The sequence below is a fragment of the Pseudomonas sp. TWR2-1-1 genome, assembly GCF_049897045.1.
Taxonomy (GTDB): domain Bacteria; phylum Pseudomonadota; class Gammaproteobacteria; order Pseudomonadales; family Pseudomonadaceae; genus Aquipseudomonas; species Aquipseudomonas versuta.
This window is the reverse complement of the sequence record NZ_JAFCVM010000007.1, coordinates 114217-168689: the sequence shown is the minus strand read 5'-3', so window position 1 is coordinate 168689 and position 54473 is coordinate 114217. Positions and strand designations below refer to the sequence as shown.

General features: G+C 57.6%; 57 protein-coding genes and 1 tRNA gene (1 of these 58 running past the window's edge). 31 read left to right on the top strand and 27 right to left on the bottom strand.

The genetic code is table 11. The annotated features are described in order from the left end of the window. Positions 1–226: 226 nt before the first annotated feature. Entirely contained in the window at positions 227–2305 is a 2079-nt protein-coding gene (locus tag ACP7BO_RS18350; protein WP_426211944.1) for an LTA synthase family protein, read from the top strand. Between the two features lie 71 nt (positions 2306–2376). Here the strand turns inward: ACP7BO_RS18350 and ACP7BO_RS18345 are convergent, their stop codons facing one another. Next, a complete protein-coding gene (locus tag ACP7BO_RS18345; protein WP_171970583.1) occupies positions 2377–2535 on the bottom strand; it encodes a DUF3309 family protein in 159 nt (52 codons plus the stop codon). A gap of 202 nt (positions 2536–2737) precedes the next feature. Here ACP7BO_RS18345 and ACP7BO_RS18340 point away from each other — a divergent pair, with 202 nt between their 5' ends. Beyond that, positions 2738–3070 carry a YnfA family protein gene (locus ACP7BO_RS18340; protein WP_426211942.1) on the top strand — a complete coding sequence of 111 codons (333 nt, stop codon included), beginning with the start codon at positions 2738–2740 and terminating at the stop codon, positions 3068–3070. Positions 3071–3189: 119 nt separating this feature from the next. Here the strand turns inward: ACP7BO_RS18340 and ACP7BO_RS18335 are convergent, their stop codons facing one another. The 8 genes from ACP7BO_RS18335 to ACP7BO_RS18300 all read right to left on the bottom strand — a co-directional run bounded on the left by ACP7BO_RS18335 (position 3190) and on the right by ACP7BO_RS18300 (position 7722). Further along, entirely contained in the window at positions 3190–3417 is a 228-nt protein-coding gene (locus ACP7BO_RS18335) for a YheU family protein (RefSeq protein WP_397454244.1), read from the bottom strand. A 71-nt stretch (positions 3418–3488) separates the two neighbouring features. After that, positions 3489–4487, bottom strand: coding sequence for a glutathione S-transferase family protein (locus ACP7BO_RS18330; RefSeq protein ID WP_426211939.1), 999 nt, complete (start codon positions 4485–4487; stop codon positions 3489–3491). Positions 4488–4575: 88 nt separating this feature from the next. Further along, entirely contained in the window at positions 4576–5577 is a 1002-nt protein-coding gene (locus ACP7BO_RS18325) for a glycosyl transferase family protein (protein WP_397454242.1), read from the bottom strand. After that, positions 5574–5909 carry a TusE/DsrC/DsvC family sulfur relay protein gene (locus ACP7BO_RS18320; RefSeq protein WP_426211937.1) on the bottom strand — a complete coding sequence of 112 codons (336 nt, stop codon included), beginning with the start codon at positions 5907–5909 and terminating at the stop codon, positions 5574–5576. Before ACP7BO_RS18320 ends, ACP7BO_RS18325 begins: the two co-directional genes overlap by 4 nt. After that, positions 5906–6184, bottom strand: a complete 279-nt coding sequence (gene tusB, locus ACP7BO_RS18315; RefSeq protein WP_397454240.1) for a sulfurtransferase complex subunit TusB — start codon at positions 6182–6184, stop codon at positions 5906–5908. Before tusB ends, ACP7BO_RS18320 begins: the two co-directional genes overlap by 4 nt. Next, entirely contained in the window at positions 6184–6546 is a 363-nt protein-coding gene (gene tusC, locus ACP7BO_RS18310; RefSeq protein ID WP_397454238.1) for a sulfurtransferase complex subunit TusC, read from the bottom strand. The genes tusB and tusC overlap by 1 nt, the downstream gene beginning before the upstream one ends. A 1-nt stretch (position 6547) precedes the next feature. Next, positions 6548–6940 carry a sulfurtransferase complex subunit TusD gene (gene tusD / locus ACP7BO_RS18305; RefSeq protein ID WP_426211934.1) on the bottom strand — a complete coding sequence of 131 codons (393 nt, stop codon included), beginning with the start codon at positions 6938–6940 and terminating at the stop codon, positions 6548–6550. Between the two features lie 110 nt (positions 6941–7050). Further along, entirely contained in the window at positions 7051–7722 is a 672-nt protein-coding gene (locus ACP7BO_RS18300; protein ID WP_397454236.1) for a Bax inhibitor-1/YccA family protein, read from the bottom strand. Between the two features lie 123 nt (positions 7723–7845). Between ACP7BO_RS18300 and ACP7BO_RS18295 the strand changes: the two genes are divergently transcribed. After that, positions 7846–7933: transfer RNA gene (locus ACP7BO_RS18295), tRNA-Ser, on the top strand. 406 nt (positions 7934–8339) lie between these two features. Here the strand turns inward: ACP7BO_RS18295 and ACP7BO_RS18290 are convergent. The 3 genes from ACP7BO_RS18290 to ACP7BO_RS18280 form a co-directional block, all read right to left on the bottom strand. Continuing rightward, positions 8340–9485, bottom strand: coding sequence for a serine hydrolase domain-containing protein (locus ACP7BO_RS18290; RefSeq protein WP_426211932.1), 1146 nt, complete (start codon positions 9483–9485; stop codon positions 8340–8342). 146 nt (positions 9486–9631) lie between these two features. Continuing rightward, a complete protein-coding gene (locus tag ACP7BO_RS18285) occupies positions 9632–10687 on the bottom strand; it encodes a fatty acid desaturase (protein WP_426211930.1) in 1056 nt (351 codons plus the stop codon). Between the two features lie 440 nt (positions 10688–11127). Beyond that, a complete protein-coding gene (locus ACP7BO_RS18280) occupies positions 11128–11307 on the bottom strand; it encodes a DUF2986 domain-containing protein (RefSeq protein WP_397454233.1) in 180 nt (59 codons plus the stop codon). Positions 11308–12202: 895 nt separating this feature from the next. Here ACP7BO_RS18280 and ACP7BO_RS18275 point away from each other — a divergent pair. The 6 genes from ACP7BO_RS18275 (at position 12203) to ACP7BO_RS18250 (ending at position 18152) form a co-directional block, all read left to right on the top strand. Further along, the gene (locus tag ACP7BO_RS18275; protein ID WP_426211928.1) at positions 12203–13114 is read left to right on the top strand and encodes a TauD/TfdA dioxygenase family protein; all 912 of its coding nucleotides are present in this window, start codon (positions 12203–12205) and stop codon (positions 13112–13114) included. 36 nt (positions 13115–13150) lie between these two features. After that, positions 13151–14254 carry an ABC transporter substrate-binding protein gene (locus ACP7BO_RS18270; protein WP_426211926.1) on the top strand — a complete coding sequence of 368 codons (1104 nt, stop codon included), beginning with the start codon at positions 13151–13153 and terminating at the stop codon, positions 14252–14254. Between the two features lie 4 nt (positions 14255–14258). After that, positions 14259–15164 (top strand): ABC transporter permease, encoded by a 906-nt coding sequence (locus ACP7BO_RS18265; RefSeq protein ID WP_426211924.1) that lies wholly within the window; start codon positions 14259–14261, stop codon positions 15162–15164. Beyond that, positions 15161–15946: an ABC transporter permease gene (locus tag ACP7BO_RS18260; protein WP_060693603.1), complete on the top strand. Its 786-nt coding sequence runs from the start codon at positions 15161–15163 to the stop codon at positions 15944–15946. Before ACP7BO_RS18265 ends, ACP7BO_RS18260 begins: the two co-directional genes overlap by 4 nt. 25 nt (positions 15947–15971) lie before the next feature. After that, positions 15972–16736 (top strand): ABC transporter ATP-binding protein, encoded by a 765-nt coding sequence (locus ACP7BO_RS18255; protein ID WP_426211922.1) that lies wholly within the window; start codon positions 15972–15974, stop codon positions 16734–16736. Between the two features lie 84 nt (positions 16737–16820). Next, positions 16821–18152 (top strand): LLM class flavin-dependent oxidoreductase, encoded by a 1332-nt coding sequence (locus ACP7BO_RS18250; RefSeq protein ID WP_060693599.1) that lies wholly within the window; start codon positions 16821–16823, stop codon positions 18150–18152. A 64-nt stretch (positions 18153–18216) separates the two neighbouring features. Here the strand turns inward: ACP7BO_RS18250 and ACP7BO_RS18245 are convergent, their stop codons facing one another. Next, a complete protein-coding gene (locus ACP7BO_RS18245) occupies positions 18217–19113 on the bottom strand; it encodes a DMT family transporter (RefSeq protein ID WP_426211919.1) in 897 nt (298 codons plus the stop codon). Positions 19114–19211: 98 nt separating this feature from the next. Here ACP7BO_RS18245 and ACP7BO_RS18240 point away from each other — a divergent pair, with 98 nt between their 5' ends. The 5 genes from ACP7BO_RS18240 to ACP7BO_RS18220 all read left to right on the top strand — a co-directional run bounded on the left by ACP7BO_RS18240 (position 19212) and on the right by ACP7BO_RS18220 (position 23836). Further along, positions 19212–20543: a PLP-dependent aminotransferase family protein gene (locus ACP7BO_RS18240; RefSeq protein WP_426211917.1), complete on the top strand. Its 1332-nt coding sequence runs from the start codon at positions 19212–19214 to the stop codon at positions 20541–20543. 309 nt (positions 20544–20852) lie between these two features. Next, the gene (locus ACP7BO_RS18235; RefSeq protein WP_426211916.1) at positions 20853–21338 is read left to right on the top strand and encodes a hypothetical protein; all 486 of its coding nucleotides are present in this window, start codon (positions 20853–20855) and stop codon (positions 21336–21338) included. A 123-nt stretch (positions 21339–21461) separates the two neighbouring features. Continuing rightward, positions 21462–22874: a PAAR domain-containing protein gene (locus tag ACP7BO_RS18230; protein ID WP_426211914.1), complete on the top strand. Its 1413-nt coding sequence runs from the start codon at positions 21462–21464 to the stop codon at positions 22872–22874. Continuing rightward, on the top strand, positions 22871–23260 hold the full coding sequence (locus ACP7BO_RS18225) for a hypothetical protein (RefSeq protein WP_426211912.1): 390 nt from the start codon (positions 22871–22873) through the stop codon (positions 23258–23260). Before ACP7BO_RS18230 ends, ACP7BO_RS18225 begins: the two co-directional genes overlap by 4 nt. A 186-nt stretch (positions 23261–23446) precedes the next feature. Next, the gene (locus ACP7BO_RS18220) at positions 23447–23836 is read left to right on the top strand and encodes a hypothetical protein (RefSeq protein ID WP_426211910.1); all 390 of its coding nucleotides are present in this window, start codon (positions 23447–23449) and stop codon (positions 23834–23836) included. Positions 23837–24115: 279 nt separating this feature from the next. On the opposite strand, the gene ACP7BO_RS18215 is transcribed toward ACP7BO_RS18220, so the two are convergent. Next, entirely contained in the window at positions 24116–24607 is a 492-nt protein-coding gene (locus ACP7BO_RS18215) for a hypothetical protein (RefSeq protein WP_426211908.1), read from the bottom strand. Between the two features lie 286 nt (positions 24608–24893). Between ACP7BO_RS18215 and ACP7BO_RS18210 the strand changes: the two genes are divergently transcribed. The 5 genes from ACP7BO_RS18210 to ACP7BO_RS18190 are packed head-to-tail and all read left to right on the top strand — an operon-like array spanning position 24894 to position 29643. Further along, positions 24894–26474: an ABC transporter substrate-binding protein gene (locus ACP7BO_RS18210; RefSeq protein WP_426211906.1), complete on the top strand. Its 1581-nt coding sequence runs from the start codon at positions 24894–24896 to the stop codon at positions 26472–26474. Continuing rightward, positions 26459–27442, top strand: coding sequence for an ABC transporter permease (locus ACP7BO_RS18205; protein ID WP_397454225.1), 984 nt, complete (start codon positions 26459–26461; stop codon positions 27440–27442). Before ACP7BO_RS18210 ends, ACP7BO_RS18205 begins: the two co-directional genes overlap by 16 nt. After that, entirely contained in the window at positions 27439–28245 is an 807-nt protein-coding gene (locus ACP7BO_RS18200; RefSeq protein WP_003442088.1) for an ABC transporter permease, read from the top strand. The genes ACP7BO_RS18205 and ACP7BO_RS18200 overlap by 4 nt, the downstream gene beginning before the upstream one ends. Further along, positions 28245–29051 (top strand): ATP-binding cassette domain-containing protein, encoded by an 807-nt coding sequence (locus tag ACP7BO_RS18195; protein ID WP_426211903.1) that lies wholly within the window; start codon positions 28245–28247, stop codon positions 29049–29051. Before ACP7BO_RS18200 ends, ACP7BO_RS18195 begins: the two co-directional genes overlap by 1 nt. Beyond that, positions 29044–29643, top strand: coding sequence for an ATP-binding cassette domain-containing protein (locus ACP7BO_RS18190; protein ID WP_060693582.1), 600 nt, complete (start codon positions 29044–29046; stop codon positions 29641–29643). The genes ACP7BO_RS18195 and ACP7BO_RS18190 overlap by 8 nt, the downstream gene beginning before the upstream one ends. Positions 29644–29685: 42 nt before the next feature. Here the strand turns inward: ACP7BO_RS18190 and ACP7BO_RS18185 are convergent, their stop codons facing one another. Both ACP7BO_RS18185 and ACP7BO_RS18180 read right to left on the bottom strand, forming a co-directional pair. Continuing rightward, positions 29686–30009 carry a DUF6388 family protein gene (locus ACP7BO_RS18185; protein ID WP_397454223.1) on the bottom strand — a complete coding sequence of 108 codons (324 nt, stop codon included), beginning with the start codon at positions 30007–30009 and terminating at the stop codon, positions 29686–29688. Positions 30010–30069: 60 nt separating this feature from the next. Then, complete coding sequence (locus tag ACP7BO_RS18180) at positions 30070–30972, bottom strand: cupin domain-containing protein (RefSeq protein WP_426211900.1); 903 nt, start codon at positions 30970–30972, stop codon at positions 30070–30072. 100 nt (positions 30973–31072) lie between these two features. Between ACP7BO_RS18180 and ACP7BO_RS18175 the strand changes: the two genes are divergently transcribed. Genes ACP7BO_RS18175 through ACP7BO_RS18155 form a run of 5 tightly spaced genes read left to right on the top strand, consistent with a single transcriptional unit; the run spans position 31073 to position 35507 of the window. Further along, entirely contained in the window at positions 31073–31630 is a 558-nt protein-coding gene (locus ACP7BO_RS18175) for a carboxymuconolactone decarboxylase family protein (RefSeq protein WP_426211898.1), read from the top strand. 32 nt (positions 31631–31662) lie between these two features. Next, positions 31663–32730 (top strand): acyl-CoA dehydrogenase, encoded by a 1068-nt coding sequence (locus tag ACP7BO_RS18170; RefSeq protein WP_426211896.1) that lies wholly within the window; start codon positions 31663–31665, stop codon positions 32728–32730. Further along, the gene (locus tag ACP7BO_RS18165; RefSeq protein ID WP_426211894.1) at positions 32730–33578 is read left to right on the top strand and encodes an ABC transporter ATP-binding protein; all 849 of its coding nucleotides are present in this window, start codon (positions 32730–32732) and stop codon (positions 33576–33578) included. Before ACP7BO_RS18170 ends, ACP7BO_RS18165 begins: the two co-directional genes overlap by 1 nt. Beyond that, on the top strand, positions 33544–34743 hold the full coding sequence (locus ACP7BO_RS18160) for an ABC transporter substrate-binding protein (RefSeq protein WP_426211892.1): 1200 nt from the start codon (positions 33544–33546) through the stop codon (positions 34741–34743). Before ACP7BO_RS18165 ends, ACP7BO_RS18160 begins: the two co-directional genes overlap by 35 nt. Positions 34744–34751: 8 nt before the next feature. Then, a complete protein-coding gene (locus ACP7BO_RS18155; RefSeq protein ID WP_426212090.1) occupies positions 34752–35507 on the top strand; it encodes an ABC transporter permease in 756 nt (251 codons plus the stop codon). Between the two features lie 76 nt (positions 35508–35583). Here ACP7BO_RS18155 and ACP7BO_RS18150 read toward each other — a convergent pair whose 3' ends face one another. After that, the gene (locus ACP7BO_RS18150; protein ID WP_397454222.1) at positions 35584–36960 is read right to left on the bottom strand and encodes a nucleobase:cation symporter-2 family protein; all 1377 of its coding nucleotides are present in this window, start codon (positions 36958–36960) and stop codon (positions 35584–35586) included. Between the two features lie 173 nt (positions 36961–37133). Between ACP7BO_RS18150 and ACP7BO_RS18145 the strand changes: the two genes are divergently transcribed. Then, positions 37134–38774: an ABC1 kinase family protein gene (locus ACP7BO_RS18145; protein ID WP_426211890.1), complete on the top strand. Its 1641-nt coding sequence runs from the start codon at positions 37134–37136 to the stop codon at positions 38772–38774. A gap of 58 nt (positions 38775–38832) precedes the next feature. On the opposite strand, the gene lpdA is transcribed toward ACP7BO_RS18145, so the two are convergent. From lpdA to ACP7BO_RS18125, 4 genes are read right to left on the bottom strand one after another with little or no spacing between them, the layout of a single operon-like run. Beyond that, positions 38833–40221 carry a dihydrolipoyl dehydrogenase gene (gene lpdA, locus ACP7BO_RS18140; protein WP_426211888.1) on the bottom strand — a complete coding sequence of 463 codons (1389 nt, stop codon included), beginning with the start codon at positions 40219–40221 and terminating at the stop codon, positions 38833–38835. Positions 40222–40223: 2 nt separating this feature from the next. Further along, entirely contained in the window at positions 40224–41504 is a 1281-nt protein-coding gene (locus ACP7BO_RS18135) for a dihydrolipoamide acetyltransferase family protein (protein ID WP_426211886.1), read from the bottom strand. Beyond that, positions 41505–42560, bottom strand: a complete 1056-nt coding sequence (locus tag ACP7BO_RS18130; RefSeq protein ID WP_060693571.1) for an alpha-ketoacid dehydrogenase subunit beta — start codon at positions 42558–42560, stop codon at positions 41505–41507. It lies immediately after the preceding gene. Between the two features lie 4 nt (positions 42561–42564). After that, the gene (locus ACP7BO_RS18125) at positions 42565–43797 is read right to left on the bottom strand and encodes a 3-methyl-2-oxobutanoate dehydrogenase (2-methylpropanoyl-transferring) subunit alpha (protein ID WP_060693569.1); all 1233 of its coding nucleotides are present in this window, start codon (positions 43795–43797) and stop codon (positions 42565–42567) included. Between the two features lie 206 nt (positions 43798–44003). On the opposite strand from ACP7BO_RS18125, the gene bkdR reads away from it, so the two are divergent. Continuing rightward, a complete protein-coding gene (gene bkdR / locus ACP7BO_RS18120; RefSeq protein ID WP_003442107.1) occupies positions 44004–44492 on the top strand; it encodes a Bkd operon transcriptional regulator BkdR in 489 nt (162 codons plus the stop codon). A 1-nt stretch (position 44493) separates the two neighbouring features. Here the strand turns inward: bkdR and ACP7BO_RS18115 are convergent, their stop codons facing one another. Next, positions 44494–45039 (bottom strand): histidine phosphatase family protein, encoded by a 546-nt coding sequence (locus ACP7BO_RS18115; protein ID WP_426211883.1) that lies wholly within the window; start codon positions 45037–45039, stop codon positions 44494–44496. A gap of 135 nt (positions 45040–45174) precedes the next feature. On the opposite strand from ACP7BO_RS18115, the gene copC reads away from it, so the two are divergent. From copC to ACP7BO_RS18100, 3 genes are all read left to right on the top strand, one after another. Beyond that, positions 45175–45549 (top strand): copper homeostasis periplasmic binding protein CopC, encoded by a 375-nt coding sequence (gene copC / locus ACP7BO_RS18110; RefSeq protein ID WP_397454217.1) that lies wholly within the window; start codon positions 45175–45177, stop codon positions 45547–45549. Between the two features lie 4 nt (positions 45550–45553). Next, positions 45554–46405, top strand: coding sequence for a copper homeostasis membrane protein CopD (copD, locus tag ACP7BO_RS18105; RefSeq protein WP_426212088.1), 852 nt, complete (start codon positions 45554–45556; stop codon positions 46403–46405). 92 nt (positions 46406–46497) lie between these two features. Next, positions 46498–47868 (top strand): gluconate:H+ symporter, encoded by a 1371-nt coding sequence (locus tag ACP7BO_RS18100; protein WP_060693562.1) that lies wholly within the window; start codon positions 46498–46500, stop codon positions 47866–47868. Between the two features lie 83 nt (positions 47869–47951). Here the strand turns inward: ACP7BO_RS18100 and lpxO are convergent, their stop codons facing one another. From lpxO to ACP7BO_RS18075, 5 genes are all read right to left on the bottom strand, one after another. Further along, positions 47952–48851: a lipid A hydroxylase LpxO gene (lpxO, locus tag ACP7BO_RS18095; protein ID WP_426211880.1), complete on the bottom strand. Its 900-nt coding sequence runs from the start codon at positions 48849–48851 to the stop codon at positions 47952–47954. Positions 48852–49147: 296 nt separating this feature from the next. Continuing rightward, positions 49148–49861: a GntR family transcriptional regulator gene (locus ACP7BO_RS18090; RefSeq protein WP_426211878.1), complete on the bottom strand. Its 714-nt coding sequence runs from the start codon at positions 49859–49861 to the stop codon at positions 49148–49150. A gap of 126 nt (positions 49862–49987) precedes the next feature. Further along, positions 49988–50677, bottom strand: a complete 690-nt coding sequence (locus ACP7BO_RS18085; RefSeq protein WP_060693558.1) for an endonuclease — start codon at positions 50675–50677, stop codon at positions 49988–49990. Positions 50678–50681: 4 nt separating this feature from the next. Next, on the bottom strand, positions 50682–50933 hold the full coding sequence (locus tag ACP7BO_RS18080; protein WP_060693556.1) for a DUF1654 domain-containing protein: 252 nt from the start codon (positions 50931–50933) through the stop codon (positions 50682–50684). A 203-nt stretch (positions 50934–51136) separates the two neighbouring features. Then, on the bottom strand, positions 51137–52213 hold the full coding sequence (locus tag ACP7BO_RS18075; RefSeq protein WP_060693554.1) for an asparaginase: 1077 nt from the start codon (positions 52211–52213) through the stop codon (positions 51137–51139). 430 nt (positions 52214–52643) lie between these two features. On the opposite strand from ACP7BO_RS18075, the gene ACP7BO_RS18070 reads away from it, so the two are divergent. Further along, entirely contained in the window at positions 52644–53597 is a 954-nt protein-coding gene (locus ACP7BO_RS18070) for a sugar ABC transporter substrate-binding protein (RefSeq protein WP_426212086.1), read from the top strand. A 55-nt stretch (positions 53598–53652) separates the two neighbouring features. Next, positions 53653–54473, top strand: the 5' portion of a protein-coding gene (locus ACP7BO_RS18065) for a sugar ABC transporter ATP-binding protein (RefSeq protein ID WP_397454214.1). The gene runs 733 nt beyond the window's last position; only the first 821 of its 1554 coding nucleotides appear in the window; the start codon lies at positions 53653–53655; its stop codon lies beyond the right edge, outside the window.

Genomic DNA, 54473 nt, shown 5'->3' with positions numbered 1-54473 from the left:
CGGGTAGCGATCGAGTATCTTCCAGGGCCTGTTGATGTTTCATTGTGAGCCTCATGGCTACCACCCTGAAATATCATCAGAACCTTGAGCAAGAGGGGCCGAAAGGCCCTTTCTTATGTTTCAAGATGTGCTCTGCACGGAATTTTCACGATCTATTCAAGACAATCCGCCAGCAAAATATCGGCTGACTACTTTTTTAACTTGAACAAATGGGTCCTTAAAAGACATGGCAAACCCGGACGCCCCAAAACAACAGCACGCCGCAATGCGTATGTTGCAACCGACCGTCAAATCGCATCTGGCGTTTACGCTGCTCTGCGCCTTGATCATGATGTTGATGTTCACCCTGCTACGGGTGGCACTGCTGGTTTACAACCGTGAAATGATCCTCGATACCCCGGCTTCGACCTTCCTCGAAGCGTTCGCCAACGGTCTGCGATTTGACCTGCGAATTGTGGTGTATCTCAGCATTCCTCTACTGCTGGCGATGCTCAGTGTTAAAGCCATGACGATGCGCGGTGTGATGCGCTTCTGGCTGACAGCCGCTTCCAGCCTGGCGCTCTTTTTGGGCCTGATGGAGATGGACTTCTACCGCGAGTTCCACCAGCGTCTTAACGGCCTGGTGTTCCAGTACGTCAAGGAAGACCCTAAAACCGTGATGAGCATGCTCTGGTACGGTTTTCCGGTGGTGCGCTACCTGTTGGCCTGGGCTGTTGGAACGGTCATTCTGTACTTTGCATTTCGCGGTGCCGATCGACTGACCAGCTCGCGCACTACCTCTGCTGTAGCCGGCACAGCCCGTGCCGTAGCACCGTGGTATGGCCGTATCGCGGTCTTTGTGGTGGTACTGCTGGTATGTGTGGTTGCTGCTCGCGGCACCTTGCGTCAAGGTCCTCCGCTGCGCTGGGGCGATGCCTACACAACCGACTCCAACTTTGCCAACCAGCTGGGTCTTAACGGCTCCCTGTCGCTGATTACCGCTGCGAAAAGCCGCTTCTCCGACGAACGCACCAACATCTGGAAGGCCACGCTGGAAGAGCCAGTGGCCCAACAGACCGTGCGCGACATGTTGTTGACCGAAAACGACAAACTGGTCGATCCGGACACGGCGCCGGTACGTCGCGATACCACGCCACCGGATGAAAAAACCCTGCCGATCAAGAACGTTGTCGTGATCCTGATGGAAAGCTTCGCCGGGCACTCGGTGGGTGCGCTGGGTCGTCCGGGCAATGTCACCCCGTACTTTGACAATCTGTCTAAAGAAGGCCTGTTGTTTGAGCGCTTCTTCTCCAACGGCACGCATACCCATCAGGGTATGTTCGCAACCATGGCCTGTTTCCCGAACCTGCCTGGTTTCGAATACCTGATGCAAACTCCGGAAGGCAGCCACAAGCTGTCCGGTTTGCCTGAGCTGCTCAGTGCCCGCAAGTTTGACGACGTCTATGTCTACAACGGTGATTTTGCCTGGGACAACCAGTCGGGTTTCTTCAGCAATCAGGGTATGACCACTTTTGTGGGGCGTAACGATTTTGTTGACCCGGTGTTCTCGGATCCGACGTGGGGCGTGTCCGATCAGGACATGTTCAACCGTGGTCTGGAAGAGCTGAAAAAGCGTGAAGGCAAAGAACCGTTCTATGCCTTGCTGCAAACCCTGTCCAACCACACGCCGTATGCCTTGCCGACGCCATTGCCGGTCGAGCCCGTAACTGACCGTGGGTCGCTCAACGAGCATTTGACTGCGATGCGTTACTCGGACTGGGCGCTGGGTCAGTTCTTTGAAAAAGCGCGTAAAGAACCGTACTTCAAGGAAACGCTGTTTGTGGTCGTTGGCGACCACGGCTTCGGTAACGAACAGCAGATCTCCGAGATGGACCTGGGGCGCTTCAACGTTCCATTGCTGTTGATCGGGCCTGGCATCCAGGAGAAGTTTGGCGCGCGCAATGACACCGTGGGGACACAGGTTGATATCGTCCCTACCATCATGGGCCGTCTGGGTGGCGAGTTCCGTCAGCAATGCTGGGGTCGCGATCTGCTGACTCTGCCTGAAGGCGACAAGGGGACGGGTGTGATCAAGCCGTCCGGCAGTGACCAGACAGTGGCAATCATCAGTGGCGACCACTTGCTGGTTCAGCCCAAGGATATGCCGGCCAAGGTTTGGCAGTACAACCTGGGCGCCAATCCTGAAGCCAAGGTTGTAACCGATTCGCCGGATGAGGCCGAGCTTAAAAAGAAACTCGAATCCTTCCTGCAGACGGCAACCAAGAGCCTGCTGGATAACACCGCGGGTGTTGAAGATCCGAAGTAAGTAAACGCGCAATAAAAAAGAGGCCTTAGGGCCTCTTTTTTATTGTGCGCGGATTGTGAACCCGTTTGGGGCTATATCTTGCCGAGTAACAGCAAAACCAACAGCACCACAAGGATGACGCCGATGATGCCTGACGGCCCGTAGCCCCAGCTTTTTGAGTGGGGGAACACAGGCAATCCGCCGACTAACAGCAGAATCAGGATGATGAGTAGAATCGTGGTCATGATCATTTCCTTATTGATGTGTTCTGCCAACTTGCAGGTTGTTAAGGGCACTGTTTCAAAAGCATGAATAGGCAGTGCTTATAACGTCCGACTTGTCCTGCCTGTGGAAAATTCAACTTTTATTCATTCGGTTCTCAAAACACTTCAGCCTTGATCGGCCAAAGGCCGGCGCGTAGGGTTGCGCGCTGCGCATTGGGAGAGTTCACACATGCTTAATTACGTTTGGTTTTTTTTGGCCGCCCTGTTTGAGATAGCGGGCTGCTATGGGTTCTGGATGTGGCTGCGCCAGGGCAAGAGTGTCTGGTGGGTGGTGCCTGCAGTCTTGAGTCTGGCGGTGTTTGCCCTGTTGTTGACCAAAGTCGAGGCAACCTATGCCGGGCGTGCCTACGCGGCTTATGGCGGGATCTACATTGTGACGTCGATTGCCTGGTTGGCAGTGGTGGAGCGTATTCGGCCGTTGGGATCCGACTGGCTGGGACTTGGATTGTGCGTGATGGGCGCGACAATTATTTTGCTGGGCCCGCGCTTCTCGAGTCCATGATCGTCTTTCCTGCCACTGCAGGTTGTAGCTCAATCCGATTTGTTTTTTTGCTGGGCCGCCTTGCCGATACCGGCCCGCGCCGCCGGCTAGAGGCGGGCACAAACGGCAAGCGGTGATCGTTAATCAAAAAGCTCTTTTGGTACTGCGTGTTTGGGCATCAGCTGACACTGCTGGCTTTCGAGGTCGAAGAAGATTACGGCCTGGCCTTTGCTCAGGGCATGGCGTACTCGTAGCACGCGTGTCTCCTGAGGTGTGTCATCACCATTGTCCGTTCCTTCGCGGCTCACGAAGTCTTCAATCAGGCGGGTCAGGGTGTCAGGTTCAAGCTGGTCGTATGGGATAAGCATGGGACGTTCTCGTAAACAGTGCGCGCGATGCTACTGGCCGCAAGCCTGTGCGGCCAGCAGATTTGCAGGTTTTAGCGTTGCTGGATGCCCTTGCCTGTCAGTCGGGTACGGTCATGGGGGCGGGTAAAGTCCAGCGCCGGGCCTTTAGGGATGATGCCCGTAGGATTGATTGTGCGGTGACTGGCGTAATAGTGTCCCTTGATGTGGGTGAAATCCACGGTTTGCGCAACGCCAGGCCATTGGTAGAGCTCGCGTAGCCAGTTGGACAAATTCGGATAATCGGCAATACGCCGCTCATTGCATTTGAAATGGCTGTAGTACACCGCATCAAACCGGATCAGTGTGGTGAATAGACGTATATCTGACTCAGTTAAAAACTCGCCAGCCAGGTAGCGATGTTGTGTCAGGTGCGCTTCCAGCTGGTCAAGTTCGCGAAATACATCATCAAATGCCAGTTCGTAAGCCGATTGGGAAGTGGCAAATCCAGCGCGGTAGACACCGTTGTTCAGTGCCGGGTAAATCCTTTCATTCCAGCTATCTATCTGTGCGGCCAGCGACTGCGGATACAAGTCCAGGGTGTTGTCTGTCAGGCCGTCAAATGCAGTGTTGAACATACGGATGATATCGGCCGACTCGTTGCTGACAATGCACTGTTGCTGCTTGTCCCAGAGCACGGGCACGGTGACGCGGCCAGAGTAATCGGGCGTGTCCAGGATGTAGTGCTGATACAAAAAGTTCAGGTTGTCGAGACGGTCTCCGCTGGAGCCAAAAGCCTTGTCAAAGGTCCAGCCGTTTTCCAGCATCAGCCAACTGACCACCGATACCTCAATCAGCGACTCAAGGCCTTTGATTTGGCGGGTGATCAAGGTTCGGTGGGCCCAGGGGCAGGCGAGGGAGACGTACAGGTGGTAGCGGCCTGCCTGGGCTGCAAAGCCACCGCTACCCGTCGGCCCGGGCGAGCCGTCCATGGTCACCCAGTTGCGGCGCAATGCCTGCTCGCGTTGGAACGCCCCGTCCTTGCTGCTTTCGTACCACTGGTCATGCCAGTGTCCTTCGATCAACAGGCCCATGTGAGGCTCCTTGGCTATTTTGCGTTGGAGTTCAGTCTAATGGGCTGAGTTCGAACAAAAAGCGCAAAACTTGGGCGCCAAGCATCAGTTAAATCGATTTGTTGCGATTGTCCCAATAACGCTGTGCCAGCTCGAAGGCTTGTTCGCGGGGTGTTCCCAACCCACGCATGGCAAGGGCCATGGTCGATATCAGAGCCAGTTGCGGATAGCTGTCTTCGACCTCTCCACGCCATAGTGCCTTGAGATGTTGAGTCTCCAGTGTCGCCGGTTTGACGTGGCGCTGTGCAGACAAGGCAGGCCACTCTTCGTCCCAGTTCGCTCCTGCCGTGGTGCCGTAAAGATGGCTCAGGCTGTCCGGGTTGATTTCGATTTCACCGCCATCGCCTTTAACCACGATGCTGGTGTCACCCAGCAGGCCGCTGGCTTCGCGATGCACGCTTTGGTAACCCGGATGAAAGATGCTCTGCAGGCCGCAACGCGCACCCAGGGGATTCAGAATGCGTGCCAGCGAGTGAATCGGTGAGCGCAAGCCAAGGGTGTTGCGCAGATCGATCATGCGCTGCAATTGCGGTGCCCAGTCCTGCAGCGGCATAAATGCCAGATTGTCCCGGTCCAGAGCGACTTCAACGCTTTGCCAGTTGCGACACAGCGGTATGGCCAGCTCATCGAGCAGTTGTTCACTGTACAGCCGGCCTGCGGTATGGGCGCCGCCGCCATGCATAAATATGCGTATGCCATTTTGGGACAGGCATTTGGCCGCCAGCAGATACCAGGGTAAATGGCGCTTCTTGCCTGCGTACGTCGGCCAGTCGATATCGACTTTGATTGCGGGGGCTGTCAGACGCTCGCGTACTGCTTCGGTGAAACCGGCCAATTCTTCAGGGCTTTCTTCCTTGTGTCGCAACAACATCAGGAAGGCGCCCAGTTGTGTGTCCTCAGCCTTCTCATCGAGCAACATGCCCATCGCCTCGCGGGCTTCTTCGCGAGTCAGGTTGCGGGCACCGCGCTTGCCCTTGCCCAGGATGCGTACAAATGGTGCGAAAGGATGTTCAGCAGGTGTTTCCAGAGTAAGTGGCGCAGGGGTGTTCATAGGCAGTTAGTCGGCTTTGGCAGGCCCGCCAGCTTGGCGGCGAGTTTGGCGGGGGTGCCATTGAACAGGCGATTGAGATGCAGGCTGTTGCCTTTATCGACCCCCAGCTTGAGTGCGGTGTACTTGATCAGCGGGCGGGTAGCGGGAGACAGCTGGAACTCCTGATAAAAGTCGCGCAGCAGATCAAGAATTTCCCAGTGCTCGGGGCTTAGTTCTATGCCTGCCTGCTCGGCCAGCGCCTGAGCGACGTCTACAGACCAATCGTTGAGATCGAGTAGATAACCGTCTTTATCCAGCGGGATATGTTTACCGTCGAGGGTGAGTGCATTCATAGCCAGCTATTGACCTTGTCGTACTGGATCGACAGATCGACGAAGGCCGGGTAGTCAACCGGAGTCGCCCACTGCGGACACTCGATATTGCGCGCCTGCAGGTCTTCTTCGAGAGCAAAGACGGTCTTTTCTTCAAGTGTGCTGCTTTGCTGCTGCAGGGCATATACCGCATCGCCACAGAGCAGCAATGCGTCACTGCTGCCCAGAATGCGTAAGCAGCTACCCAGGCGTGTGTCTGAAAATGGCGAATGACTCAGAACGTGTAAGGTCGACATCAGAGAGTTATCACTTGGTCATAACGGTCAATAAGTGTGCGGATTTCTTCTGGCGACAGCGGCTGTGCGTCATCAACGGCAAGCCCCGCGGGCGCGATGCCGCGAACGGACAAACTGTGGCTGCAAGCGAACAGATCCTCTACACCGAACAGGGACAAGGCCTGTAGATTGGCTGTGAGGTTCTTTTGCTGGACGGCGACGGCCTTTTGATCCGGTACAAGCTGAAATACGCCGTCATCCATAAACAGCAGGCCGATCGGCAAGTCGAATGCTCCGCCTGCCAGCACGATATCCAGTGCTTCTTTAGCGCTGAGGCCGGACCAGGGTGCCTGGCGGCTAATGATTAATAGCGACTTAGGCATATCAATGGCCTCCGAAGCAGATCAGTCGATCGGCCGATTGAATCGCATCATGTAACTGCCCCAGACCAGACAACTCCCACGGTGCTTGTAAGTTGACCGCCGGGCGTTGGTATCGCGCAGCTTCATCCTCATTCAGCACCCCGCGACGCAGGGCTGCTGCAATGCACACCACACCATCGAGTTGATTGTTACTGACGAAGGTCGCCCATTGCTGTGCGAGGTCTTGTTCGTCCTGAGGCGTCACGATGTTGCTCGAAGCGCTGTGGACGCCGTCTTGATAAAAAAACAACCGGACAATCTCATGGCCGCCCGCCAATACTGCCTCGGCAAAACGCAGTGCTCGGCGGGAGGAGGGCGCATGGGCTGCTGAATATAGGGCGATGGCAAATTTCATGGTGTGCTCTGTCGGCAAATCTGCCGCAATGATAAAGCCAGACGCCTAAAGATGCTTGCTACAGGCAATAAAAAGCCCGCCGAAGCGGGCTTATGTGCAGCGGCTGTCAATCAGTCATCGCGGCTCATGATGCCGAAGATTTGCAGCAGGCTGATGAACAGGTTGTAGATCGATACATACAGGCTAATGGTCGCCATGATGTAGTTACGCTCGCCGCCCTGAATGATGGCGCTGGTCTGGAACAAGATGCAGACCGAAGAAAACAGTACGAAACCGGCGCTGATAGCCAGTTGCAGGCCGCTGATCTGGAAGAAGAAGCTCGCCAGTGTTGCGCCCAGCAGAACAAAGAAGCCAGCAGTGATGAAGCCACCCAGAAAGCTCATGTCCTTGCGTGTGATCAGCACATAGGCCGAGAGACCGCCGAAAACCAGCGCCGTCATGGCGAATGCAGAACTAACGACTTCAGCGCCACCCTGCATGCCCAGGTAACGGTTGAGAATCGGGCCCAGCAGGAAACCCATGAAGCCGGTCAGGGCAAAAGCAGACACGAGGCCCCATGCCGAGTCGCGTAGCTTGTTAGTCAAGAAAAACAGGCCGTAAAAGCCGATAAGTACAACGAAAATGTTTGGGTAGCCGACATGCATCTGCTGGGAGATGTATGCCATCACACCGCTGAAAGCCAGTGTCAGAGCAAGCAGACCGTAAGTGTTACGCAAGACACGGCTAACCTCTAGCTGTTCGGCCTGCACGTTGCTATTAACTGAGTAATCCTGTTCGCGCATGGCGATACTCCTGTGTCTGGAAATGTTAAGTTGCAAAGATCATAGCAGAGGCTCTGAAACAAGGGATCAAGAGAGTTTGACAACGTGTTTCATTCAGGTATTATGGCGCCCGCAACAACGTTAGGAGGTGTGGCCGAGTGGTTTAAGGCAACGGTCTTGAAAACCGTCGACTGTAACAGGTCCATGAGTTCGAATCCCATCGCCTCCGCCATATTGCTACACCGCAGAGCCCGCCATTGGCGGGCTTTGTCGTTTCTGGGTTTTGGAAAAATCTCTGCGCAGACTCTCGTCTTTCCCGAATCGTTTCAGGTTCTTCGCATTACCTTTCCTGATTAATGTGCTGTAAGTAATCGCGAAGGGCTTCGATGACCCATAAGGATTTACTACGGGGTAGTGGCTCGGGCGAGGGTGTCAGCCGTTTCGTCAGGCAGACGCCGGGAGAAAGCAGGCGTGGAGGGACCGGTGTAGTGATGTGTAATACAACACACTACACCGGGTTGCAGGGCAGGGATTCACCCGTCAGCGGTGTTTGCTATCGAGTCGGTTTCGCATGTCGCGGTACTGTCCGGTTGCTTGCGGGGCTGGCATCGCTGTGCACCAAGTTGACCTGCGATTGTTCAGATTGCCGCGTAGGCCAGGGCTGCAAGGTGCTGTGCGCGTGGATCAATCATCGTGTGCCCCCCTGAAGTGGTTGTCACAAAGCTGAAACTGATCTCGCGCTCAGGGTCTGCAAAGGCTATTGGACCGCCAAGCCCTATATGGCCAAATGTGTTTGGCCCCATGCAGTGTGATGCGTTCGGATCGGCTTTCTGTTCCATCATGCAACCCAGGCCATAGCGCATTGGCCGCTTCCAGATGCGATCCATGCCGCTGCTTTGCTCTTTGGTAAATTCATTCAGCATCTGCGTACTGATGAAGTGCCCGGCCAGGAGTGCGCTGTAAAAGCCGGCTAAACCACTTGCCGTACTATGTGAGCACGCCCCGGGGTGCTTGAAGGCCCACCATCTTGGGTCAGATGAACGCTTGGGCGACATTCCCGGATTGGTGAATGCCAAAGTCGAAATGTCTTGCGAATCACCAGCGACCACTGCTCGCAGGTGCTTGGAGTAAGGGTCACCTGTTCGTCCCTTGGCCGCGTCAAAATGGGCGATGCGGTAATAATCTTGTTGGTCCACGCCCAGATGAACGTCTAGTCCATGGGGCTGTGTTATTTCTTCATGGATAAAGGCGCAGGGGTTGCGACCGTCAGTTCGCCGAATCAGCTCCCCGATTATCCAGCCATAGGTTGTGGTGCCATAGCCCAGATCAGTTCCTGGTTGCCACCATAAAGGCTCAGCAGCCAGGTCATTAATCATATGCTCCCAGTCATACATCGCAGGGTTGCGGTCCGGGAGCCTAAACGCTGGGATTCCGGAGGTATGGCTCATCACATGACGCAAGGTGATTTTATCTTTACCGCCCTGTGCAAACTCAGGCCAGTAATGAGCCACCGGAATGTCTAACTCTAATTTCCCATCCTCGACCAGCATTAATGCAGCAACTGCGGCGAAGGGTTTGATAGTGCAGAATGTATTTACCAACGTATCTTTATTCCAGGGTTTGTTGCCCTCAAGATCCGACGAACCTGCCCATAAATCCACAACAGTCTCATCGCCAATCTTCACGCAGAGTGCCCCACCTCGCTCCTGCGGGTCTTTAAAAATATCTTCAAAAGCATTCTTTATGCTGTCGAATTCATTCGCACATATCCCTGTAGCTTCCATGCTTGAGACTCCATCCATTTAGAGTTGTATCGTCGTTTAAACCGTGAGTAAAAAGGGCAGGGTTTAACGAGTGGTTTGTCCCGGCTTACTAGTGCGGCAGGCCTGTTCTGTAGCGGACTAAAATAGATATGGGTAATGCAGTTTGTTTAAGTGTTCGGTTGCGTCAGTGTGTAGCGGTTTGAGCGTTTATAAGTGCCGAAGTCATTAAAGCGGATGCCGGCTTCCGCTAATACCTTATGGGCGTACGGCGCTGTCATTTGACGGAGATAAAACGGGTCTTTAACCACAAAGTGATGAATGCAGTGAGTGCTGCCAAAATTGAAGCAAAATAACTGGAATGGCCACAGCCACCAATGGTTCATGACTTGAGTTTGCTGCAAGGCATTACGTGGCATTACATCGCCGTAATAATGTATGTTCGAGCTAATAAAGAATAGGCAAAACTGCCGTATTATATTTGGCGCGACAATAATGACCACTGCGCTATTTATCACGGTCATCAATATTGATGTTGTTGGCGATGGCTGATAGTTGAAGCCCATCAGGGAGCTGGTCCATGTGTAGAGGTGATACCCCAAAAACACATACCAGCAGCCCCAGTACAGCAGGCCCATGGGCGCGTTCAAGCGCAGCACCTTAAGGGTCAGCCTGAGCTTTTCTCGCCAGGTAGGCGCAAACAACGCATTTACAATGCCGAATACAAATCCATCGATGAGTTTCAAGAACCTTTTAGCGCCCCACTTGCTGCCGCTGGTTGTGATCCAGGCTTCAACATCGGTATCCGTGCCCGACTCTTTATGGTGGTGAAAATGCAACTCTCGCCTTAACCAAGGGCTTGGCATCCCCGGGCGGGTTATCCAGCACAACAGCATCATCAGGTTGTGCGCAAAAGGTTGTTTCCTGAAATACAAGCGATGAATCAAGTCGTGTTCAAGTTCATGTATGAGCGACGTCAATAACGCATTGGTCACAATACAAAGCCACGCGGGTATGATGCCTTTGATGTACAGCGTGCCCATGATGATCATGCCAGTAACAGACAGTGTCATCACGCTGGCGCCTATAACGTTTTGATAACCTAGAAGGCGATATTTTTTACGCAGCTCGTTACTGTGCTGTGTGATTTTCTGAGTGATATCGTTGATTGAATCTTGCTCTGTTTTTGAGAGAAGACTGGTAGAGGTTTTATGTAAGGCGTTCATCACTTCATCCTTTGAAGACGATGGTTCGGGTTAGCGTCTCTAGAGAAGCACATATAAAATTTAGGGCAAGTTTTTAATTTTTTCCAAGTGTCTAATCTGACGGGCGGATATATAAATGTTGTATTGTCTAACAATCTAATTATATGTGGAGCTCAGTTAGGTTTCACTTTTGGGGATCAGCGGTATGCAAGATAACAACTTGGCGGGCGGGAGGGATTGCACCGTCGGTGCGCTCCGCCTCCAGGTCCACCCCCCCTGGCCCGCCACATGCCTGAATAGGCTGCTCTGTGACGGCTGAGTACAGCCTGACCTGCGCAACCAGGTCGGCTTGGGATTCGGGGGGGGGGTATCTTTCATGCCGAGACGGATGTCACCCGGATACGAACAAAATCTAACGGAAAGGGTTCACTGAAAGTGTCGACTCCAATGCCTGGACAGCCTCAAGAAGCATCGGGTGCTTGCGCAGGGAGGTCAGTGGCAGCGTCAGTGCTGTCTTGCGCAGCCAGCTTCAAGCGGTCAGCCTTGCTGATGTATTTGGCCTTTTTTTGCGGTGCCAGTTTGGCACTGGCCTTTTTGGCATGAGCCTTTAATAGCTGGGTGATTTTCTTCCGACGATTCATGTTTTTCTGCTTGGCTTGTAAATTCTCGAATGATACCAGCTTAAAACACCGGCCCGATCCCTGTAGCGCTTTGCTGGATCATAAGGTCGCAAACAGGCGCGCCGTCAGGCGCTCGCTTGCATGCTTACCGTGATCAATTGTGGGCGAGGCCGCGTGCGGCGGGTCACCTTTGGTCAGTGGGTAACGCACTCGCCGCCCGCAGCTCATTCCCCAATGCCCTGAACCTTCCGTTAATGGCGACAACCCCCTGTTCAGGCAGCTGTTTCCTACGTTTTTGTATTTGTTTTTTTTTGGATTAAGCTGGGGTGGCATGAAAAAAAACGTCACTCAAGGAGCCGTCATGAAAGACAAGGTCAGCAAAATTAATAAAAAACACATATTTGCACTTATTCTGGTCGGGTTTGCGGTGTTCAGCTTTCTGATGACCAACTGGGATCAGTCGTTGTAAACGGGCGCAGTATTGTAATTTTTTACCGAACGACAGGTTCTTATGACGTATTGATATAGGGCGTACTTCTGTCCTTGGCAGCTCAGTCAATGGACGTTGTCTGTCATCGGGCTGCACCCCACGGAAAAGTCCTTGGCCCAGTGATATTGGCGCAGCAGTCCCGCAGGATTGTGTGTCTATCATATCGGGCCATTTCTATGTTGCCCGCCACTATTTGTTCATTTCCCTCATTAGATCATCGTGTCCGGGCTTGCACCCGTTTCACTCGGCGTCCTCATAAAAAGTTATGAGCTTAAAACCAGACATATATAACAATTTAGTGTGGTTAAGAGTCGCTTGGTTCTAGCGGGTCATTCGCATATCTTTATATTAAATGGTGATTAGTCAGTGTTGCTTTTATGCCTTTATGATCTGGCCAACAACGGTTCATAAGGCAGGAGTGGTGCTATGACAATTCAAATAAAACCCGTCGCAGGTCGAATTGGTGCGCAATTGGACGGCATAAAACTGGGCGGCGATATCAGTGCGCAAGCATTCGAGTTTATTAATGAAGCACTGTTGAAATACAAAGTACTTTTCTTTCGCGACCAGCATCTCGATGACGCCGAGCACGAAGCATTTTCCCGACGTTTCGGTACTCAGGTACCGCACCCGACTGTGCGTTCGGCCGAGCAAAGTACTGCCATCCTGCACCTGGATGCCAAGGAAACACGGGCCAACTCCTGGCACACCGATGTGACGTTTGTGGCCAATTACCCGAAAATTTCCATCCTGCGCGGTGTAGTGATTCCACCTTATGGCGGTGACACCGTATGGGCCAATACGGCAACGGCCTATGCCGACTTGCCTGACTCTTTAAAACAACTGGCCGATGGTTTACGCGCCTTGCACACCAATCTTTATGACTATGCCGCTCCGCGTAATACAGATGAATCGGGGCTCAAGCGTTATCGCGAACAGTTCACGGCCGAAGTTTACGAAACTGAACATCCTTTAGTGCGCGTGCACCCGGAGTCGGGCGAGAGAAGTTTGTTATTGGGGCACTTTGTTAAACAGATTCAAGGTGTCAGCAGTAATGATTCAAAACAGTTAATCCGTCTGTTTCACGACCGCATAACCCACGTCGACAACACCGTGCGCTGGCGCTGGCAGGAAGGGGATGTGGTGATCTGGGATAACCGCGCCACTCAACACATTGCGATCAACGATTACGGGGATGCACAGCGCATTGTGCGCCGTACCACCATTGATGGTGATGTGCCGGTCGGTGTTGACGGCCGCTTGAGCCAGGCGCTCAAACCCACACCCGAGACCCGCTCGCCGAAAACCGAAGCCGATAAAAAACACCTCGCCGCCTGACAGACCAATCCTCATCGATCCAAGGAAGACCTGCACATGGCTACATTAAAAGTGTTTCGCAAAGGGCGTATTGCGGCCGCGCTGGCGGTGCTGCTGGTTGCGCCATTGGCCCTGGCCGATGTGCTGCGCATTGGCGTCGCCGCCGCCGGTGGTGGTGACCCGGTCACGTTCAGTGGTTCGTCCCTGGGCATTGTGCGCAACCAGCAACTTCTGGAAAAAGCCTTCGCCGGCAGCGGCACCGAGGTGCAATGGTTCTTCTTCAAAGGGGCAGGGCCTGCGGTCAATGAAGCCTTGTCCAACCAGCAGCTGGATTTCGCCTACCAGGGCGATCTGCCTGCAGTCGTCGGCCGCTCCAACGGGCTGGACACCAGGTTGTTGGCAGCACTGGGCGTGCGCTCCAACATTTACCTGGCGGTGCCCAAGGGCTCTGACATCAAAAGCATCGATGACCTCAAAGGTAAAAAAGTAGCGGTGTTCCGCGGCACCAACGGCCACTTGGTGTCGATCAACCTGCTGGCCGAGCGTGGCCTGACCGAGCGCGATATCAAGGTGATCAACCTCGATACCGGCAGCACCCAGGCGGCCTTGGTGTCCAATGGCGTGGACGCGGCTTTTGGTGGCCGCGAGTTGTTCAAACTGCGGGATAAAGGCCTGATCGACATCATCTACGACAACCCTTCGCAGGATGTGCGCTACACCCGTCAGACGGCGCTGGTGGTGCGTAGCGACTATGAAAAGGAACACCCGCAGAACGTGCAAAAAGTCGTCGATACCCTGGTGGACGCGGCGAAATGGAGTTCAGACGAGGGGCATACCGAACAGGTGTTCGCCGAGTGGGCCAAAAGTAATGATCCGGTGGAGTCACTGCGCGCCGACTTTTCTGCTGGCAGCCTGCGGGACAAAGTCTCGCCTCTGGTGGATAACTTCCTGATTGGTCGCTATCAGGCTGTGGCTGATCAAGCCAAGGCGGAAAAACTGATCCGCCGCCCAGTGAGTGTCGAGGGCTGGTTCGCCCCCGGTTATTTGCTGACCGCCCTCAAGAACAAGGGTCTTGAACATTACTGGACGCCCTATGGCCCGGATGGCAAACAGCCCGCCGGTGATGCTGTAGCAGTCGCGACCAGCAAGCAAGGGAGCTAGGCATATGGCCAGGGCACAGACCGCCAGACCGGAGCCGTACTCGGCTCCGGCCATCCCCAGGGACAACGTCAAGCGTCTGCCACCGGCGCCGATTCGCCCCGTGCGCAAGGTCGAGGTAGCGCGTACTTCTGACGGCTTCGCCAGGCTACGTCGTTACTCCGAGCCCTGGCTGTTGCCGCTGGTGTTGCTGGGCCTGTGGTATTTGGGCGTTGAGCGCGGCTGGCTCTCGGAGCAGGTGCTGCCGCCCCCGGCTTACGTGTATCAAACCCTGTCGGACCTGATCGCTTCCGGTGATCTGTGGATCAATGCCCTGGCCAGCATGCAGCGAGTGGTCCTGGGGTTTGCATTGGGCGCCTCGATCGGTGTGGTACTGGGAGCGGCCATGGGGCTTTCACGCACCGTCGAGGATTACCTGCTGCCTACCTTTAACGCGCTGGTGCAGATCCCGGTGTTGGCCTGGCTGCCGTTCGCCTTGTTGGTGTTCGGTATCGGCGAGCCCCTTAAATACGTGCTGATTGCCAAGGCGGCCACAGTGCCGATCACCCTGTGCACCTTGCAGGCGTTTCATCAGGCGCCCAAGGGGCTGCTGGAAGTTGGCAGGGCCTATGGTTTCAGTCGCTGGCAAAGCGTGGTCGGGATTGTCTTGCCGGCGGCGGTCCCGACGCTGTTCACCGGGTTGCGCCTGGGCTTCACCAAGGCCTGGTTGTCGCTGGTGGTAGTGGAACTGGTTGCCTCCAGTGAGGGCTTGGGCTACCTGATCGTGTATGGCCGTCAGTTGTTTCAACTGGATCTGGTAATGGCGGCCGTGGTGGTCGTGGGGGCGGTCGGCCTGTTCATCGATCGCGGGTTTGATTATGTGGAGCGTCGTCTTAATCGCGGTCGACCCGGGGCAGCGGGGGCACAGTCATGAGCGCGGTCATTGCAGCGAGCCCGGGGAGCCGTCGCTATCGTGGCTGGGTGTTACCGATTGCCGCCATCGCAATCTGGTGGCTGGCATCCCATCAGGGCTGGAGCCAATCGGGGCTATTGGTGTCACCGGAAAAAGTCGCCGTCACGGCTTGGGAGCAGATCACCTCGGACAAGTTCTGGCGCGCGATTTCCGCCAGCCTGGCGCGCAATCTCAGCGGTTTTTTTATCGGCACCACCCTGGGCCTGGTGCTGGGATGCCTGCTAGGTCTGTCACGGCATTTCGAACGTTTGGTCGGGCCCAGTTTCAACACGTTCAAACAAATTTCGCTGTTCGCCTGGATCCCGCTGATCTCGGTGTGGTTCGGCCTGGGCGATGTGGCCAAGGTGGCGTTTCTGTCACTGGCAGCGCTGGTGCCGGTAGTGGTCAATACCTGCGATGGCTTGCGCAACGTGCCGCCTAACTTGCTGGAAGTGGCGCGGGTATACGGCTTTACCCGCTGGCAAACCATCATCGGGGTCATGTTGCCCGCCGCATTGCCGTCGATCTTTACCGGGCTGTACCTGGCGCTGGTGTATTCCTGGCTGGCGACCATTGGCGCCGAATACCTGCTGGTGTCGGGGGAGGGGATTGGCAACACGCTGATTGATGGCAGCGAGCATTTCATGATGGATCTGGTGCTGTTCGCCATGGTGGTGATTGGCCTGGTGGGCTGGAGCCTCAATGCACTGGCGCGGGTATGCGAGCGGCGGATGCAGCGCCTGTATGGCATTGCCCCCCGTTGATTAACACTTTCAGAAGGACTGCAGCATGCTCAACAACGGCCTGACCCTGGAAAACATCAGCAAGCGTTTTGCCTCCCGCCCGGGCAGCACGACCCAGCTGCAAGTGCTGGACAACATTCAGCTCGACATCGCCCCCGGCGAGTTCATCAGCATTGTCGGTGCCAGCGGCTGCGGCAAGTCCACGCTGCTGCGCCTGATTCTGGGGCTCGATGAGGAATATGACGGCCGCATCCTGATCAATGGCCAGCCCATCGCAGGCACGGGTCTGGAGCGCGGCATCGTGTTCCAGGACCACCGCTTGTTCCCTTGGCTCAACGTGGAGCAGAACGTCGCGGTAGGTCTGAAGAACTCGCCGCTGAGCAGCGCTGAAAAACGCGACACCGTGCGTGAGCACATCGAACTGGTAGGCCTGCAGGATTTTATCGACGCTTACCCGCATCAGATCTCCGGTGGCATGGCACAACGGGTGGCAATTGCCCGCGGGCTGGTCAATCGCCCCAGCGTATTGCTGCTTGATGAACCCCTGGGAGCCCTGGATGCCTTGACCCGAGCGCGTCTGCAGGGCGAGCTGCAAAACATTTGGGCCAAGGAAAAAATCACCATGATCCTGGTGACCCACGATGTGGATGAGGCGGTTTTCCTGGGCGATCGTGTCGTGGTGATGCAGCCGAATCCGGGCCGCATCCGCCGCATTCTCGACGTCGACCTGCCACGCCCGCGCAACCGCAGCGACAGCCGTTTTATCGCCCTGCGCGACGATGTGCTGAGTGATTTCGCTGAACTGCACTGATCTCTTTACTGCGCCGCGGGTTGCTGCCTGACGCCGCGCGCGGGCCCATGTCTTGTCAGGTTTATTCTTTTCAGGGAACGGAAAATGTCCGAACGCCAGCTCAGCCTCAATTTGTTTATCTACCCCAACGGCCATCACGAAGCCGCCTGGCGCCACCCGCAATCGGTGCCCCAACACTCGATGGATATCGGCTATTACCAGCAACTGGCGTTACGCGCTGAACGTGAAAAGCTCGACGCCATTTTCTTTGCCGACTCACCGTCACTGTCTGAAAGCGGCCGTGAGGGCCTGCGTATCCGGTTCGAGCCCATCACCTGGCTGGCGGCCATTGCCGCAGTCACCCAGCGTATCGGTCTGATCGCAACCGCCAGCACCACCTACAGTGAACCCTACAATCTGGCCCGTGCGTTCAGCGCGCTGGACCACATCAGCAACGGCCGCGCCGGCTGGAACATCGTGACCACTTCCATGGCCGATGCGGCCGCCAATTTCGGTCTCGACCAGCATCCTTCGGCCCAGGATCGCTACGCCCAGGCCGAAGAATTCGTGCAAGTAACTGCCGATTTGTGGGACAGCTGGGAAGACGATGCGCTAGTGCTGGACAAGACGGCCGGGGTGTTTGCCGATACCAGCAAGGTGCATGCGATCAACCATGTGGGCGCCCACTACAAGGTCAAAGGCCCCTTCAACTCGCCGCGCTCGCCACAGGGCCGGCCGGTGCAGGTGCAGGCGGGCTCTTCCGAGGACGGACGCGATTTTGCTTCTCGCCACGCCGAAGCGATTTTTACCGCGCACCAGACGTTGCACAGTGCGACCGAGTTCGCCAACGACATCCGTGCCCGGGCCAGGGCGGTGGGCCGCGACCCGCGGCAGCTGAAAATCCTGCCGGGCATCAGCCCGTACATCGCCAGCAGCGAAGCTGAAGCCCAGCGCAAATTTGATGAGCTCAATGAACTGGTACTGCCGCATATCTCGCTGGGCCAGTTGCGCCGCATGCTGGGGGTCGATCTGTCGGGGCAAGATCTGGATGCTCCGTTTCCGCGGCACCTGATCAATTTCGACAGTCGTGAAAGCCAGTCCAGTCGCTTCAAACTGATCATCGATATTGTTGACCGCGAGCACGTGACGCTGCGCCAGTTGATCAACCGCCTGGCCGGTGCGCGAGGGCACTGGGTACCGGTAGGCACGCCGGTACAGATCGCAGACCTGATCGAGCAGTGGTTTCGCAGTGGCGCCGCCGACGGCTTCAACGTGATGCCCCCGGCGTTCCCTGACGGTTTTGAGGTGTTCCTTGATGAAGTGCTGCCGATCCTGCGCCAGCGCGGCCTGTTCCGATCCGAATACGCGGGCAGCACCTTGCGCGATCACTACGGCTTGAATCGCCCGGCTTCGCGCTTCGCCCTGAAAACCGCCTGAACCACCGGGCCCGACGCCCCATGAGCGTAGGGCCCGCGCGGCTTCAGGTGTGTACCTTGCACCGTTATTTGGCGAATTTTTTCGCCGCTATCACACACAGGATCACTGCGCCGGTTACGGCGAACATGCCGATGCTAACGGTCTCATGCAGTAAGGTGGCGGCCAGGGCCAAGCCAAAAAAGGGCTGTAACAGCTGAAGCTGGCCCACGGCCGCAATGCCTCCCTGGGCAAGTCCGCGGTACCAAAAAACGAAACCGATCAGCATGCTGAACAGCGAGACGTAAGCCAGGCCCAGCCAGGCTGGCGTGCTGATGTTGGCGAACGAAGAGGGCGCAAAATAAACCGCCAGGGTTGCCATCACCGGCAGCGATAGCACCAGCGCCCAGGATATGACCTGCCAGCCGCCCAGTGTTCTGGACAGCTTTGCGCCTTCTGCATACCCCAGGCCGCAAATGATGACCGCCAGGAACATCAGAATGTCGCCCCTGGGAGATGCTGTCAGGCCTTGAGACACGGCAAATGCCACCACCAGCGCGCTGCCCAGGATTGAAAATAGCCAGAATGCCGGGCGTGGACGTTCGCCCCCGCGCAACACCGCGAACGCTGCCGTGGAGAGTGGCAACATGCCGAGAAACACAATCGAATGCGCAGAGGTTACATGCTGCAATGCCAGCGCAGTCAGCAATGGAAAGCCCACCACAACGCCCATGGCCACGATCAGTAACGGAAAAAACTGACTTCGATCAGGACGCTTTGCCTGCAACAGCAGCAGCACGCTTAACGCAATCACCCCGGCGATCGAAGCGCGGGCCAGGGTCAGGAAAACCGGGTCAAACTCCAGCACCGCGACCCGCGTGGCAGGCAGCGAGCCACTGAAAATAACCACGCCGATAAACCCGTTGAGCCAGCCACTCAGGTTGTTCGACGTTGTCAGGTGTTGCAGGTTGGAGGCACGTTCCATCGAGTTTCATTCTCAAGGCTGATCGCGGGATTGCGTAAAGTGCATCCTAGGGTCGAGTATTGATGACAATCAAAATATTGTCATGGATACAAGTCCCGATGCCCCGTTCTCGATACAAGTCACTGGTGGATGCCTTTGCCGCCGATATCCGCAGTGCGCGCCTGGCCCCCGGTACTCGCTTGCCCACCCACCGGCAACTGGCCGCCTCAGAAGGGCTGGCGCTGGTCACGGCCAGCCGGGTTTACGCAGAGCTTGAGGCCATGGGCCTGGTCAGCGGAGAAACCGGACGCGGGACTTTCGTCAGAGAAACATCGTTGCCGCCCGGCCACGGCATCGACCAGCCCGACGTGACGGCGGGAATGCTGGACCTTAATTACAACTACCCCTCTGTACCGGGCCAGGCCGAGCTGTTGCGCACCGCCTTGCGCCAGTTGGCGTTGTCCGGCGACCTGGAATCACTGCTGCGCTACCAGCCCCATGGCGGACGCCTGCACGAGCGGGCCTCATTCGCCCGCCACTTGCTGACGCGCGGCCTGAACGTACCTGCCGAGCGGGTATTGATCGTCAATGGCGCACAGCACGGCTTGACCGTGGCCTTGATGTCGCTGTTACAACCTGGCGATGTGATTGCGGTCGATGCGTTGACCTACCCGGGCTTCAAGGCTTTGGCCCTGGCGCTACACCTTGAGGTGTTAGCGATTCCCGTTACACAAAGCGGACCGGACCTTGATGCGCTGGAAAGGCTTTGTCGCAGCCGGTCGGTGCGTGCGATCTACAGCATGCCGACGCTGCACAATCCGCTGGGCTGGGTGATGAGCCTCGAGCAGCGTCAGCAACTGATAGCCATCGCGCGCGCGCATGACCTGCACATTATTGAAGATGCGGCTTACGCCTTTCTTGTAGAAAACCCGCCGCCGCCCTTGGCCGAGCTGGCACCGGAAAGGACGGTGTACGTATCCGGACTGTCGAAAAATGTTGCTGCGGGTTTACGCGTAGGTTTCATCGCAGCGCCTGCGCAAACCATTGCAGCACTGGAGCGCATGATCAGGGTCACAGCCTGGAACACCCCGGGGGTGATGACCTCGATCGCCAGTGCATGGCTCGACGACGGCACGGTAAGCCGCCTGGAAGTACAAAAGCGTCAGGACGCACAGGCTCGGCAAATCATTGCTGATGAACAATTGGCCGGGTTGCACAGTGTGCGCCATCCCTTTTCCTACTTTGTGTGGCTGCCCCTGGCCGAGGATGCCCGGGCAGAGCAGGTCGTCACGGCATTGCTGCGCGAACAGATATCGGTCTCTACCGCCCAGCCTTTTGCCATTTCAACCCATGTACCCCACGCAATCAGACTGGCCCTGGCGTCGGTGGAGATGGGGGCATTGCGCGGGGCACTGGCGAAAGTGAAGTGGGTGGTTGAGGCGTATACGTAGTGGCTGGCAATCGCACTGGCGATGCTCACAACCAACCCTTTTGTGGCGCCATTTTTCTATAAGGGGTGAGAGATGAAACTAAAAGCCAGCACAAGTCCTTGCGGCGATCGTGAGCCAGTCGTGGACTGACTGACTCTAGGCTCATGAGTAACTTTGGGATAAGTCCTATTTACTTTCGACAACCAGATATTAGGGTGACGCCGTGAAAATCACAGGCTTATTCATTGTCATCGTCTGACAGGCATCAGACTTATCGCTGTCTACGAATTGACAACAGGAAGGCTACACCCATGGATCTGGATCATAAAAATGAATACAGCAACTCCCTCTCTGTATACCAACGAAGCATCCCCTGAACGTCTGCGCGCTCTGGACAACTCAATCTTCACAGAGCAACAACTTGCCACCTTCAGCGAGCAGGTACTGGCGATCGTTACTAAAAACCGGGCCTACGCCAAAGCCCATCCGCCGATCGCTATTTACCGGGTGGCCACCGAGGGCAGCCAGACCCGTAACGGTGGAGTGATTCAACAGGGAAGTGCTCCCATGCAGATCAAACAGGATAACGGCCAGCTAGTTCGCGCCGCGCGCAAAGGTGATTGGGTTGTATATCCCGACGGCACCAAGGCGCAAATCATGACCTGCGGGGGGAAAGGCAATAGCCATATTGCGCTGGTCGGCAGCGTTCTGAGTAATGGCGATCAGATTATCAATACTCCCCAAGCAGGTTTCCTGCTCTTCGCCCGTAAAGGCGTGCCGATGGCAGAGGACTTCCTGCCAACTATCCAGCGCTGAGTAATAAGGCGTGGCGCGGCTTGATAGTGACTCAATGTCGCGCTGTTCCAATGACTTTAAAACTGAAGGTCAATTTACGGTCGCACATATCCTGGACGCGACCGGATTAAATGGAGAGAAGTCATGAGTAAGGGTTATTTCATTGGCCTGGATGATAAAACCACCTGCGGCGGCAAAGTGCTGGATGGTGATAACAGGGTCACTATGTTTGGCCTCCTGCACGCCTGCGAAGGTGACCGGGTTTCTTGTGGCAAGGACGGTGAAACTTACCGGATCCGGGGTGGCATTGCCCATATCATGAGCCATGGCAGGCATGTGGCTGGCACGCTGGACAGTTTCAGCGATTGCCCCTGTAAAGCCCGACTGATTCCCTCGATATTCTCGGCCTACTACGAGAACGAAAATACTCCACCGCAAGCCACCAGAGGCGCCGCCCCGCCTGCGCCTTCAGCGGTTAGCAGCCCCCCGGTAGCGCCGCGCCAGTCTACTTTCGCTCCGTCGGGCCAGCCTGTTCCTACGCTATTTAACCGCCCGCAACCCCAGGAGCCGGGCTTCTATGTCGTGCCCAAAAGCATGACCCGCGAAGCGCTGGAGGCCACGCTTTTTCCCATGCGCGATTCGGCCGTAATGCGCAAGTTTCAGGCACTCAATCCCGATTCCGGCGACATCAAGGCCGGCACGATGATTGTGCTGGGCGACCCGGATAACACCGTCTGTACCTACCAGGAAGCACAGTTGATGCAGGCGGCCCGGCACGTCAGCGAGTCCCTGGATCCGTTGACGCCGCAAGAGGCCGAATTTCTGCTGCGCCACGGTGCTGAAATCGCCAGCTTTAGCGGCCATACCTCAACCTGGCTTGGCGTCAGCGCAGTGGTAATGGAAACCCACCTGAGCAGGCTGCGCGACACCCTTCAAGCCATGGAACGCTTGCATCAGGAAAGTTATCGCCAGCATGGGCATCTAAAATCGCCGCAATTTTTCGCCGATCGTAAACACCTGCTCACCCAGCTGGATTCACACCTGCTGAACTCCACTCGCCTGCGGGGCCAGACCAGCCTGGGCGATCATCCCAAGTTGAAAACCGCCCTCGGCATTTCCAGTAGAAGCCTGGTGCACCACTGGGACAAAGCCGGATTAGCGGGGCAGATTCCGGGATATGCCAACCACGTGGAGGCGACCAGTCGGGCTGCCCGGTATATGAAGACCGGCGGTTATATCGGCATCGGCATTGGCGGCGTGTCGTCGCTGCTGGCTATCCAGCAGGTGTGTAACGGCGATTCCGGGGCGGCTTGCGAGAAGGTCAAGTTTACTGAAGGGGGGAAGTTTGGTTTGTCCACCGCTGTTGGTGCTGCGGGTGGGTGGGCAAGTAGCATCGCGAGTGGTTCGATCTGCCTGGCACTTGGCGTCTCGACAGGTATCGCAGGTGTTGTCTGTGTTGCAGCCATAGTAGGTACTGGCGCATGGGTGGGAACGACTTACGGTGGTAAAGCTGGCGAATATATAGGTGAGACAATTTACGAGGTTACACAACCGTGACCAGTATCGACACTTGGTCGCCGTGGATTGTGATTTTTTTTATTGGGACTCCAGCTCTGCTATCAGCTGCGGGTCTTGCGTTCAGCCTGTACCTTACCCACCGCCACCTGGACGCCATAAAAGAGGCATTGAAGAACAGCCGTTATATTTATCTCTGGGGGCCGAGCCTGGGGAAACGGGGAGTGATCTGGTCCCTCCTGGAAATGTCAAAAATCACCCAGATGATCATCTTCCCAGGGTCATCACTTCACATCGGTGAGCTGGACCCTGGCGATCTGGAAAAATTTCCGCCCTACCTGAGACGTCTTCTGCTCATCGGTATGACCATGATATTCACTTCTCTTGCCTGGATGGCCGTTGCAGTCCTGCTGATCAAGTTTAAGTAATTTGATGTGCAACGAGGCAGGCCAACTTGCCAGTGCTCCGATATGCCTGGCTCTTGGCGTATCTACAGGTATCGGGGGTGTTGTCTGTGTTGCAGCCATAGTGGGGACAGGCGCATGGGGGGGAACCACTGCTGGGGGCATGGTCGGCGAAAGTTCAGGCGAAGTATTGTACGAGAAAACGTTGCCATGACAGCGGAAGAATTTTGGAAGTCCTGGCTCGCTTTCTGGTTTTTGGCCGGCCCAGGTCTGCTTGCAGCTGCGGGTCTTGCGTTCAGTCTGTACCTTACCCACCGCCACCTGGACGCCATAAAAGAGGCCTTGAAGAACAGCCGTTATATTTATCTTTGGGGACCGAGCCTGGGGAAACGGGGAGTGATCTGGTCCCTCCTGGAAATGTCCAAAATCACCCAAATGATCATCATGCCCAGGTCATCACTTATCATCGGGGAGCTGGACCCGGGCGATCTGGAAAAATTTCCGCCCTACCTGAGACGTCTTCTGATCATCGACATGACCATAATGATTACCTCTGTTGCCTGGATGGCTGTTGCAGCCCTGCTGATCAAGTTTAAGTGACTTGATGTGCGACGGGGCAGGCCAACTTGCCAGTGGTCCGATCTGCCTGGCACTTGGCTTCTCGATAGGTATAGGGGGTGTTGTCTGTGTTGCAGCAATAGTAGGTACTGGGGCATGGGTGGGGACGACTTTTGGCAATATGGCTGGCGAATACGTAGGCGAGATAATTTACGAGGGTATACAACCACTCCCAAGGCATGCCACTCACTACGCCAACATCCCCTTCAGCGAAGGCCAGTGTTGAAGCGTTGCAGTAGCATGCGGATCAATGCGACTGGTTCAAATCCCCGAGCGGGTCATCGGGCTGATCATCCGGCTTCCCAGGCCCAGTGCTTCTGTCACCAGGCCCCGCAGTTCGTCAGTATTTTCGTCCTTGGTGCAGTGCGACAACTTCTCACCGATGGTAGGGGCGGTGTCTTTGCCTTCAGGGAACGCGCGCAAAATCAGCAACCCGCTGTTGGTCAGCACTACTTCGAAAAACGAAACCCCCGACATCCCGTCGAAGTGGATATAGCCGACGTCGGCCAGCCATTTGACGGTAGCCAGGAACAGCGTTTCTTCTTTTTCCAGGGCGTCGCGGTTGCTGGGGCTGAGGTTTTTGTAATCGAGAAAGCGTTCGGCGGTGAGGGTCAGGGGCAGTGGGAAGTTGTGATACAGGTGGCCCAGGATCAATCCGGTGTAGCAGTCGAACAGTTCGATATTGTTCGACGGCAGGGCGTTGATCGAGTGTAGGTTTTTGTCTTTGAGGGAACCGGCTAATCCTTTAAACATGTGAACCTCTGTAAATGGAATCTGCATGCCATGTCTGAACAATCGTACCCAGTTGGTATAGCACAGCCGCGCCCTTGAGCTTGCGGCAGGTTGCCTGGAAGTGGAGGCCCCGGTCGCCGGGGGGTTGTTAGTTGTTACAAGATAATGCAGAGGTATGAAGAATTTCCTCAAAAGTCATATCCCCGCTGGATATTTGAAACCGGAGTGCTATTACTGTTGGGCGCGAGAATTGGCGCATGGTTTTTTTGGGGTTCCCCGATGAAGCTATTTAATTTCAGGAGGATAGATGTCAAAGCCTGCATGGATGCGCAATACCCTGGTGGCCACCGCTTTGCTGAGTGTACTTGCCGCGCCGGTTTACTCCGCGCAGGCCCGTACCCTGCAACTGGCCATCGGTGATGAACCCACCGAAGGCTTTGACCCGATGCTGGGCTGGAGTCACGGCAGTTATCTGCTGTTGCACAGCCCGCTGCTCAAGCAAAACGAGGACTTGTCCTGGAGCAGTTTTTTGCTCAGTGATTATCAGACCAGTGACGATGGCAAAACCTGGACCCTGAAACTCAAGCCCGATTTGAAATTCTCCGATGGCTCGCCTCTGACGGCCAAGGATGTGGCGTACACCTACAACAATGCAGCGGCCAGCGGCGGCAAGGTCGATATGGGCAACTTCCTCAAGGCCCAGGCGGTTGATCCGCTCACGGTGCGCATTGAGTTGAAGGCGCCGCAAAGTACCTTCGTCAATGTGCTCGGTTCGCTGGGTATCGTCTCGGCCGACAAATACGACGCCAAAACCTACGCGCAAAAACCGATCGGTGCCGGGCCTTACCGGTTGGTCAGCTATCAGCCGGGGCAGCAACTGATTGTTGAGGCCAATCCTTATTACGCGGGGCAGAAAAACGATTTCGACAAGCTGGTATTTGTATTCCTCGATGAGGACAGCGCGTTTGCCGCCGCCCAAAGCAAGCAGCTGGGTATCGTGCGAATCGCACCGTCGCTGGCAGTCACTCCGACTCCCGGCATGAAGCTGTGGGTGCGCCCCAGTGTTGAAAACCGCGGCATTGTGCTGCCTACCACCCGGTCAGGCGAAAAAGATGCCCATGGCTACCCCATCGGTAACGATGTGACGGCCGATGTGGCAATCCGCAAGGCCATCAACTACGCAATCAACCGGCAATTGCTGGCGGACCAGATTCTGGAAGGGCATGCGATTTCTGCCTACACCGGGGTCCAGGGTTTACCCTGGGACAACCCCGATGCGGCCTTCAAGGATGGCGATATCGCCAAGGCCAAACAGATCCTGGATGAAGCCGGCTGGGTTGAAACCGCCAGTGGCATTCGTGCCAAGGACGGCCTGCCGGCCAAAGTCACCCTGTGGTACGCCAGTGGCGATGCGACCCGGCGTGATCTGGCCCAGGCCGTGCGCTCCATGCTCAAGCCCGTCGGTATCGAGGTGGACTTGAAGTCCGGCAGCTGGGAAACCGTTGAGCGCAACATGCACGCCAACCCGACCCTGTTTGGCTGGGGCAGCCTCGACCCGATGGAGCTTTACCATCACTACAGCAGCAAGGCCGCAGGTGTTGAGTACTACAACCCCGGCTATTACAAGAACCCTGTAGTCGATCAGCATTTGCAGCAGGCGCTGGATGCTCCGACCTGGCAGCAGGCAGTACCGTACTGGCAGCAAGTGGAGTGGGACGGCAAAACCGGCGCCGGGGTCAAAGGCGATGCAGCCTGGGCGTGGTTGCTGAACGTACAGCACACGTATTTGGCTGATGAATGTATCGACCTGGGCAAAGGCGCTCCGGAAATCCATGGTTCCTGGTCGTTGCTCAATAGCCTTGATGGCTGGAAGTGGACCTGCAAGTGATCCGCGGATTCTCGCTCTATATTGTGCGCTTGATATGCCTGCTGCTGGTGACGGCCGCAGGTACGTTCACCTTGCTCAGCTTTTCTCCGGTTGACCCGATCCGGGCCTATATCGGCAACGACCTGTTGCACGTGCCGCCCGAGCAATACCCGCTGATTGCGGCGCGCTGGGGGCTGGATCTGCCCTTGTGGGAGCGTTTCCTGCATTGGTTCAGCCAGGTCCTGCAAGGCGACTTCGGCTACTCGATGCTTTATAACGCGCCGGTGTCGCAAGTGATTGGCGAGCGCTTTGCCACCTCATTCGCGCTGCTATTGTCGGCGTGGCTGTTTTCCGGGATTGTCGGTCTGGCCATGGGGCTGACGGCCGGCCGTTATTTGAATCGCTGGCCCGACCGGTTGATCTCGACCCTGTCCTATGTGCTCGCGTCTCTGCCGACCTTCTGGATTGGCCTGTTATTGCTGTCACTGTTTGCCGTCACCCTCAACTGGGCACCGATCTGCTGTGCCTGGACCCCCGGTAGCAGCGCCGAAACCGCTACCTGGGGCGACAAGCTCAGGCATTTGATTTTGCCCATGCTGGCCCTCGGGGTTCTCGGTGTCGGCAATATTGCGCTGCACACCCGCTCACGGGTGGCAGAGGTGATGAACAGTGAATTCATTCGCTATGCCCAAGCCCAGGGTGACCAAGGCTGGCCGCTGATCAACTTTCATATTCTGCGCCACGCCGTCACCCCCGCGTTGTGTCTGCAATTTGCTTCGGTGGGGGAGTTGATTGGCGGCTCGTTACTGGCTGAAAAGGTCTTCGCTTATCCGGGCCTCGGCCAGGCCACTATCGATGCCGGCTTGCGCGGTGATATCCCGTTACTGATGGGGATTGTGATGTTTTGTGCGGTGCTGGTGTTTACCGGCAACAGCATTGCCAACGCGCTGTTACTGCGCCTCAACCGCGGAGCGGCGCGCCCGTCATGACTTACGACCCTAATCGTGCCTTGTTCAGGCTTTGCCTCTCGTTATTGATGCTGCTGCTTCTGATCGCCTATGGCCTGTCGATAGTCAGCGTTGATGTTCCAATGGATTTGCTGGCGCGGCGCCTGCCACCCTCATCCGAGTACTGGTTTGGCACCGACAGCCTGGGACGGGACTTGTGGCTGCGGTGTTTCCAGGGCATGACCACCAGCCTGCAAATCGGTTTGACCGCTGCCTTTAGCAGCGGTTTTCTGGCGATGTTTGCCGCCAGCCTGTGTGCACTGAACAAAACCCTGGACTACCTGATTCGCGGGCTGATCGACAGCATGCTGGCATTGCCGCATCTGCTGTTGCTGGTGTTGATTTGCTTCACCCTGGGCGGCGGAAAACAGGGGGTGATCCTGGCAGTGGCCTTGACCCACTGGCCGCGACTGGCCCTGATCCTGCGTGCCGAAATCCTGCGCATACGCGAGACCGATTTTGTCATGCTCTCCCATCGCCTGGGTAACAGCAGCTTCTATCGCTGGCGCCATCACTTGCTGCCGTTGCTGCTGCCGCAGTGGATCATCGGCACCTTGCTGATGTTTCCCCACGCAGTGTTGCATTCGGCGGCGCTGAGCTTTCTGGGCTTTGGTCTGGCGCCCCATGATCCGTCACTGGGCTTGTTGCTGGCGGATGCGCTACGGTACTTGAGCACGGGTGCCTGGTGGATGGCGTTCTTCCCGGGTTTGATTCTGGTGGGTCTGGTACTGGTATTCGACCAATTTGCACGAGCGCTGCAACAGCTCTGGATAAGGATTACCTGATGCTGAAATTCGACCGGTTTGCGATCGATATTGCCCACTATCACTGGCTGGGCCATAAAACCTGGCATCCGCTGCTGAGCAATATCTCCCTGCAGATTCACCCCGGTGAACTGGTGGCACTCGTGGGCTCCAGCGGCGAAGGCAAAAGCCTGTTGCTGCAAAGCACTCTGGGTTTGCTGCCTGACAATATGCGCTGTCATGGCGATATCGTGCTCGATGGCCAGGTGCTGAGCGATGCGGGCAAGGTCGATCAGCGCGGCAAAACCCTGTGCTACGTGCCCCAGGGCGTGAGTGCCCTGAATCCGCTGATTAAAGTCGGCCCGCAGTTGAGCAGGGCGGCGCAGTTGAGCGGGGTCACCCTGCAACCGGGTGATGTGGCGCGCCAACTGCAGCAATACAACCTGCAACCGGGGCTGGTGGACGAGTTTCCGCGCAAGTTGTCTGGCGGGATGGCCAAGCGGGTTCTGGCCAGTTGCGCGGCGCTGACCCATGCACGCTACATTCTGGCGGACGAGATCACCTCGTGGCTGGATGATGAGCACGCGTGTCAGTTGCTGACCCATCTCAAGAGCTTTTGCCGACAGGGGCGAGGGCTGTTGTGGGTGACCCATGACCTGGCCCTGGCCGCGCGTTTTGCCGACACCATCGCGGTGCTGCATCAAGGCCAGTTGCACGAAACCCTGAGCGCCCGGGAGTTGCGAGAGAACGGTGGCAGCCCTTGGCTGCAGTCGCTTTGGGCGGCCTTGCCCGAGCAGCAGTTCCTTGCGCGACGGGTGCCTGAAATCGGGAGTCAGTCTTATGCTTGAAGTACGCCAGCTGACCATTGTGCAAGAGGGTCGTCGACTCTGGGATTCGGTGTCTTTTCAGGTCGCTGCGGGTGAGCGTCAAGGGATCTCCGCCCCCAGCGGCTATGGTAAAACCACGTTGGGCCGGGTGCTGGCGCAATGGCAAACGCCAACTTCGGGCAGTGTCACCGTGGGCGGGAAATCGCTGTCGAAGAAGGGCTACTGCCCGGTCCAGCTAGTGCCACAACACCCCGAGCTGACCTTCAACCCCTATCGCACCACGGGCGAGAGCCTGCGTGATGCCTGGTCTCCGGATGCTGCCTGGTTTGAACGTCTGGCGGTGAGTCCGGCCTGGCTCAAACGCCGCCCGGATGAATTGTCGGGAGGCGAGCTGGCGCGTATCGCCTTGCTAAGAGCACTGGACCCGCGCACGCGCTATCTGATTGCCGATGAGGTGACGGCGCAACTTGACCCCCATATTCAGGCACAGGTCTGGCAGGTGTTGCTGGAGGAGGTCAAGCGCCGAGAGTTGGGGCTGATTGTGTTCAGCCATAATAAGGCGCTGCTGGAGAAGGTCTGTTCCAGTATCTGGATGCCACAGCGGGACGGCTGATCCGCGCAAGCTGTGTGCTGTCATCGCGAGGCAAGCTCGCTCCTACAGGCCATGCAGCTCGCAATACTCGTCCCAGTCCATACCTGCCATTTGTGCCACCTCGCGGTGTACCTCCAGACGTTGGGCCTCAAACTCCTCGGCGCTGGCGCTGGTCAATAGCAGCGTCAGCTCCCAGGCAAAAAAGCCCAGGCGTTCAGCCTCGGCCTCGAAAGCTTCGTTTAAACGCTCCTGGCGATATTCCTTCATCGATTGGCCCACCGCACGGGCGGCCAATGGATTTAGCGTCTCAAGCTGAGCCGCCAGTTCGGGGTGTTCGCCGAGAAAGCGATCAAGGGCTTTTTGATGGTTGATTCCGGGTTCAGTCATGCATGAGTCCGCGTTGGTAAAGGGTCATGGGCACAGGGTAGACCGTGCCGGGCCAGGGGTTTAGTGCTGTTTACGATAAGCACCCGGCTGTACGCCAATGGCCTTGGCAAATGCCCGGGTAAAGGCGGCAATCGAGTGATAACCCACCGCCGCGCAGGCCTGCTCCACGGTATGGTCTTTTTGCAGCAACTGACAGGCATGACGCATGCGCAGGGCCAGCAACACTTGGCCCGGAGACTGGCCGGCCTGTTCGCTGAAGCGTTTAAAAAATGCCGAGCGCGACAACCCGGTACAGGCCGCCATGCTTTCCAGTGTCCAGGGGTGTTGCGGGTGTTCGATCAGTTGCTCCAGCAAACCTGCAAACGCCGGCTGCCGGGCTAATGCCACCAGGCCGCCGAGGCTCGGGTTGTCGCTGACTTGTTGACGCAGCACATACAGAAACAGCAAGTGGCTCAAGCGCTCCAGCAACATGGAAGACGGCGCCGGGATGCGCTGGCACTCCTCAAGAATCAGCTGGAACAATGTCCGTGCCGCGCTGCAAGAGGGGTCGTCTGCGCGCAAGATAATCCAGTGGGGCAGGGCTTCGATAATCAGTGACGACAACCCGGGCAGGAAGTGGAAGAACCCGCACACCAGGCCCACGCCATCTTCAGCCTGGCTGTCCAGCGCTTGCATGGACTGGCGCGGCATCTGTGCGGCCAGGCTGGCATCTGGTGTGCCGGACAAGCGGTATTTCAGGTCTTGCAGCAGGAACAGCGCATCCCCGGCGTCCAGTTGCACGCCGCACTCATGGCCTTCGATATGCAGCCAGCATTGCCCTTGCACCACCACATGAAAACTGGCCCGGGCCAGGCCTTCGGTGCTGCTGTGCCAGCTGCCGCAGTAGCGGCCAACGTGGAACAGGCTGGCATCAAGCTCAAGGCTCTCTAATAACCAATCGATCAGTGGACTGGACGAATTCATCTAATGGAAACACTCTGGAGCAAGTAATCGCTACTTTAGAATATGGAATGAATTTTTTATAACCAACAGACTGTTTGGACCCCCACACAGGAGTCAATTCATGTCTCGCGTAACCCTTCACACCGTGGAAACCGCCCCTCAGGCCGCAAAGCCGTTCCTGGAAGCCGCGCAAAAAAACTCAGGATTTATTCCTAACCTGCTGGGGATTTTAGCCAATGCGCCAGCGGCATTGGAGACTTATGTCACGGTTTCGGCGCTTAACGGCAAGGCTGAGCTAACGCTGCCAGAAAGAGAAGTGGTGCAGCTGATTGCCGCCACCCGTCATGGCTGCGAGTTCTGTGTCGCAGGTCATACCGCTGTGGCGCAGAACAAGGCCAAACTCCCCGAGGAAGTTGTCGCAGCGCTGCGTGGGCAAACCGAGTTACCAATTGAACGACTTGAGGCCCTGGCCGCTTTTACCCGCGAAGTGATTGCCAGCCGTGGCGATGTCAGCGATCAAACCTACGCCGCGTTCAAGGCCGCAGGGTTTACCGAAGGTCAGGCGCTGGAAGTCATTCTCGGCGTAAGCCTGGCGACCTTGTGCAACTTTGCCAACGTATTCGCCCGTACTGCGCTGAACCCGGAACTTGCGCGCTACAGCTGGACCCGTCCTGAGTAATCAGGCAGCCGTGATTGAGAGGAGACATCAACATGCTTGACCCCGTACTGAGTCATTGGCTGGAGGCCGAAGCCGAAGCCCTGGACCTTGGTCACAGCGACCCGCAACACGTTCTGTCGCAGTTGGCTGCAGCCAATGTGTTGCGTGTCGGGATCAGCCCGCAGCAGGGCGGCACCGGCGGTAACCTGGCAGACGCGGTAGAAGTGCTGGCCAGTGTAGCCAGCCACTCATTGGCCTCGGCGTTTGTGTTCTGGGGTCAGCGTGCGTTTATCGAATACGTGTTGCATAGCCCGAACAGTGGTCTGCGCGAGTGTTTGTTACCTGACTTGCTCAGTGGCCAACTGGCCGGGGCGACGGGACTTTCCAACGCCATGAAATTTCTCTCGGGGATTGAGTCCTTGCAGGTGCGGGCCCGCGCCCAGGCCAATGGCTGGAGCCTCAATGGCCGTCTGCATTGGGTGACCAACCTGCGTAAAAGCGGGTTTGTAGTGGCAGCGGCCATTGAGTGCGAGGCGGGGGGCGCGCCCTTTGTGCTGGCGATTCCCGATGGGTTGCCGGGGCTTGCGCGCACCGACGATCTGCAGTTGATGGGGCTGCAGTCAAGTAATACGGCAGCCCTTGATTTTCAAGAGGTGCAGGTTGCTGAGGAGTGGTTGCTGCACGACGATGCCAAGGTCTTTTTGCCCGCAGTGCGCCCGGCATTTCTGGGTTTGCAGTGCGGCCTGGCGATAGGCCTTGCGCGGCGCTCATTGCAGGAAGCCCGCAACCATCTGCATGGCCCGGGTTCGGCGCTGCTCGAAGTGCTGCACGAGCAGCAGGAGCAACTTGAAAGTCATGTTGGCGCACTAAAGACCGGCCTGCTCGACGGGCGTTTTTTAGCCGATCCCGGCGCGTTGTTCCGCATCCGGATTGCCTTGGCCGAAGCCACCGCCAGCGCGGTGCAGTTCGAACTGCAGGCCAGCGGCGGCAAAGCCTACCTCAGTACCCATGGCAGTGCGTTTGCCCGGCGTTGGCGCGAGTCGGCCTTTGTTCCTATCGTGACCCCCAGCCTGGTGCAGTTGCGGGCTGAGTTGTTGCGTCAGGCCAGGGCCTGCGCCTGATGAGCGGCATGTTGCTGGAGGCGCGCCAGCTCACCCTGGGCTATGCCCGCGGGCAGGGCTGGCAGTCCGTGCTTGAAGGGTTTGATCTGCAACTGATGCCTGGCGAAGTGGTATCAGTTCTGGGGCCTAGCGGCGTTGGCAAGTCCAGCCTGTTACGGGTACTGGCGGGTTTACAGACCGCTCATGCCGGCACTGTACATTTGCTGGGTGAACCACTGACGGCACCGCATCCACGGGTGGCCGTGGCCTTTCAGGACCCCAGTTTATTGCCCTGGCTGAACCTTGAAAGCAATGTCGCCTTTGGCCTGGATTTCGCCCGTCAGCCCGCTGGCACTGCCGCCGGGCGTAAGGCGCGGGTCGACCAGGCGATTGCCGAGGTCGGACTGCTGCATGCCCGCAGCCAGTACCCGGCGCAACTCTCCGGCGGGATGGCGCAACGGGTCGCTCTGGCCCGTTGCCTGGCCCGGCAACCACAAGTGCTGTTGCTCGATGAACCGTTTGGCGCACTGGATGAAGTGACCCGCGCCGACATGCAGCAACTGCTGCTGAATGTGATTGCGCGGCACAACACCGCCGCGCTGCTGATTACCCATGACATTGATGAAGCCTTACTGCTCAGCGACCGGATTTTGCTACTGGGCCACAGCCCGGCGCGCACGGTCGGCGAGTGGCGCATCGAACTGGCGCAGCCGCGCGAAGAGCGGATCGATGAGCTGGGCGCGCTACGCATCGAGATCCTCAAAACCCTTCGGCGGGCGAGCCGCACCTCTGACCCTGTTATTGACCCTTTGCCCGACTCGCTGGAGCTTGAACATGTGCCTGGACGACTTCACTCACACACGTCGTGACATTCTAAAACTCAGCGCCTTGCTGACTGCGGCCGGGGCCTTGCCGCTGCTCACCAGTCTGCAGGCGCGTGCTGCCGCCGAGCCGGATGCACCGGTGCGCATTGGCTACCTGGCGATTACCGATGCCACGCCGTTATTGGTGGCGCACAACAATGGCCTGTTTGAAGCCGAGGGCATAAAGGCGGAGCGCCCGGTGTTGTTGCGCAGCTGGGCACAGGTGATCGAGGCCTTTATTTCGGGTCAGGTCAATGTGATTCACTTGCTGTCGCCGATGACCGTGTGGGCGCGCTATGGCAGCAAGGTGCCGGCCAAAGTCGTGGCCTGGAACCATGTGGGGGGCTCGGGTTTGACCGTTGCGCCTGATATCACCGAAGTCAGGCAGCTGGGTGGGCAATCGATCGCCATTCCGTTCTGGTACTCGATCCACAACGTGGTGGTGCAGCAGCTGTTTCGTGACAACGGTTTGCAGCCGGTCACCCGCCCGGTGGGCAGTGCACTGGCGGCCAACGAAGTGAATCTGGTGGTAATGCCGCCATCCGACATGCCGCCTGCGCTGGCCACCCGCCGTGTTGCCGGCTACATCGTCGCCGAGCCGTTCAATGCCTTGGCCGAAGATCTCAAGGTTGGCCGCGTGCAGCGATTTACCGGTGACCTGTGGCGCAACCATGCCTGCTGCGTGGTGTTTATGCATGAACACGATTTAAACAACCGTCCTGAGTGGTCGCAAAAGGTGGTCAATGCCATCGTCAAGGCGCAACTCTGGACCCGCGACAACCGTGAAGCCGCCTCCAGATTACTGGCCAAGGACGGTGACAATCGTTATACCCCGCACAGTGCCGAGGTGTTGCGCCAGGTGCTGGCCCCCACGGCCAGTGAGCGTGCCGGCTATGCGGCCACAGGCGCCATCCGGCACGCCGACTGGGATGAGCAGCGCATCGACTTTCAGCCATATCCATTCCCCAGCTATACCGAGGAACTGGTGACGCGCTTGAAGGACACGCTGATTCAGGGGGACAACGGGTTCCTGGCGAACCTTGATCCCAAACACGTGGCCAAGGATCTGGTGGACGATCGCTTTGTCAAAAACAGTATCGCCGCCGTGGGTGGCCTGCAGGCATTCGGCCTGGCCGACAGCTTTGAGCGTAACGAGGAGTTTGGCTTTTGAATGGGGCTATGCCGTCTGCCCGGCGCCAGTGGCTGTTGGGCTGTGCCGGGTTATTGAGCCTTCTGCTGCTGTGGTGGCTGGGTATTGAGTTGCTGGGCAGCGCGCAGGGTTTGTCGGCGCGCTTTTCACCGCAGGCGACCTTTAGCAGTCTGATCGAACTGCTGGGCAGCGCGCAGCTCTACGAAAATGTGTGGGTGAGCCTGAAGCGGATTCTGGTCAGCCTGTTCATGGCGTTATTGATCGGCGTTCCCATGGGACTGTTGATCGGCGGCTCGCGCAATCTGGAGGCGGCGACCACACCCGCGTTTCAGTTCCTGCGCATGATTTCGCCGCTGTCGTGGATGCCGGTGGTGGTGATGTTATTGGGGGTTGGCGACCAGCCGATCTACTTTTTGCTGACGTTTGCGGCGGTGTGGCCGATTCTGCTCAACACCATCGCCGGGGTGCGTCAGCTGGACCCGCGCTGGCTGCAACTGAGTCGCAGTTTGAGTGCAACACGCCGCGAAACCCTGTTGCGGGTGATCGTGCCCGGGGTGCTGGGCCATGTGCTGACCGGTGTGCGCTTGTCGATCGGCATCCTGTGGATCGTGCTGGTGCCCTGTGAAATGCTCGGCGTAAGTGCAGGCCTTGGCTACTTCATTCTGGACACCCGCGATCGCCTCGCTTATTCGGAGTTAATGGCGATGGTGGTGTTGATTGGCGTGCTGGGCTTTGCTCTGGATGCATTCGCGCGCTGGCTGCACAGGCGCTGGGTGCATGCCTGAGCGGGTCCACAGCATAGAGGTTCAGGCCAGGCAGGCGCGCGCCATGCACGCCTGCCGTTGATGCCTGTAAAGAGGGTTACTGCTTGGGTGTTTCGGGCAGGAACCAGTTCAGCAGCAGGGCGCAAATACCCCCCGTGGCTACACCGGACTCCAGCACGTTGCGCAGGGCGGCGGGCATGTGGGCCAGGAACTCGGGAACTTGCGACACACCAAGACCCAGCGCCAGTGACACCGCAATAATCAACAGTGCGCGACGGTCCAGTGTGGTGCTGGCCAGGATATTGATGCCGGAGGCTGCAACCGCGCCGAACATCACCATGGCTGCGCCACCGAGCACTGGCTCCGGCACCGCCTGAATGGCACCGGCCACGCTCGGGAACAGGCCCAGCAGTACCAGCATGCCGGCAATCCACACGCCAATATGGCGGCTGGCGATACCGGTCAACTGAATCACCCCGTTGTTCTGGGCAAAGATCGAGCTGGGGAAGGTATTGAAAATGCCCGCCAGCAGCGAGTTGGCACCGTTGACCAGCACGCCGCCCTTGATGCGCTGCATCCACACCGGGCCTTCAACCGGCTCGCGCGACACTTTGCTGGTGGCGGTTACATCGCCAATGGCTTCCAGCGAGGTCACCAGATAAATCACCAGCATCGGAATGAACAAGGCCCACGAGAAGCCCAGGCCAAAGTGCAGCGGTACCGGCACCTGGAACATTTCGGCCTGGTGCATGCCGGTGAAATCCAGCCGCCCGAGGTAGCCCGCCAGCGCGTAGCCCACGGCCAAAGCGATTACGATGGCACAGCTGCGCATCCACACCAGCGGGATCCGGTTGAGGATCACGATAATTGCCAGCACCACGCCCGACAGCATCAGGTTTTCGCCATTGGCGAAGGTACCGTTGCCCATCGCGGTGAAGCCGCCACCCATGCTGATAAGGCCGACTTTAATCAGGGTCAGGCCGATCATCAGCACGACGATGCCGGTCACCAGCGGGGTGATCATGCGTTTAACAAACGGCAGTACCCGTGAAATGCCCATTTCGACAAACGAGCCGGCAATCACCACGCCAAAAATGGCCGCCATGACCCCTTCAACCGGGGTGCCTTGTTTGACCATCAATGCGCCGCCCGCAATCAGCGGGCCGACAAAGTTGAAGCTGGTGCCCTGGACGATCAGCAGTCCCGCGCCGAACGGCCCGAAGCGCTTGCACTGGACAAAGGTCGCGATCCCGGAGATCACCAGCGACATGGACACAATCATGTTGGTGTCGCGGGTCGAGACGCCCAGCGCCTGGCAAATCAGCAGGCCGGGAGTAACGATCGGGACAATAATTGCCAGCAGATGCTGCAGTGCTGCCAGAAAAGCGATCCACGGCTTGGGACGGGCTTCGAGACCAAAGACCAGTTCGCTGGTCTGGGACTCGGCTTCATGCGGTGAGTTAGGAGAGGTCATGGCGAGTGCCCTGGAAAAAAGAGCGCGATTCTACTGGTCTTGAGCCATCACGCACAGCGTTTGCTTGCCTGCCAGCGTAGCGCGGCTTTAATTATTCGAATGTTCATCGACTATGACGGTCCGAGTCCAGGTCAGGCCGGGTATCGGCATTACATGAAAAGGGACGCGTAACCATGCTTGAACCCACGTGGACGGCTTTGAAAAACCACCGCAGGCTTCATCAGATTGTCGCCACCCTGGTGCGTTTCGGCGCTCAGGCCGTGCTGTTGCGACTGGGCCTGGGCCGTTTGCTGGTTGACGTCAATGCCGAACCCGGCGAGTCGCTGCCGGCCAGTACCCCGCAGCGGGTGCGCATGGCCCTGGAAGCGCTGGGGCCTACCTTCATCAAGTGCGGGCAGATACTGGCCAGCCGCAGCGACATCCTGCCGCCCGAGTGGGTCGATGAGCTGCAAGCCCTGCACAGTCAGGCGTCAACCTTGCCGTGGGCCGGGCTGGAGGACCAGGTGCTGGAGGATTTGGGGTGTGGGCTCGACCAAGTGTTTGCCGAGTTCGACACTCAACCCCTTGCCGCGGCCTCCATGGCCCAGGTGTACCGGGCGCGCTTGCTCAGTGGTGAAGCGGTGGTGGTGAAAGTGCAGCGGCCCGGCTTGCGCCACAAAATGACCGCCGATTTGCAGTTGCTCGAAAGCCTGGCCCAACTGGTTGAGCAGAATGCCGCGCTGGCGGTGTATCAGCCGCGCCAGATGGTCCGGCAATTGGCCCGGGCGATGCTTGAGGAACTGGACTTCACTCAGGAAGGGCAGAACGGCGACAGCATCGCGCAGAATTTCGCCGGCACCCCGCATATCGTCATCCCGCGTAACTATTGGGCCTTCAGCAGTCAGCGTTTATTGGTGCAGGAATTTTTACCGAGCTTTACCCCTCTGGAGCGGGATGCACTGATTGAACAAGGGCTTGATCCCGGCTTGCTGGCCCGGCGCGGGGCACAGGCATTTATCAAAATGTTGCTTGAGGACGGGTTGTTCCATGGCGACCCGCACCCGGGCAATCTGCGGGCGATGAGTGACAATCGCGTAGGTTTCATCGACTTCGGCATGGTGGGTCGACTGGATGAACGACGTCGCCTTGAGGTCATGAACTTCATGCGCGCATTGACCGAAGGCAGCACCGAGACCCTTGTTGCAGTGCTGATCGACTGGAGCGGGGAGCGCGTGCAAGACCTGTCGCAGATCGAGCAGGCCGCCCGCGAGTACATGGCGCGCCATAGCGGCGGGCCATTAAAAATGAGTGCGTTGATTACCGGTTTTCTTGGTTTGATCCGCGAGTACCGCTTGTTGCTGCCACCGGATTTACTGGTGTTGTTCAAGGCGCTGGTGACCGCTGACGGGGTGCTGACCCGGCTCGACCCCGAACTGGATCTGGTCGCCACGGCCCGGCCTGCGGTCGAGAAAATGCTGCGCGAGCAATTCAGCTGGAAGGTTGCCAAAGGGTTGGGCATCGAGGGTCTGGAACTGGGCCGCGGGGTGCTGAGCGACCTGCCCAAGCTCACGCGCCTGATGGTGCACCGGCTCAAGCATGGGGTGCTGGATCTCAAGGTTGACATGCCGGGACTGGAGCGGCTGGAGCGCTCGCTGCGACTGGCCTCAACCCGATTGTCGCTGGCGTTGCTGATCAGCGCGCTGCTGATTGCATTTGGTCCGCAAATTGCGGCAGCGGGGCCGGTGTGGCAGGGGTTGTCGGCCATTGGCTGGCTGGCGGGGATTGCGACCTTGGGGGGCTTGCTGGCGTTCTTGTGGAGCTTGTTCAGAGGCTGAGTGTCTGTAGGAGCGAGCTTGCTCGCGAGCTCTTCGCTCCTACAGGTATTACTGCGCTTTATAGATGCAGCGCATGCCCCAGCGCACGTAGCGCGGCTTCTTGCACGGCTTCACCCAGGGTCGGGTGAGCGTGAATGGTGCCGGCAATGTCTTCCAGGCAAGCGCCCATTTCCAGTGACTGGCCGAACGCTGTCGACAGCTCCGACACACCGGCCCCCACTGCTTGCCAACCGAGAATCAGGTGATTGTCCCGTCGTGCGACTACCCGTACAAAACCGCTTTTCGATTCCAGGGTCATGGCGCGGCCATTGGCGCTGAACGGGAAGCTGGCGCTTATGTAGTCCAGACCCGCCGCTTCGGCTTCGGCGGGGGATTTGCCGACCACGACAATTTCCGGATCGGTAAAGCACACCGCGGCAATGGCTGTGGGGCAGAACTCGCGCTGTATGCCGGCAATGATCTCGGCGACCATTTCGCCCTGGGCCATGGCCCGGTGAGCCAGCATCGGCTCACCGGTCAGGTCGCCAATCGCCCAGACATTGCGCATGCTGGTCTGACAGCGGTTGTCGACGCGGATCGCCGGGCCGTTCATGGCCAATGCCAGGGTTTCAAGGTTGAAGCCCCGGGTACGCGGACGCCGACCCACTGCGACCAGGACCTGATCGGTTTCCAGGGTTTGGCTTTCGCCCATGGCATTGCGCATCGACAGGGTTTTGGTGCTGGCCTGGAAGCCTTCGACGCTATGTTCCAGGTACAGGGTGATGCCCAGTGCCTTGAGGGATTCGGCAACGGGCAGCGTCAGATCTTTATCGTAGGTCGGCAGGATCCGGTCGCGGGCCTCGACCACTGTCACTTCTGCCCCCAGTTTGCGATAGGCGATGCCCAGCTCCAGCCCGATATACCCCGCGCCGACCACGGTCAGGCGCTTGGGAACGGCGGTGGGGGCCAGGGCTTCGGTGGAGGAAATAATTGCGCCGCCGATGGGCAGGATCGGCAGGTCAACACTTTGCGAACCGGTGGCCAATAACAGGTGCTCGCACTCGATACGCTGACCGTCGACCTCGACTGCTTTGCCGTCCAGGATCTTCGCCCAGCCATGGATGACCTTGACGCCGTTCTTTTTCAGCAACGCGCCGACGCCAGTGGTCAGGCGATCAACAATGCCGTTTTTCCACTGCACGCTCTGGCCGATGTCGAGGGTCGGGGCCTGGGTCTTGATCCCCAGAGGTGAGCTGTTGGTGCTGTAGCGTTGGGTGGTGTGAAATTGTTCGGCCACGTGAATCAACGCCTTGGACGGGATGCAGCCGACGTTCAGGCAGGTACCGCCCAGTGACTGGCCTTCGATCAGGACCGTTGCAATCCCCAGCTGGCCGGCGCGAATGGCTGCCACGTAGCCGCCAGGGCCGCCACCGATAATCAGCAGCGTGGTGTGTTGGGTTGGCTGCATGTTCACTCCAGAAACAGGGTGGCTGGTTGTTCGAGCAAGCCACGCATGGCCTGGATAAATTGCGCCGCGTCCATGCCATCTACTACACGATGGTCGAAGGAGCTGGAGAGATTCATCATTTTGCGGATCACGATCTGGCCTTTGACTACCACTGGCCGTTCGACGATGCGGTTAACCCCGATAATCGCAACTTCAGGCAGGTTGACCACCGGAGTGCTGACAATTCCGCCCAGCGCGCCGAGGCTGGTCAGGGTAATGGTCGAGCCGCTGAGTTCTTTGCGGGTCGCCTTGCCGGTGCGTACGGCGTTGGCCAGGCGCGCAATTTCATCAGCCGCGCCCCACAGGGTCAGGGTTTCGGCATGTCGAACCACCGGCACCATCAAACCGCCCTCGCTTTGCGCGGCAACGCCGATGTGGGCAGCGCCAAAGCGGGTGATGATTTGTGCTTCATCGTCGTAGCGCACGTTGATTTGCGGGAAATCACGCAAGGCCACGACCATGGCTCGTACCAGAAACGGCAACAGGGTCAGTTTGCCGCGGCTTTCGCCCCATTTTTGATTGAGCTGTGCGCGCAGTTCTTCAAGGGCAGTGACGTCGACCTCTTCGACATAACTGAAGTGCGCGGCGCGGCGCTTGGCGTCCTGCATGCGCTGGGCGATTTTACGGCGCAGGCCGATGACCGGGATTTGTTGCTCATCATTGCGTTTGGCATAGCCGCTGGCCGGTGCTGAGACGGGGCTGTTGTCCTGCGCCAGATAAGCCTCAAGATCGTCATGCAGTACTCGACCCGCAGGCCCGCTGCCAACGACAAAACGCAACTCGATGCCGGCATCCCAGGCGCGTTTTCGTACGGCAGGCGAGGCCAGCGGACGCTCATTGGCTTCGCGGGCTACCGGTGCAGGCCGTTGGGCCGGTGCAGGTTTGATCGCTGGGGACGTGACCACTGCCACTTCGACCCGGGCTTGGGGTGCAGCTTTCGGGGCTGCGGCCGGCGGTTCTGTAGCCGTGGCCGGCTGAGTGCTTTCGCGCAGGTTGCCAGCGCCTTCGACTTCGATGCGAATCAGCTCGCTGCCAACGGCCATCACTTCGCCGGGCTGGCCGCCCAGGGCCAGAACCCTGCCTGCTACCGGGGAGGGAATGTCCACGGTGGCCTTGTCGGTCATGACATCGGCGACCACCTGGTCTTCGCTGACCATGTCACCGACTTTGACAAACCATTCCACCAATTCAACTTGCGCAATGCCTTCGCCAATGTCCGGCATCTTGATAACGTGCGTACCCATTCAGACCTCCATAACCCGTTGCAAAGCCGCACCGACCCGTGCCGGGCCAGGGAAGTAAGCCCATTCCTGGGCATGCGGATACGGCGTATCCCAACCTGTGACGCGTTCAATCGGTGCCTCCAGATAGTGGAAGCAGTGCTCTTGAACCAGCGCAATCAGCTCGGCGCCAAAACCGCAGGTGCGGGTGGCTTCGTGCACGACGACGCAGCGGCGGGTTTTTTTCACGGAGGTAACAATGGCGTCCAGATCCAGCGGCCACAGGCTGCGCAGATCAATGACTTCAGCGTCGATACCGGTTTCTTCGGCTGCCACCTGGGCCACGTAGACAGTGGTGCCGTAGGTCAGGATGGTGACTTCAGTCCCGGGGCGCACGATCGCGGCGCAGTCCAGCGGTACGGTGTAATAGCCATCAGGTACGGCGCTGGCCGGGTGCTTGGACCATGGCGTAACCGGGCGTTCGTGGTGGCCGTCAAAGGGGCCGTTGTACAGGCGTTTTGGTTCCAGGAAGATCACCGGGTCATCGTTTTCGATGGCGGCAATCAGCAGGCCTTTGGCGTCGTAGGGGTTGGACGGCATTACGGTGCGCAGGCCGCACACCTGGGTGAACATGGCTTCCGGGCTCTGGCTGTGGGTCTGGCCGCCATAGATGCCGCCGCCGCAGGGCATGCGCAGGGTCATGGGCGCGATAAACTCACCGGCCGAGCGATAGCGCAGCCGTGCAGCTTCGGAAACGATCTGGTCGGATGCCGGGTAGAAATAGTCGGCAAACTGAATTTCGGCAACCGGGCGCAGGCCGTAAGCACCCATGCCGACGGCGGCGCCGACGATCCCGCTTTCGGAGATCGGGGCATCGAATACCCGCGAGCTGCCGTATTTGGCCTGCAGGCCTTCGGTGCAGCGAAACACGCCGCCGAAGTAGCCCACGTCCTGGCCGAACACCACAACGTTGTCGTCGCGCTCAAGCATCACATCCATGGCCGAGCGCAGGGCCTGGATCATCGTCATGGTGCTGGTGCTCACGGCGTTCTCCATCAGAATTTTATTGTTGTCGTTCATCTGGTTATAACCCCAATTCCTGACGTTGCCGACGCAAGTGCTCGGGCATGTCCTTGTACACGTCCTCAAAAATCGTGGCCGCGCTTGGCATTTGTCCGCCGGCCAGGGTGCCAAAGCGCTCGGCCTCCTTCTGCGCACCAATGATTTCGGCTTCGAGTTCGGCGCTGACGGCTGCGTGCTCTTCCTCGGACCAGTTGCCGGTGGCAATCAGGTGCTGCTTGAGGCGAATGATCGGGTCGCCCAGCGGGAAGTGGCTCCAGTCATCGGCAGGACGGTACTTGGAAGGGTCGTCAGAGGTTGAGTGCGGGCCTGCACGATAAGTTACCCACTCAATCAGTGTGGGCCCCAGGTTGCGTCGGGCACGCTCTGCGGCCCATACCGAGGCCGCGTACACCGCGATGAAGTCGTTACCGTCGACGCGCAGCGAGGCAATGCCGCAGCCCACGCCACGTCCGGCGAAGGTGGTGGCTTCGCCACCGGCAATGGCCTGGAAGGTCGAAATGGCCCACTGGTTATTCACCACGTTGAGAATCACCGGCGCGCGGTAGACGTGGGCAAAGGTGAGGGCGGTGTGAAAGTCGGATTCGGCGGTCGCGCCATCGCCAATCCAGGCTGAGGCGATTTTGGTGTCGCCCTTGATCGCCGATGCCATGCCCCAGCCGACCGCTTGCATGAATTGGGTTGCCAGGTTGCCGGAAATACTGAAAAAGCCGTAGTCCCTGACCGAATACATGATCGGCAACTGACGGCCTTTAAGGGGGTCGCGCTCGTTGGACAACAACTGGCAGATCAGATCCACCAGCGGTACGTCGCGGGCCATCAGGATGCTTTGCTGGCGGTAGGTCGGAAAGCACATGTCGTCGATGTTCAAGGCCAGGGCCTGGGCGCTGCCGATGGCTTCTTCGCCAAGGCTTTGCATGTAGAACGACATTTTTTTCTGACGCTGGGCGACCACCATCCGGGTGTCGAAAATCCGGGTTTTGAGCATGGCGCGCATGCCAGCCCGCAGGATCTCGGTTGAGACGCCTTCAGCCCACGGGCCGAGTGCCTGACCCTGATCGTCGAGCACGCGAATCAGGCCTTTGGCCAGATCGGCAGTATCGGCAGGCTCTACATCGATAGGGGGTTTGCGCACCAGACCGGCATCGGTCAGGCGAAGGTAGCTGAAGTCGGTCTTGCAGCCTGGACGGCCGGAGGGTTCGGGAACGTGCAGGCGCAGCGGTGCATATTCAGTCATGGCTTTCTCTACGCTCGATCTTGTCGTGTTTATTAGGCGCGGGAGCTAGTTTTTACGTCGAAGACCGGGCGGGTGATTAGGCCCGATCTTGTCCTACAACAATCATATTCCTGACAGTGAAGAATATTTCTCTGTAGTTCGTTGTGCTTTGTAGTGATTAAGGATAAGAATTCTGCATAAACACAAAAAACAGGTGCTTTTGTCTCATGCGCAAGCTAGATCGAACGGATATCGGGATTCTCAACAGCCTTCAGCAGAATGCGCGCATCACCAACGCGGACCTTGCGCGTTCGGTCAACTTGTCACCCACACCCTGTTTTAACCGGGTAAAGGCCATGGAAGAACGCGGGCTGATTCGTGAGCAAGTCACCTTGCTGGACGCCGACATGCTGGGCCTGCATGTGAATGTGTTCATTCATGTCAGCCTGGAAAAACAGGTCGAGGAAGCGTTGCAAAAGTTTGAGGCGGCGATCTCGGATCGTCACGAAGTCATGGAGTGCTATTTGATGGCCGGTGACCCGGATTATCTGATCCGGGTGCTGGTGCCGAGTATTCAGGCGCTGGAGCGCTTCATGATGGACTTTCTGACCAAAGTGCCTGGCGTCGCGAATATCCGTTCCAGCTTCGCCCTCAAACAGGTGCGCTACAAAACGGCGCTGCCGTTGCCGCCGGGTGGGCTGACGCTGGAGGAATGATTCAGACCCGCAGCCGCCAGCGCTCGTTGAATCGCAGCTCGACTCTGGCCAGAGGTTCGACATCAATCATGTTAAAGGAGGCGGTGCTCGCCGCCAGCGCATGCAGAATGGCCGCGCGGATGACGAAAGGGTGAGTCACTACCGCAAAATGGCCTTCTTCGCGAAACTCATCGAGCCAGGCGCCGACCCGCAGACACAGCGCCTCTACGGACTCCCCGCCGTGCGGTGCCGAACCGGGGTCGCTGGTCCAGTCCGCAAGCACCTGGGGGATGCTTTCCTGCAGGTCGCACAGACGCAGGCCGCGCCAGTCGCCAACGTCGTAATCCTCCAGCGCCGGTACGATCTCAATGTCGTCACCCAGCGCCTGGGCCGTTTGTAGCGTCCGGGTTTCGGGGGCGCAAAGAATTCGGACGGGTTTCTTCAAGGCCGCAGCCATTTCCTGTGCCTGCAGCAACCCCTTGGGGTCGGCCGGTTCATCCAGAGCAAAGCGCCCCAGGCGCTGGGCTTCAGTGCGGGCATGGCAAATAAAACTCAGGCGGATGGGCATGACGAAGTCCTTGCGGGTGATGCGATGCAGTTACAGGCTACACGCGTTCAGTTCTCACTTGCAGGATGCGGGCGCCCCTCAATTGAGATTAGGCGAGTATTATCACCGCGCATTTCTATCTCAAGGTACTTCGCCATGTCTGCCGTTCTCTTGAAAAAAATTCTCAATACCACAGCGCTGCTGGCTCTGCTGACCGGTGCCGGTTCGGCGTTTGCCCATGCGCACCTGCAACAGTCGACCCCTGCGGCCGACAGCAAAGTCGCCACCGCCAATGAACTGCGCCTGACCTTCAGCGAAGGCGTTGAAGAAAAGTTCACCAAGGTGACCCTGAGCCACGACGGTGCCCCCGTTGCCGTCAGCAGCATCAAGACAGAGCCCGGTAACAAGAAAGTACTGATTGTGACCCCGGCCCAGGCGTTGCCCGCCGGCAAGTACAACGTGGACTGGAAAGCGGTGTCGGTTGACACCCATAACAGCGCTGGCCAGTACGGCTTCACGGTGGGCAACTGAGTTGATGGTCAGCGACATGGTCGTGTGCCGGTTTGTGCATTTCTGCGCGGTGCTCCTGATTTTCGGGATCAGTGCATTCAGGCCTTTGCTGCTGGCTGCCCAGCCTTCACTTGAAATCGATCGCCGCTTGCACAGGTTTTGTCGCGCTCTGGCCTGGCTGGCATTGGCCAGCGGACTGGCCTGGTTGCTGCTGACCACCCATTCGATGGCCGGCAGCTGGTCAGAAACACTGGACCTCGACACGCTCTGGCTCGTGTTGGGCAGTACCTTTTTTGGTCAGGTCTGGGCCGGGCACCTGCTGTTCAATCTGATGCTGCTCTTCGCGCTTTATGCAACCTCCCGTTTCAAGGCCCCATGGGCCTTCAGCGGCCTGTTGCTGGCCACCCTCGCGCCCGTGGGGCATGGCGCGATGCTGGATGGCTGGCAGGGGCAATTGCTGATGCTCAACCAGTTGATTCATCTGATGTGTGTCGGGGCCTGGGTTGGCGGCTTGTCGGGGCTGTTGCTGCTGCTTTCACGGCCGAAGGGGCGAAGTGTGGACCTGGTGTTGCGCCGCTTCAGCAATCTGGGGTTTGTGCTGGTGGCCGGGATCATTCTTACCGGCCTTATCAATACTCGGGTACTGACGGGCGCATTTTGGCCTACGCCGCTGTTCGAAGGTTTCGCATTGATCCTGCTGATTAAAGTGACGTTAGTCGGTGTGATGCTATTGCTGGCGTTGTTCAATCTGCTGATGAGCCGCGCAGGCCGCTTTGCCGTCTTGCGCAACAGTGTGGCGCTTGAATGGTTATTTGGTTTGATGGCCGTGGCTGCTGTTTCACTATTGGGAACCTTGCCGCCGCTAATTATCAGGTGAATACCTGCTGACTCAATCTTCATCCAGCGGGGTTTGGTGATCCGTTATATTCAGTCCTCTCGTAACAAAAAAATACAAGAGAGGGCTTCTCGTTGGATCTTTCATCCCCGCTTTGGCTGGCACACGACACTCAGTTGATTGTGTGCTGCCTTTTGGCAATTATCGCCATCATCGTTTTAATCAGCGCCTGTAAGCTCACGCCCTTTCTCTCGATTCTTATCGGTACGTTCATTGCCGGGATTGGTGCCGGCTTGCCGCCGGAAATCGTCGCCAAGGCTTTCAGTAAGGGGGCCGGGAGCATTCTGGGCGAAGCCGGGATCATTATCTCCCTGGGGGCCATGCTCGGCGCCTTGATGGCCGAGTCCGGGGCGGCGGACCAGATTGCCTCAACGCTGTTGCGCCACGCACGAGGCAAGGCGTTGCCGTGGGTTATGGCGCTGGTGGCAATGGTGATTGGATTGCCACTGTTCTTCGAAGTAGGCCTGGTGCTGATGGTCCCGATCATTTTTGTGATTGCCCGTCAGTCGGGTCAGCCTTTGCTCAGGGTCGCAATCCCCGCACTCGCGGGCATGACCACTTTGCATGCCCTTATGCCTCCGCACCCCGGTCCCTTGATCGCCGTCAGCGCACTGCATGCGGACCTGGGCCTGACCATGTTACTGGGGCTTAGCCTGGCCATCCCTGCTGTCATTCTGGCCGGGCCGTTGTATGGCATCTGGCTGTCGAAAAGAATGCATGTTGTCGAACCAGCCGAGTTGGGTGAACTGTTTTCGGCAAAGGTTGCTACACGACGCAAACCTACTTTCGCCGTGTCTTTGCTGATTATTCTGTTGCCGGTTTTGCTGATGCTTGGCAGCACCCTGGCCAAGGTCGCCATGGCACCTGACAGTGTATTGGCCGTGACCCTGAAGTTTCTGGGTGAGCCGTTGATTGCACTGGGGCTGGCGGTGATCGCTGCGGTGATTTGCCTGGGCTGGTCAATCGGCATGGCCCGCGATCAGGTGGGCGGAGTCTTACGCAAAAGCCTGGCGCCAATTGCAGTGCTGTTACTGACGATAGGTGCGGGGGGCGGGTTGAAAGAGACGTTGCTGCAGGCGGGCATCAGCGACACGATCGGCAAGGTGGCTACAGGCGCGCATCTTTCCTACCTGTTACTGGCTTGGCTGATTGCGGTGGCACTGCGCCAGGCGACCGGTTCGGCGACTGTGGCAACCACCACGACGGCGGGTATTCTGGCGCCGATGATGGCGGGCCTGGCAGCTACCCAGAGCTCACTGGTGGCGCTGGCCATTGGCGCCGGTTCGGTGTTTTTCTGTCACGTCAATGACGCGGGCTTCTGGATGGTGCGCGAGTACTTCGGGCTGGAGCTCAAACAGACACTCTGGGTCTGGTCGGTTCTGCAAACCATCGTATCTGTGGTGGGATTGCTGGGGACATTGTTGCTGTGGCATCTGCTCGTCTAGCAGTAGGAGCGAGATTGTCTCGCGATAGCCTCAAGTGCATCGCGAGGCAAGACCGCTCCTGCGGTCAAGACTGGCAGAGAGTTCTAAATGACCAGAAACAACGTAATCAGGCCGCCGAAAATTGCCCATTTCTCCAGGTAGTAGCGCGTGCGATTGCGTTTTTTCAGTTCTTTGCCGCGCAGGCGGATTTTGTACAGCCTGGTAAATGCGCGGTTCAGACCACCGGTTTTATCGCTGGTATCGTTGGGGGAGCTGGCAGACGCCATGACTGTGCGGCTGAACCACTGATTAAAGGCTGCAGCCCAGCGATATTGCATGGGGCGTTCCACGTCGCAGAACAGGATGATGCGATTCTTTGAGGTAGTGTTCTCGGCGTAATGGATGAAGGTTTCGTCAAACATTACGGCTTCGCCGTCACGCCACGAGTAGTTTTGCCCGTCGACGTTGATATAACAGCCCGGATCATTAGGGGTGTCCAGGCCCAAGTGGAAGCGCAAGGAGCCCGCATAGGGGTCGCGGTGGCGCACCAGCTTTGAGCCCGGTGGCAACTCGGCAAACATGGCGGCCTTGATGGTGCCGATGCCGTTGAGCAACTCAATGGTGCGTGGGCACAGTTCGACCGCCGACGGATGATTGTCGCCATACCACTTCAGATAAAAGCGCTTCCAGCCGCTCTTGAAGAACGAGTTGAAACCGACATCGTTCGGTTGTTCCGAACGTTTGATTTCACCCGCCTGCATCAAGTTGCGCGCTTCATCGCGGATCTCCTGCCAATGATCCTGCAAGGGCTGCAACTGCGGGAAATCTGCCGGTTTAAAGTAAGGCTGTGCCGGAACTTTGGAGAACAAATACAGGAAGCAATTGATTGGAGCCAGGAACGTGGAATGGTCGCTCAGCTGGCGTCCCAATTTATGGCGAACGTTGCCCCGCAAGTGCACATGGGCAATGGATAAAACGTAAACAGCAATGATGATGAGTTTCAAGAGTATCGTCACAAGTCAGGTGAAATGCTGCCCCTGCATGCACGCAAGTGGCCCGACCTCTTACAGGAGATGTCGGGCGCTGGTGTCTCTGGAGGGGAGCCAAAGTGTAAGGTTAAAACAGCACTTCGGGCTTTTTCCAGCGTTTCATGATGCTTTTGTATCTATTTGCTTACAGTCTTTGGTCGGATTGCGGGTCGGGTTTCGCTTGAGAGTGCGCCTGATTACGGGATTGCGACGTGTGACCAATGCCTTTGGTGCCCGCCCGGCAAGCCGCCCGAGTGCGTGAGCAGTCGCTGTTATTTGGGGGTTCCTAACGATTGGTACATCCGGAAGTGCTGAGGATCAAGCCAGCTTTCCACTTGCTCCATAAAGCGCCCGTGCCGGTCGTAGGTTGTGCGCAGAGCCTTGATGAAAACGGCCCCTGGCGCCCGCCCCAGTAGAAGCGCATCTTCTTGATTGAGTGGCTCGGCGCTAATCCATTGATCGCCGTTCTGCGCCACAAAACCGTAAGCGGCCAGAGTTATCGTCAGCGACTCATCTATCAGCCCTGTCCGTGGCAGGCTTTCAAGACCCCCGGTAGCGGGCATGAGGGAGCGCTCCAGGGAGATGGCGCTGCCATCGTCATGGCTGCGGCGGCGAACCAGAGAAATAAACTGGCTCAAACCAAATTTAAGGCTTAGCTGCGGGCGTTCTACGGCCTGGAGTTGCAGAAGTTCGGTGTGAATCCGGGCGCCAGTGTCGGCCAGCGCCTGGGTCCAGCCATTATTCTGGTCCAGGGTCATGCCGTCGTACGTGACGATGGCGCTGCCTTCGGTCTGCATGGCTATGTATTTGCGCCTTTCCAGTTCTGCCAGCGCTTCGCGAAGCGTGCCAGTGCTGACGCGCAGCTCCTCGGCCAGTTGCTTTTCGCCCGGAAGCAGGTGGCCGTCTGCCAACAGCCCGCTTTCTATGCGATGGACGAGTTCTTCGACGGCTTGTTGTCTTTTGTTGAATCGGGCGTGTTTTATCATGCCTGAGTAATAGTCGAGCAATGGCGGTTGAGCAATAAATACGCGGATAGAAAGCAGTGCGCATGGGGAGAAGGATGTAAAGCGAGCAGGGCGCCTTGAACCTTGCGGCTGCTCAAGGCAGAGGTATCAACCGCAGGCTTTGAGGTTGACCGGGCCGACAAACTCATTGCCACGACCCATGACGCAGGCTACGGCCTGATTGCGTTGACGCTCCCAGGCCTGGACCGGATAGGTCTTGTTCCACGCTTCATAGAGTTGGCGATCTTGCTTGGAGAGGCGCAAGTCGTAGCGTTTGCTCATATAGAAGTAGGTTCGCGCGATCATGCCTCGGATTGACGGCCGGGGCATGACCTTCCTGGCCTTGAAGTCGACTTGGGTCAGGCACGAACCGTACTGGCCCGACTGCGCAGGTAGCCAGCCAAAACTGAAGTTGTTTCTGTCGCCGTTGACCTCACCAATGCTGGGCACCAGATTGTGCAGGTCGGCCTCTGCAACTTTGTAGACAGGGTCGTTGCGGGTGCAGTTTTTTCGGCCGCCGCTTTGCCAGCATTGGCGCTGGTGACCAATTTGCCAGGCAGGAACGATGTGTTCCCACTCGATACGTGCTGCTCGATTGGCATTCTTGCGCGGGACATAACCACAGGCTTTGAGGTCGACCCGGTTGCCGGTGTATTTGCACCCACAATAGAACTCGGTGGACTGTGGCGCGTAGAGTTTCCAGGCGACCTTTTTGGCTTCACTGAAGGTTTGCGGCGCAGCAGCATGTGCGCTCATAGCGGTAAAGAGGCTGGCTAACGCCAGTATACGAACCCTCATTGACTCAATCTTCCTCTGGCACGGTCCAGAAAACATTGACCCCGCCATCATCGCGATGGGCGATTGTGACGTTGTCGTTTTCGGAGATCTCTTCTAACAGGCGCTCCCAGAACTCCGGGTTGTCGCCCTCAAGTCGTTCAAGCAACGCCATTTTGTCTTTTTGCGCTTTTGGCGAGCTGATGATTTTTTGTATGCGCGTTCCGAAAATTTCGTAGGGGCTTGGAAGGGGTGGCGCTTTCACCGGTTTTTTAGCCATGATGCGATCCTTGGTTGCTGTATGTGCATACAGTATTTAACTGCATGAGATTTGGCAACTGTTTGGATGCGTTTGGCTGCGGATCGGACTGCGTTTTTTTGGTTTAGTGCGAGAAGGACAGAAAAATCAATTAAATAGACCACTCACCGGGGTGATTGAGTGTTTTAAACGCCGGGCACTGGGCAGTGCCCGGCATGGGGAGATCAATACTCCCAGAACATCCGCTGCAGTTCTTTACTGTCCTGGGTTTTGGTCAGGGCGACCATGGCCAGGATGCGGGCTTTTTGCGGGTTGAGGTCGTGGGCTACAACCCAGTCGTATTTGTCGTCAGGTTGTTCTGCGTTACGAAGTACGAAACCGCCGTTATTTACGTGGGAAGAACGGATGATTTGCACGCCATCTTTACGCAGAGCTTGCAGGGTAGGCACTACACGCGAGGACACGGAGCCGTTGCCTGTGCCAACGTGAATGATGGCTTTGGCGCCGGCTTGGGCAAATGCTTTGTAAGCGGTGTCGTCGACGTTGCCATACGAGTAGGCGATGCCTACGTTTGGCAGGGATTTGATGTCTTTGATGTCGAATTCGGAGTCCATGGTGTGACGCTTGGCAGGCAAGCGGAACCAGTAGGATTTGCCTTCAACCACCATGCCTAGCGGGCCCCAAGGGCTTTTGAACGCTTCGGTCTTGATGTTCATTGATTTGGTGACATCACGGCCCGACTGGATCTCGTCGTTCATGGTGACCAGCACACCCTTGCCGCGTGCTTCTTTGCTGCCGGCTACAGCAACGGCGTTGTACAGGTTAAGCATGCCATCAGCGGACATGGCGGTGCCCGGGCGCATGGAGCCGACTACGATGATTGGCTTGTCGGTTTTTTCGACCAGGTTGAGGAAGTAAGCCGTTTCTTCCAGGGTATCGGTGCCGTGAGTAATAACGATGCCATCGACATCTTTGCTGTCAGCCAGTTCGGCGACACGACGGCCCAGTTGCAGCAGGTTGTCGTTGGTAATGCTCTCGGAAGCGATTTGCAGGACCTGCTCGCCACGCACGTTTGCCAGTTGGCTCAGCTCGGGTACGCCGGCAATCAGTTGGTCGACGCCTACTTTGGCAGCGGTGTAGGTCGCGCTGTTGGCTGCGCTGGCACCCGCGCCGGCAATAGTGCCGCCGGTTGCCAGAATCACGACATTGGGTTTGCCGGCTTCTTGTGCCTGAACAACAGGCAGGGCCAGCAGAAGGGCCAAGGCGGCCGGAACAATAGTTTTCAACACAGCTGGTTTCATTATTTGCTCTCTTATTGGTGGGCGCGCTGATGTACCGACATCAAGCACCGCGCGTGCCGTCACTTGCGCACGGGCTGCCTACCAAAGCACTAACTGTGCCACTGTCGGGTCTGTTTTAAGACAGTTTAACCTGTTGATTAATAAGGATATTTTTATATAAAGGTTTTTTCTGTGACGGCGCGGGACGGTTTCCCGAACAACCAGCGGTTTTTTGTTCGGAGAGTCGACCGTTGGTCGAGCGGTTGGCGGCTGTTTTTCACGTTGACAAATGAGAAACAGCTTTTCATAGTGAGGCTCAAGCAAACGTTTGCGCGGTGCTTTCAAGTCGGCTCGATTGGGCTTGTACCATGACTTGCTGCCCATGTGTTTTGTCAGGCTTTCTCCGGGCTGGACGTTGCTCACAATAATCATAAGATCGGAGTTCCCCCCCATGAAGCTGCCCTTTGCTGGACGTCTTCTCGCTGTCGCCATGTTGGCCGCAGCCTCCTTGACCCTCTCTGTTGCTCACGCCGATACCGCTCAAAAGCCCAAAGTAGGGCTGGTGATGAAATCGTTGGCCAATGAGTTTTTTGTCACGATGCAGGACGGTGGCAAGGCGTATCAACAGGCCCACGCCGCGGATTTCGATCTGGTCTCCAACGGGATCAAGAATGAAACCGACACTGCCGGTCAAATTGACATTATCAATCAGATGATTATCGCCAAGGTCGATGCGCTGGTGATCGCTCCTGCTGACTCCAAGGCGCTGGTTTCGGCCATCAAGAAAGCCAGGGACCGCGGGATCGTAGTGGTCAATATCGATAACCAGCTGGACCCCGAGGTCTTGAAAAGCAAAGGTATCGACGTACCGTTTGTGGGCCCGAACAACAGAAAGGGCGCGCGTGAAGTTGGAGACTATCTGGCGAAGCAGCTCAAGCCAGGCGATGAAGTGGGCATCATTGAAGGTGTATCAACCACCACCAATGCCCAGATGCGCACCGCAGGCTTTAAGGACGCGATGGATGCAGCCGGCATGAAAATTGTGTCGACGCAATCGGGTGACTGGGAAATCGATGGTGGCAGCAAAAAAGCGGCAGCCATGCTCAGTGAATATCCGAACCTGAAGGCGCTGCTGGCGGGCAATGACAACATGGCCGTAGGTGCCGTATCGGCAATCCGTGCAGCAGGCAAGGCTGGCAAGGTTCAAGTCGTAGGCTATGACAATATTGATGCAATCAAACCGATGCTGGAGGACGGCCGCGTTCTTGCCACGGCCGATCAGGCGGCTGCCGAGCAGGCGGTTTATGGCATCCAGACCGCGCTCAAGCTGCTAAAGAAAGAGCCGGTTGAGAACCTCAAGGATGGCGTTATTGATACCCCGGTGCAGCTGGTAACCAAAAAATAGTCATATTCGCTGCCACAGGCACCTGCTCGGCTGAGCAGGTGCCCGGAGAAGTTTTATGTCGGCTTCCAATGCCAGCGTGGTCCTGTCCGTCAGCGGGATTGGCAAAACCTATACCCAACCCGTTTTGACGGACATTGATCTTGCGTTGTATCGCGGTGAAGTGCTGGCCCTGACGGGCGAAAATGGTGCCGGAAAAAGCACCCTGTCAAAAGTCATCGGTGGCCTGGAGTTACCGACCCTGGGGCAGATGCAATTCAATGGTCAGCCCTACGCCCCCGCCAGTCGTTCACAGGCTGAGCGCCAGGGGGTGCGTATGGTCATGCAGGAGCTCAACCTGCTGCCCACCCTGACCGTGGCCGAGAATCTGTTTCTGGATAATCTGCCCGGTCATCTTGGCTGGATCAATCGCAAGCAATTACGCAAGGCCGCCATTGAAGCAATGGCCCAGGTAGGTCTGGAGGCGATAGATCCCGACACATTGGTGGCAGACCTGGGTATAGGCCACCAGCAAATGGTGGAAATCGCCCGTAATCTTATCGGTGATTGCCATGTGCTGATCCTGGACGAGCCGACGGCCATGCTGACGGCGCGTGAAGTCGAGATGCTGTTCGTACAGATCGAGCGGCTTCAGGCCAGGGGCGTGGCAATTGTCTATATATCCCATCGGCTCGAAGAGCTGGCGCGGGTTGCGCAACGCATTGCCGTTTTGCGCGATGGCTGCCTGGTGTGTGTTGAGCCGATCGCCAATTACACCAGTGAGCAGTTGGTCCACCTGATGGTGGGACGTGAACTGGGTGATCCATTGGAGCTGGGCTCACGTGAACTGGGAGAGCCGGCGCTTAAAGTCACGGCGCTTACCCGCTCGGACAAGGTCCG

Coding starts and splice junctions, on each gene's coding strand:
- ACP7BO_RS18350 (WP_426211944.1), top strand. CDS start 227: ATGGCAAACCCGGACGCCCCAAAACAACAGCACGCCGCAATGCGTATG.
- ACP7BO_RS18345 (WP_171970583.1), bottom strand. CDS start 2,535: ATGATCATGACCACGATTCTACTCATCATCCTGATTCTGCTGTTAGTC.
- ACP7BO_RS18340 (WP_426211942.1), top strand. CDS start 2,738: ATGCTTAATTACGTTTGGTTTTTTTTGGCCGCCCTGTTTGAGATAGCG.
- ACP7BO_RS18335 (WP_397454244.1), bottom strand. CDS start 3,417: ATGCTTATCCCATACGACCAGCTTGAACCTGACACCCTGACCCGCCTG.
- ACP7BO_RS18330 (WP_426211939.1), bottom strand. CDS start 4,487: ATGGGCCTGTTGATCGAAGGACACTGGCATGACCAGTGGTACGAAAGC.
- ACP7BO_RS18325 (WP_397454242.1), bottom strand. CDS start 5,577: ATGAACACCCCTGCGCCACTTACTCTGGAAACACCTGCTGAACATCCT.
- ACP7BO_RS18320 (WP_426211937.1), bottom strand. CDS start 5,909: ATGAATGCACTCACCCTCGACGGTAAACATATCCCGCTGGATAAAGAC.
- tusB (WP_397454240.1), bottom strand. CDS start 6,184: ATGTCGACCTTACACGTTCTGAGTCATTCGCCATTTTCAGACACACGC.
- tusC (WP_397454238.1), bottom strand. CDS start 6,546: ATGCCTAAGTCGCTATTAATCATTAGCCGCCAGGCACCCTGGTCCGGC.
- tusD (WP_426211934.1), bottom strand. CDS start 6,940: ATGAAATTTGCCATCGCCCTATATTCAGCAGCCCATGCGCCCTCCTCC.
- ACP7BO_RS18300 (WP_397454236.1), bottom strand. CDS start 7,722: ATGCGCGAACAGGATTACTCAGTTAATAGCAACGTGCAGGCCGAACAG.
- ACP7BO_RS18290 (WP_426211932.1), bottom strand. CDS start 9,485: ATGGAAGCTACAGGGATATGTGCGAATGAATTCGACAGCATAAAGAAT.
- ACP7BO_RS18285 (WP_426211930.1), bottom strand. CDS start 10,687: ATGAACGCCTTACATAAAACCTCTACCAGTCTTCTCTCAAAAACAGAG.
- ACP7BO_RS18280 (WP_397454233.1), bottom strand. CDS start 11,307: ATGAATCGTCGGAAGAAAATCACCCAGCTATTAAAGGCTCATGCCAAA.
- ACP7BO_RS18275 (WP_426211928.1), top strand. CDS start 12,203: ATGACAATTCAAATAAAACCCGTCGCAGGTCGAATTGGTGCGCAATTG.
- ACP7BO_RS18270 (WP_426211926.1), top strand. CDS start 13,151: ATGGCTACATTAAAAGTGTTTCGCAAAGGGCGTATTGCGGCCGCGCTG.
- ACP7BO_RS18265 (WP_426211924.1), top strand. CDS start 14,259: ATGGCCAGGGCACAGACCGCCAGACCGGAGCCGTACTCGGCTCCGGCC.
- ACP7BO_RS18260 (WP_060693603.1), top strand. CDS start 15,161: ATGAGCGCGGTCATTGCAGCGAGCCCGGGGAGCCGTCGCTATCGTGGC.
- ACP7BO_RS18255 (WP_426211922.1), top strand. CDS start 15,972: ATGCTCAACAACGGCCTGACCCTGGAAAACATCAGCAAGCGTTTTGCC.
- ACP7BO_RS18250 (WP_060693599.1), top strand. CDS start 16,821: ATGTCCGAACGCCAGCTCAGCCTCAATTTGTTTATCTACCCCAACGGC.
- ACP7BO_RS18245 (WP_426211919.1), bottom strand. CDS start 19,113: ATGGAACGTGCCTCCAACCTGCAACACCTGACAACGTCGAACAACCTG.
- ACP7BO_RS18240 (WP_426211917.1), top strand. CDS start 19,212: ATGCCCCGTTCTCGATACAAGTCACTGGTGGATGCCTTTGCCGCCGAT.
- ACP7BO_RS18235 (WP_426211916.1), top strand. CDS start 20,853: ATGAATACAGCAACTCCCTCTCTGTATACCAACGAAGCATCCCCTGAA.
- ACP7BO_RS18230 (WP_426211914.1), top strand. CDS start 21,462: ATGAGTAAGGGTTATTTCATTGGCCTGGATGATAAAACCACCTGCGGC.
- ACP7BO_RS18220 (WP_426211910.1), top strand. CDS start 23,447: ATGACAGCGGAAGAATTTTGGAAGTCCTGGCTCGCTTTCTGGTTTTTG.
- ACP7BO_RS18215 (WP_426211908.1), bottom strand. CDS start 24,607: ATGTTTAAAGGATTAGCCGGTTCCCTCAAAGACAAAAACCTACACTCG.
- ACP7BO_RS18210 (WP_426211906.1), top strand. CDS start 24,894: ATGTCAAAGCCTGCATGGATGCGCAATACCCTGGTGGCCACCGCTTTG.
- ACP7BO_RS18200 (WP_003442088.1), top strand. CDS start 27,439: ATGACTTACGACCCTAATCGTGCCTTGTTCAGGCTTTGCCTCTCGTTA.
- ACP7BO_RS18195 (WP_426211903.1), top strand. CDS start 28,245: ATGCTGAAATTCGACCGGTTTGCGATCGATATTGCCCACTATCACTGG.
- ACP7BO_RS18190 (WP_060693582.1), top strand. CDS start 29,044: ATGCTTGAAGTACGCCAGCTGACCATTGTGCAAGAGGGTCGTCGACTC.
- ACP7BO_RS18185 (WP_397454223.1), bottom strand. CDS start 30,009: ATGACTGAACCCGGAATCAACCATCAAAAAGCCCTTGATCGCTTTCTC.
- ACP7BO_RS18180 (WP_426211900.1), bottom strand. CDS start 30,972: ATGAATTCGTCCAGTCCACTGATCGATTGGTTATTAGAGAGCCTTGAG.
- ACP7BO_RS18175 (WP_426211898.1), top strand. CDS start 31,073: ATGTCTCGCGTAACCCTTCACACCGTGGAAACCGCCCCTCAGGCCGCA.
- ACP7BO_RS18170 (WP_426211896.1), top strand. CDS start 31,663: ATGCTTGACCCCGTACTGAGTCATTGGCTGGAGGCCGAAGCCGAAGCC.
- ACP7BO_RS18165 (WP_426211894.1), top strand. CDS start 32,730: ATGAGCGGCATGTTGCTGGAGGCGCGCCAGCTCACCCTGGGCTATGCC.
- ACP7BO_RS18160 (WP_426211892.1), top strand. CDS start 33,544: ATGTGCCTGGACGACTTCACTCACACACGTCGTGACATTCTAAAACTC.
- ACP7BO_RS18155 (WP_426212090.1), top strand. CDS start 34,752: ATGCCGTCTGCCCGGCGCCAGTGGCTGTTGGGCTGTGCCGGGTTATTG.
- ACP7BO_RS18150 (WP_397454222.1), bottom strand. CDS start 36,960: ATGACCTCTCCTAACTCACCGCATGAAGCCGAGTCCCAGACCAGCGAA.
- ACP7BO_RS18145 (WP_426211890.1), top strand. CDS start 37,134: ATGCTTGAACCCACGTGGACGGCTTTGAAAAACCACCGCAGGCTTCAT.
- lpdA (WP_426211888.1), bottom strand. CDS start 40,221: ATGCAGCCAACCCAACACACCACGCTGCTGATTATCGGTGGCGGCCCT.
- ACP7BO_RS18135 (WP_426211886.1), bottom strand. CDS start 41,504: ATGGGTACGCACGTTATCAAGATGCCGGACATTGGCGAAGGCATTGCG.
- ACP7BO_RS18130 (WP_060693571.1), bottom strand. CDS start 42,560: ATGAACGACAACAATAAAATTCTGATGGAGAACGCCGTGAGCACCAGC.
- ACP7BO_RS18125 (WP_060693569.1), bottom strand. CDS start 43,797: ATGACTGAATATGCACCGCTGCGCCTGCACGTTCCCGAACCCTCCGGC.
- bkdR (WP_003442107.1), top strand. CDS start 44,004: ATGCGCAAGCTAGATCGAACGGATATCGGGATTCTCAACAGCCTTCAG.
- ACP7BO_RS18115 (WP_426211883.1), bottom strand. CDS start 45,039: ATGCCCATCCGCCTGAGTTTTATTTGCCATGCCCGCACTGAAGCCCAG.
- copC (WP_397454217.1), top strand. CDS start 45,175: ATGTCTGCCGTTCTCTTGAAAAAAATTCTCAATACCACAGCGCTGCTG.
- copD (WP_426212088.1), top strand. CDS start 45,554: ATGGTCAGCGACATGGTCGTGTGCCGGTTTGTGCATTTCTGCGCGGTG.
- ACP7BO_RS18090 (WP_426211878.1), bottom strand. CDS start 49,861: ATGATAAAACACGCCCGATTCAACAAAAGACAACAAGCCGTCGAAGAA.
- ACP7BO_RS18085 (WP_060693558.1), bottom strand. CDS start 50,677: ATGAGGGTTCGTATACTGGCGTTAGCCAGCCTCTTTACCGCTATGAGC.
- ACP7BO_RS18080 (WP_060693556.1), bottom strand. CDS start 50,933: ATGGCTAAAAAACCGGTGAAAGCGCCACCCCTTCCAAGCCCCTACGAA.
- ACP7BO_RS18075 (WP_060693554.1), bottom strand. CDS start 52,213: ATGAAACCAGCTGTGTTGAAAACTATTGTTCCGGCCGCCTTGGCCCTT.
- ACP7BO_RS18070 (WP_426212086.1), top strand. CDS start 52,644: ATGAAGCTGCCCTTTGCTGGACGTCTTCTCGCTGTCGCCATGTTGGCC.